The sequence below is a fragment of the Robinsoniella sp. RHS genome (assembly GCF_001029355.1).
Taxonomy (GTDB): Bacteria; Bacillota; Clostridia; order Lachnospirales; family Lachnospiraceae; genus Robinsoniella; species Robinsoniella peoriensis.
On sequence record NZ_JNGB01000011.1, the window covers coordinates 1 to 57671 of the forward strand.

Annotated in this window: 39 protein-coding genes and 3 pseudogenes (1 of these 42 running past the window's edge); 11 read left to right on the forward strand and 31 right to left on the reverse strand. The window is 42.2% G+C overall.

The genetic code is table 11. The annotated features are described in order from the left end of the window. The 4 genes from RHS_RS30240 to RHS_RS05495 form a co-directional block, all read right to left on the reverse strand. On the reverse strand, positions 1 to 1838 hold a 1838-nt coding region (locus tag RHS_RS30240; RefSeq protein WP_395021442.1), incomplete at its 3' end, for an Ig-like domain-containing protein. Positions 1839 to 1848: 10 nt separating this feature from the next. After that, on the reverse strand, positions 1849 to 7608 hold the full coding sequence (locus tag RHS_RS05485; protein ID WP_395021444.1) for an NPCBM/NEW2 domain-containing protein: 5760 nt from the start codon (positions 7606 to 7608) through the stop codon (positions 1849 to 1851). Positions 7609 to 7903: 295 nt separating this feature from the next. Continuing rightward, the gene (locus RHS_RS05490; RefSeq protein WP_047832560.1) at positions 7904 to 9700 is read right to left on the reverse strand and encodes an ABC transporter ATP-binding protein/permease; all 1797 of its coding nucleotides are present in this window, start codon (positions 9698 to 9700) and stop codon (positions 7904 to 7906) included. A 2-nt stretch (positions 9701 to 9702) separates the two neighbouring features. After that, positions 9703 to 11697: an ABC transporter ATP-binding protein gene (locus RHS_RS05495; RefSeq protein ID WP_047832561.1), complete on the reverse strand. Its 1995-nt coding sequence runs from the start codon at positions 11695 to 11697 to the stop codon at positions 9703 to 9705. Positions 11698 to 11880: 183 nt separating this feature from the next. On the opposite strand from RHS_RS05495, the gene RHS_RS05500 reads away from it, so the two are divergent. The 6 genes from RHS_RS05500 (at position 11881) to RHS_RS05520 (ending at position 16000) form a co-directional block, all read left to right on the forward strand. Next, entirely contained in the window at positions 11881 to 12558 is a 678-nt protein-coding gene (locus RHS_RS05500) for a response regulator transcription factor (protein WP_027292546.1), read from the forward strand. Next, entirely contained in the window at positions 12558 to 13739 is a 1182-nt protein-coding gene (locus tag RHS_RS05505; RefSeq protein WP_047832562.1) for a cell wall metabolism sensor histidine kinase WalK, read from the forward strand. Before RHS_RS05500 ends, RHS_RS05505 begins: the two co-directional genes overlap by 1 nt. 136 nt (positions 13740 to 13875) lie before the next feature. Further along, positions 13876 to 14490, forward strand: coding sequence for a hypothetical protein (locus RHS_RS05510; protein ID WP_395021448.1), 615 nt, complete (start codon positions 13876 to 13878; stop codon positions 14488 to 14490). Further along, positions 14480 to 14614 (forward strand): CD1871A family CXXC motif-containing protein, encoded by a 135-nt coding sequence (locus RHS_RS30245; RefSeq protein WP_255348059.1) that lies wholly within the window; start codon positions 14480 to 14482, stop codon positions 14612 to 14614. Before RHS_RS05510 ends, RHS_RS30245 begins: the two co-directional genes overlap by 11 nt. Further along, the gene (locus RHS_RS05515) at positions 14607 to 15458 is read left to right on the forward strand and encodes a 4Fe-4S binding protein (protein WP_047832564.1); all 852 of its coding nucleotides are present in this window, start codon (positions 14607 to 14609) and stop codon (positions 15456 to 15458) included. The genes RHS_RS30245 and RHS_RS05515 overlap by 8 nt, the downstream gene beginning before the upstream one ends. Further along, the gene (locus RHS_RS05520; protein ID WP_027292542.1) at positions 15455 to 16000 is read left to right on the forward strand and encodes a TlpA disulfide reductase family protein; all 546 of its coding nucleotides are present in this window, start codon (positions 15455 to 15457) and stop codon (positions 15998 to 16000) included. Before RHS_RS05515 ends, RHS_RS05520 begins: the two co-directional genes overlap by 4 nt. A gap of 294 nt (positions 16001 to 16294) precedes the next feature. On the opposite strand, the gene RHS_RS05525 is transcribed toward RHS_RS05520, so the two are convergent. The 13 genes from RHS_RS05525 to RHS_RS05585 all read right to left on the reverse strand — a co-directional run bounded on the left by RHS_RS05525 (position 16295) and on the right by RHS_RS05585 (position 42471). After that, on the reverse strand, positions 16295 to 17446 hold the full coding sequence (locus RHS_RS05525; RefSeq protein ID WP_047832565.1) for a hypothetical protein: 1152 nt from the start codon (positions 17444 to 17446) through the stop codon (positions 16295 to 16297). Between the two features lie 76 nt (positions 17447 to 17522). Continuing rightward, positions 17523 to 26912, reverse strand: coding sequence for an Ig-like domain-containing protein (locus RHS_RS05530; RefSeq protein ID WP_047832566.1), 9390 nt, complete (start codon positions 26910 to 26912; stop codon positions 17523 to 17525). Between the two features lie 54 nt (positions 26913 to 26966). After that, positions 26967 to 28733, reverse strand: a complete 1767-nt coding sequence (locus RHS_RS30250; RefSeq protein WP_395021452.1) for a hypothetical protein — start codon at positions 28731 to 28733, stop codon at positions 26967 to 26969. Positions 28734 to 28779: 46 nt separating this feature from the next. Beyond that, positions 28780 to 29937, reverse strand: a complete 1158-nt coding sequence (locus RHS_RS05540) for a uroporphyrinogen decarboxylase family protein (protein WP_047832567.1) — start codon at positions 29935 to 29937, stop codon at positions 28780 to 28782. Positions 29938 to 30063: 126 nt separating this feature from the next. Continuing rightward, the gene (locus RHS_RS05545; RefSeq protein WP_047832568.1) at positions 30064 to 31086 is read right to left on the reverse strand and encodes a uroporphyrinogen decarboxylase family protein; all 1023 of its coding nucleotides are present in this window, start codon (positions 31084 to 31086) and stop codon (positions 30064 to 30066) included. A gap of 75 nt (positions 31087 to 31161) precedes the next feature. Further along, positions 31162 to 32733, reverse strand: a complete 1572-nt coding sequence (locus tag RHS_RS05550) for an extracellular solute-binding protein (RefSeq protein WP_047832569.1) — start codon at positions 32731 to 32733, stop codon at positions 31162 to 31164. 48 nt (positions 32734 to 32781) lie between these two features. Beyond that, positions 32782 to 33675, reverse strand: a complete 894-nt coding sequence (locus RHS_RS05555) for a carbohydrate ABC transporter permease (RefSeq protein ID WP_027292536.1) — start codon at positions 33673 to 33675, stop codon at positions 32782 to 32784. 12 nt (positions 33676 to 33687) lie between these two features. Continuing rightward, positions 33688 to 34590 (reverse strand): ABC transporter permease, encoded by a 903-nt coding sequence (locus tag RHS_RS05560; RefSeq protein WP_395021456.1) that lies wholly within the window; start codon positions 34588 to 34590, stop codon positions 33688 to 33690. Positions 34591 to 34937: 347 nt separating this feature from the next. Continuing rightward, entirely contained in the window at positions 34938 to 37286 is a 2349-nt protein-coding gene (locus RHS_RS05565) for a helix-turn-helix domain-containing protein (protein ID WP_044295558.1), read from the reverse strand. 139 nt (positions 37287 to 37425) lie between these two features. Continuing rightward, positions 37426 to 40008: an ABC transporter permease gene (locus RHS_RS05570; RefSeq protein WP_047832570.1), complete on the reverse strand. Its 2583-nt coding sequence runs from the start codon at positions 40006 to 40008 to the stop codon at positions 37426 to 37428. Beyond that, complete coding sequence (locus RHS_RS05575; protein ID WP_047832571.1) at positions 40005 to 40694, reverse strand: ABC transporter ATP-binding protein; 690 nt, start codon at positions 40692 to 40694, stop codon at positions 40005 to 40007. Before RHS_RS05575 ends, RHS_RS05570 begins: the two co-directional genes overlap by 4 nt. Positions 40695 to 40808: 114 nt before the next feature. Continuing rightward, entirely contained in the window at positions 40809 to 41798 is a 990-nt protein-coding gene (locus tag RHS_RS05580; protein ID WP_047832572.1) for a sensor histidine kinase KdpD, read from the reverse strand. After that, positions 41785 to 42471, reverse strand: a complete 687-nt coding sequence (locus RHS_RS05585; protein ID WP_047832573.1) for a response regulator transcription factor — start codon at positions 42469 to 42471, stop codon at positions 41785 to 41787. Before RHS_RS05585 ends, RHS_RS05580 begins: the two co-directional genes overlap by 14 nt. A 408-nt stretch (positions 42472 to 42879) precedes the next feature. On the opposite strand from RHS_RS05585, the gene RHS_RS05590 reads away from it, so the two are divergent. After that, entirely contained in the window at positions 42880 to 43431 is a 552-nt protein-coding gene (locus tag RHS_RS05590; protein WP_044295567.1) for a GNAT family N-acetyltransferase, read from the forward strand. Between the two features lie 208 nt (positions 43432 to 43639). Here RHS_RS05590 and RHS_RS05595 read toward each other — a convergent pair whose 3' ends face one another. Both RHS_RS05595 and RHS_RS30255 read right to left on the reverse strand, forming a co-directional pair. Then, entirely contained in the window at positions 43640 to 44107 is a 468-nt protein-coding gene (locus tag RHS_RS05595) for a hypothetical protein (protein WP_047832574.1), read from the reverse strand. A gap of 42 nt (positions 44108 to 44149) precedes the next feature. Next, a pseudogene (locus RHS_RS30255) lies at positions 44150 to 44305 on the reverse strand (DUF6783 domain-containing protein); the annotation flags it as partial. Between RHS_RS30255 and RHS_RS30260 the strand changes: the two are divergent. After that, on the forward strand, positions 44249 to 44389 hold the full coding sequence (locus tag RHS_RS30260; protein ID WP_334291790.1) for a DUF6783 domain-containing protein: 141 nt from the start codon (positions 44249 to 44251) through the stop codon (positions 44387 to 44389). The pseudogene RHS_RS30255 and the gene RHS_RS30260 sit on opposite strands and share 57 nt — an antisense overlap. Positions 44390 to 44430: 41 nt before the next feature. Here RHS_RS30260 and RHS_RS05600 read toward each other — a convergent pair whose 3' ends face one another. Next, positions 44431 to 45486, reverse strand: coding sequence for a cell wall metabolism sensor histidine kinase WalK (locus tag RHS_RS05600; protein WP_138002858.1), 1056 nt, complete (start codon positions 45484 to 45486; stop codon positions 44431 to 44433). Beyond that, positions 45471 to 46166, reverse strand: a complete 696-nt coding sequence (locus RHS_RS05605) for a response regulator transcription factor (RefSeq protein ID WP_044295818.1) — start codon at positions 46164 to 46166, stop codon at positions 45471 to 45473. The genes RHS_RS05600 and RHS_RS05605 overlap by 16 nt, the downstream gene beginning before the upstream one ends. 215 nt (positions 46167 to 46381) lie before the next feature. Between RHS_RS05605 and RHS_RS30265 the strand changes: the two are divergent. From RHS_RS30265 to RHS_RS05615, 3 genes and pseudogenes are all read left to right on the forward strand, one after another. Beyond that, a pseudogene (locus RHS_RS30265) lies at positions 46382 to 46450 on the forward strand (DUF6783 domain-containing protein); the annotation flags it as partial. A gap of 166 nt (positions 46451 to 46616) precedes the next feature. Beyond that, positions 46617 to 46892 carry an autorepressor SdpR family transcription factor gene (locus tag RHS_RS05610; RefSeq protein ID WP_027292525.1) on the forward strand — a complete coding sequence of 92 codons (276 nt, stop codon included), beginning with the start codon at positions 46617 to 46619 and terminating at the stop codon, positions 46890 to 46892. After that, the gene (locus tag RHS_RS05615) at positions 46885 to 47553 is read left to right on the forward strand and encodes an SdpI family protein (protein WP_047832575.1); all 669 of its coding nucleotides are present in this window, start codon (positions 46885 to 46887) and stop codon (positions 47551 to 47553) included. Before RHS_RS05610 ends, RHS_RS05615 begins: the two co-directional genes overlap by 8 nt. A 55-nt stretch (positions 47554 to 47608) precedes the next feature. Here the strand turns inward: RHS_RS05615 and RHS_RS05620 are convergent, their stop codons facing one another. From RHS_RS05620 to RHS_RS05660, 10 genes and pseudogenes are all read right to left on the reverse strand, one after another. Further along, positions 47609 to 48781 carry an adenosylcobinamide amidohydrolase gene (locus RHS_RS05620; protein ID WP_395021462.1) on the reverse strand — a complete coding sequence of 391 codons (1173 nt, stop codon included), beginning with the start codon at positions 48779 to 48781 and terminating at the stop codon, positions 47609 to 47611. Then, positions 48778 to 48867 (reverse strand): annotated as a pseudogene (locus RHS_RS30270) (DUF6783 domain-containing protein); the annotation flags it as partial. The pseudogene RHS_RS30270 and the gene RHS_RS05620, both read right to left, overlap by 4 nt. Positions 48868 to 49105: 238 nt before the next feature. Beyond that, on the reverse strand, positions 49106 to 51322 hold the full coding sequence (locus RHS_RS05625; RefSeq protein ID WP_047832576.1) for an ABC transporter permease: 2217 nt from the start codon (positions 51320 to 51322) through the stop codon (positions 49106 to 49108). A 17-nt stretch (positions 51323 to 51339) separates the two neighbouring features. Then, entirely contained in the window at positions 51340 to 52029 is a 690-nt protein-coding gene (locus RHS_RS05630) for an ATP-binding cassette domain-containing protein (protein WP_047832577.1), read from the reverse strand. Between the two features lie 46 nt (positions 52030 to 52075). Continuing rightward, complete coding sequence (locus RHS_RS05635) at positions 52076 to 52759, reverse strand: ABC transporter ATP-binding protein (protein ID WP_027292521.1); 684 nt, start codon at positions 52757 to 52759, stop codon at positions 52076 to 52078. A gap of 131 nt (positions 52760 to 52890) precedes the next feature. Beyond that, a complete protein-coding gene (locus RHS_RS05640; RefSeq protein WP_047832578.1) occupies positions 52891 to 53898 on the reverse strand; it encodes a sensor histidine kinase KdpD in 1008 nt (335 codons plus the stop codon). A gap of 41 nt (positions 53899 to 53939) precedes the next feature. After that, positions 53940 to 54611: a response regulator transcription factor gene (locus tag RHS_RS05645; RefSeq protein WP_047832626.1), complete on the reverse strand. Its 672-nt coding sequence runs from the start codon at positions 54609 to 54611 to the stop codon at positions 53940 to 53942. Positions 54612 to 54807: 196 nt separating this feature from the next. Continuing rightward, positions 54808 to 55485, reverse strand: a complete 678-nt coding sequence (locus RHS_RS05650) for a transaldolase family protein (protein ID WP_027292518.1) — start codon at positions 55483 to 55485, stop codon at positions 54808 to 54810. 97 nt (positions 55486 to 55582) lie between these two features. Then, entirely contained in the window at positions 55583 to 56533 is a 951-nt protein-coding gene (locus RHS_RS05655) for an ABC transporter permease (protein WP_052377654.1), read from the reverse strand. Next, positions 56530 to 57671: the 3' portion of a sugar ABC transporter ATP-binding protein gene (locus RHS_RS05660; protein WP_047832579.1), read on the reverse strand. It continues 376 nt past the right edge of the window; only the last 1142 of its 1518 coding nucleotides appear in the window; its start codon lies off the right edge, out of view; it ends in the stop codon at positions 56530 to 56532. The genes RHS_RS05655 and RHS_RS05660 overlap by 4 nt, the downstream gene beginning before the upstream one ends.

Here is a 57671-nt window from a genome sequence, read left to right on the forward strand (position 1 = left end):
TCTTCGTATCCCTGATGTGTCTTTCCTTCCATTTCTACAGTTATGACAGCCTGACTGGAATCAGCCAGTTCCGCAAGTACAATATTCGTAGCGCCATTGCCTGACTCCCAATCTCCCGCTCCCGATGGACATATATAAAGATCCTCCTGATCCAGTCCCCAGGTTCCTTTTACCGGATTTAGAATCGTAAGTGCATTGGAAAGAACCTTGGTATTCTCCCTGATCACTACCAGCTTTGCTGCTGATATACCGTTGGAAGCAGTTCCCTTCACAAGTACCGCACCTGCTTTTTTGGCGGTAAGAAGACCGTCCTGGCTGATAGCTGCTGCGTCAGAAGCCGCTCCTGTCCTGATATCCTCCACCGTATAAACCACATCTTTCATCTGCGCATTTTCCGGATATAGGGCAGCGGTAATCTGCAGGGTACTTCCTGCCCCATCCAGCACATCACTTTCGGAAATTAGCTTTACAGACTGGGGGTAGATTATTTCTGTCTGGGCTCCCACATTTACCTGCAGCGGGGCGGAAGCATATTTTCGGTCATTTATAACACTATATGCCCGGATCAATGCCTCTCCTTTGGAAATTCCCAATATCTTTCCATCTGCTGAAACTTTTGCAATATCCGGTGAGCTGCTTTCATAATAAACTTCTCCCAGAGCAGCAGCTTTTTCCCCCTCTCCGATGGATATCCCTTCCTTATCTGACAAATTAATATCACTAACGTCCATATTATTTATGGATACATTCATTTTCATTCCTGCATCATATTCATTATTTTGTATCGAGACATTCTTGCATCCGTTAAAGGAATACAGATCATTATCCAGCTGGCTTGCTGAAGATTTCACTTCTGCCTGCAGACCTTCTCCAACACTTATCGTACATTCTTGTGCCGTTTCGCCGTTTAAAGTCAACGCCAGATCCACATTTGGTTCAAATCGGAATATACGGTTGCCTTCTATCGTTATTCCGTCCACACTCTTGGCATCTACTACCTTGCTGCCCGACTGGTAAAATTCATTTCCTGTAATCTGAATGTTTTTATGAACGGTACTGTCTACCGAGACATTGGGATTTGTGGGTTCAATAAAGATCACACCATTTCCCTGGCAGCGGTAAAACTTATTATTCTGTATCGTTACATCTTCCACTCTTCCAGACTCATACCAGCTCTGTGCATCACAGGAAATATAGATTGCCGCCATGGACGTGCCCTCAAACACATTTTCCTCAATCAGCACCGGTTTGCGTGTTGTAACCAGTATTCCTCTGGTTGGGATCTGCTTAAATGTATTTCTGCGAATCTCCACTTCCGGCGTATCGGTAATATTCTCTGCCACAAACTGCCATTCCTGTACCTCATCCGGAATCGGCTCTGTAAACCGTATTACGGTATCCGTAAGACTGATTCCTTCACTGCTGCTGCCGGTAGGGCCGCTGATGATTTCCTCCACTGTACAAATGGAATCCTCCAGGGGAAGCATGTTGCTCTGCCTTGTAAACTCTACCTGATCTCCTTCAAAGAAACTTGGAAATCCTGCTGTTTCATCGTGATTATATCTTACTGTCACTTCTCTTCTGTCACCGCTGATACTCACTACCTGCTGGAAAGTTCCGTGTATATTAATCGGATCATCATGTGGATTTGCAAAATAACAGTCCTCTACCAGAATCTTTCCTCCACAGCCTGACATCTGAAGAAAATCCGCATATCCTGCCGTAGTTCGGCCGGTTTCCTCCGGTGCCCGGAAGTCTACATCCCGCAGTGAAATATTATCCGTAGTCTGCCCCACCATTCCAAATCCGTGGAGATACCGGATATCTAAATTTTCCATCTCAATATCCTTACTGAGCCAGAAAAAAAGCTCCCGGTGTATCTCTGCGGGTAGGACGCATCTGGTAACACATGCCGGTTGTCACACTGTCCGGCTTTCCATTGTAGGTAATTTTTACTCTTCGATTGCCCAAGTCTTCCATTCCTGCCCGGTTATCAAAAAGTTCATTGCTGCGTGTAGTTATCCCTGTCCTTAGGTCTATGCTCTGGGCATAATTATTTTCAAACTTGTCTGTACCTGTCCAGTAGTATTTGCCTGTATAGGGGCTTTTGTCACTGAACCAGTTAATTTGGCCATTCTCTATGGAATACTCGTAGCACTCCGGAATATATACGGTAGCTGTATTTCCATCCACAGATTCCACGGTTATATCTACAACGGTGGGTACCTCGAAATCAACGGTAAAATTCTGAAATCTTACATTTTCACTTCGGATCGCCGCAAAAGCCGTCATTTTCCCATGAAAATTAATGACTGAACCATTGCCTTCCATCACAATGTGATTGAGGTCTTCTATCAGAATACCTATTTTTTTATCTTTATAAGCCGAATCGGCACCTACTGTATTCGAGACATAAAGCTCTCTTTCTTCTGCCTTATCCGGATAAATCTGGTATTTACCCTGAGGAAAATCAATTACAATTTCCTGTTCCGGATTTTTCTTTCTCAGATATGCAGCTCTGTCCAGTGCTTTTATAACGGCCTGGGCACTGTCCTTGCTTCCTTTGGGATCTGCTCCGTAATCAGTGACGTGAATGATATAATCCTCTGGCTTTTCCGGTTCTTTTTCTTTCAGCCTCTTCATTTCCCGGTCGAGCTCATCATGTGCAGCATTGATCTCTTCCTGACTGGCCCTTTCATCCTGGAAGACATTTTCCGCCTGAAGCAGTGATGCCTTGAATTTCCGGAATCCATCACCGTCAGGATCGGTATAATCCTGCAGTACTATATCCTGTGCCTCTTGCAAAAGTTTACCCAGTAGTGTTTTATCTCCTCTCTGATACTCTGTCAGAAATCTGGCATCTGCCCAGTCCGCGTGATCCGACCAGTTATTTTCTCCCTGCTCTGCAACAAGTATGATTTTCTCCGTTAAGCCGCCGATTTCCAGATCAATCGTTTTTTGGGGTGTATTACTGACCATTTCACCGCTGTCATATACCGGATCCTGCTTTTCATCATTAAAATATACTTTAAACCTTACACTTGCGGGATTGCCTGCTGAGTTCTGAGAATAATCTATTCCCACATTACTTCTGAACCGCGTGTAACCTTTATTCTTGATATCATATACGATCCTGGACTCAGCGTGGGTTCCCAGACCCTTTTCATATACTGCCGGATTCTGTTCTTCATCCGTTAGACAGATCTGCTGCCCTGATGAGGAAACATCCCTGTTTACCGAACCATATCCTGCTTCTGCGCTTTTCCATTCAAGATCGGATAAATATACGGCATTTTCCTCCTGTGCATCCTGCTGGTATTCTGCGTAAGATTCAATATAAGTGGCATCTCCTCCATTGTCACCTTCTGCATCAAGTACAATCTGGATCAGATCTCCCTTTAGTACTTGACTGGTGGTAAGAATCTGCAGTGTCTTTCCGGCTTCCAGTACTTCCTTATCTTTATTTACCGGCCATATTCTTTCCCCGTTTTTTAATACCGAAAGGGAAACCTGCCCAGGCTGGTTCAGATATTTCTGTGCAGATGCCCGAAGGGACAGCCGTCCTGCCTGTGGTGCCTCAAAGGTACGGACAGCATTTACATTGGATGCAGGGTGCATATATCTGGGACCTGCATACAGCCAGTTACCGCCTTCCCATGCATATTCACCTGCTATATAACCTCCTTTGCCTTCTAAATCGGAAATGTCACCGCTTTCTTTATCCATTTTCCGGTATGTCCATCCGTTAGCACCATTTACACCCGGCACAAAACTTTCCCAGGCTCCATACCTTTGTTTGCGCTCTTCTTCCCTGATGTGAATCTTGTATTGTTTCACACCCTTTTTGTCTGGTGAGACAACCTCTGCCGTAATATTATTATTTTCATCTGGCGCTATACGGATATACTCCATATCCATCAAAGTATCCCCATGCCCGGTTTCCACTTTTTCTCCATTAATGGTAATCTGTGAAGCAGTGTTTGCCGGAAATGCTTTCACCCAGAATTCCTTTTCATTTCCGGTTAAGCTTATCTCATACGCTGTCTGTTTCTGCCGGAATAAAATGTCATGACCTGCCACTGAAAGTCCCGACAGATTATAATCTTTAACCGTATCCACACCTTTATCTTTAAATAGTTCCAATTCTTTTATGGAAGCACGGGGCAGGCTGCCTCCTGTTTCTCCCTGGGTGGATTCTACTTTCGTAAATTCTATTTTAATATAACGGATCTTAGATGCAGTAAAATAGTCCAGTTCGCCATTTGCATGGGCAGTTTTTGAAGACTCAGACTTTTTATCCCAATTTACATTATCCGAAGACGTGTAGATTGTATAGGTACACTTCAGATAATCATGTTCCACAGCCAGTCTGGCATTCCGGATATCGTATTCCTGTCCCAAATCCAGATACAGGGATTCACTGTTCTGTTCTGTTACTTTATTTCCGCTTCTCCACAGGGTGAGAATGTCGCCATCCACCGCATTGTCCGGTACGGTACCCACATCACTGCTTGTTGCCGTAACTGCAGCTTTTACAGCCACATTCTCTTGCAATTCACTTTCATCGGGATTTCCCTTTCCTTCTGTTATATAAAGAGACAGCCAGCATGGAATAACTTCATTTAGTCCTTTTTCATCTTCCGCACAGAGCATCAGGGTTTTTACTCCTGTAATATCCACATCGATCTCTGCTGCTTTTGACGTTACCGGGTCACTTACATACAAAAGCGCACCGTCTCCATATATCTTAAATTTCACTCCGCTTTTTGTCTTTTCCGGATTTTTAACAGCGGCTTTCCCAGTCAGCTTCTCATAGCCTCCGTCCAGTTCGAACATAACAGGAGCCATGTTTTTCACTTCCATGCTTTTGGTATAATCCTCTCCATCTATAGAGACCGTGTCTTTTACAATCCCAGGAGGATCCTCTCCGGGAACACTTTCCTGTTTGTCCGTCAGATACATTGACACCTGGTCCATAGGCGTGCCCTGTGCAATCTCTTCATAAGGAACCCTTTTATCTGTCATCTCCCTGGTTTGAAGCTCAACGGATTCCGGCTCCATACCGGGCGAACTGACCGTTACCTGGATTTTCCCCGGGTTCTTACCAGCCTGAATAAAGATTCCTGCAACTCCTGCTTCCGCATTAACAGGATTAGCACCTACTCTTTTATCACCATTTCCGATAATACTTCCCTGTCCTTCTACCGAAAACTTTAATTTATTGTCGGCTTCTGCGCATACGTTTCCTTCTTCATCCAGCACATATGCATATACCATAACCTGGTCAGAACCATCCGCTGTGAGTCCATTACCCGAATCATCCACTTCCAGCCTGAGTCTGGCCGGTTCCTTTGCCGTATGTACTTCCTGACCGGCAATTACATTTCCATCTGCATCATAACCTTCCGCCTTTAAATAAGAACCTTCCGTATATGGTACATTTTCAAAATAATAGGGCGGGTGTTCCAGATTAGAAGATGTTCCCTCATCCAGCGGGACATTTTCCTGTTCCCATAATATTTCATCATTCTTGCCCATAACACAAAGTTTAACTTTGTCGGCATTACTGTACACATAGATCATTCTTTTGCTATCTGTTCCCACCGTTTCCTGATTAGACTTATCCACCACAGGCGCCTTCGTCCCCCAACTGCTGGCTATAAAAATCATTGGGCCTGTCGCAACATCCTGAGATTCCAGGTATTCATCCTCTGCGGTTGATCTCTGGCTTGCAAAAGCATAGTAGGAATATTTCGGTATTCTCTTTAAATCCCATATTCCGCAAGGAGACATCGTTTCATGATATCCTCTGTTGTGGTCAATTCCAATCCACATGGTCATGCCTGCAAAACGATGTGCGCTATCCTTGTAATTCTGTATTCCTTCTGACAGGGAGACCGCTCCGGTTCCTTCAAATGAGTATCCCTTCCATAGTCTGTTATTAGCCTGTTTCACCATTCTTGCCTCACCACCGGGATAAAATGACTCTTTTCCCCTTGTAACGCGGCAGTCATTAATAAAATTACCAAACTGCTCTTCCCAGTGATCTCCATATTCCCGAATAAGGGACAGTGCAGTATCTGACCAGGATTCTACTTCTTCCGGTGTCCCGTATAAGATATCTCCTTTTGCTCCCCCATGTGGATTTTCTGCAGAAGTTTTCAGTGAGGGATGCTCTTCTTTTGCCACTTGCTCCAGTTCATTTGTAAATCCTTCCGGTACACCGGGAGATTCATTTAGTGATATCTCAAAAGTAAGAATACTGGGATGATTTCTGTCTCTTCGAACCATCTGCCTGATATCATTTTTCACACGCTGTGCAAAAATTTTATCATCCGACCAATGCTGCCATCCAGGTATCGCCTCGATGACTAAAATTCCCAGTTCATCACAGGCCTTTAAAAATTCTTCCGACTGGGGATGATGTGCTGTTCTCACAATATGAAACCCGGCCGATTTAAACTTTATGGCATCTCTCCTCTGGAGGGAATCAGATGCCGCATATCCGATATAGGGATATTCCTGATGCCTGTTGACACCTGATAAAAACCCGGCATGCTTATTGTTTATCAAAATACCTTTTTGTGCGTCCATCTCGATTTTCCGAATACCTGCCGGAGTCTCTGTCCGGTCTGTCTCTGCACCGTCAGCATATACTTCAGACACAATGGTATGCATATACGGATGATCCAGATCCCATAATTCAGGATTTTCAACAGTAACCGATTGTTTTACCTCTCCGGCGCCAGCACCCGGCAAGGACAATGTTTTCCTGTCTTCACCTACCACGGTACCATCTTGATTTATAATTTTTGTAACCAGAGAAATCTGCTTTTCTTCTTTATCTTCATTTCTGATATGCGTCTTAATATCCACAATAGCTTGTTCCGGGGACACCTCCGGAAAATCTACCAAGATCCCGCCTCCTGCTGTCTCATCCTCAAAAAGCTCATCTGTAATATGAACGTTATTCACGGAATGAAGCCAGACATTTCTATAGATTCCTCCAAAATAAGTGAAATCCAGCTGACCCTGGGGTTTACCCGGGGGAACATTTACATTATCGCTGTTATCGGTTAAAACGGTGATTACATTTGCCTCGCCGTCACAATGAACAGCATCTGTAATATCCAGAATAAACGGCAGATATCCGCCGTATTGGGTATTTTCTCCTGTTTTTTCCGCCATATGTCCCTGGAGATGCTTGCCATTTACCCATACGTCCGTCACACCCATGACACCTTCAAATTCTATATACAGCTTTTTATCTTTGTACGAATCTGACAGATAAAAATGTTTTCTGTACATGGCAGGCCCCTGATAGTTTTTTCCTCCGCTGGTATTTTCTTCCTCAAGTCTTACGGAATGGGGCAGATCTACGTTCTCCCACCGTTCCAGCTCCGCCATATCATAATCTGGCTTTACTGCTTCCGGAATATTCCGCCTTACAAACTTCCATCCCTGGTTAAAATGCAGCTTCTCCCGTCCCTGTTCCGCTTCTATCTGCACAATGTCATCTTTTGCAGACAGTATCATACGCGGGGATAACACCAGTCCGACTGCCATCATCAGAACAAAAACCCATGTAATTCCTCTTCTCTTCATCATGTACCCTCCATAATTACCGTCCCCTAGAGCGTGTTGAGCTAATATACCGCGAAGTGGTGCAGATGGCGGGAATGAATTTTCAAACTCGCTCTATCGAATGGGACTTTCCTGGAATTATTATAGCATGGTGATTTTAAGATCTTTTAGGACTATTTACCTGGTATTTTTCACTATTTTGGGATTTCTGTCAGGCTTTAGAACTTTCTTTAGAATTTAGAATTTTATTATGATATTTCCAATGTTCAGGATCCGGGTCCTGAACATTGGTCGCTGCCCGTTTGCCACGGATGCATTATTATTTCCGCAATGCAGCCGCCGGCTCCGTATGCACTAACGGCAGACTTGCACCACCGCTTATAACCATAACAACAGCAAAAGCAGCGATGATTGTCAAAACGGCCTGTGTACCGGACACAACAAGGGGTAACCCAAACAGACTGCTGATTAACATACTTCCCCCAAGTAATCCCAGTTCCACCACGGCTGTGAGTATGGAGAGAAACAGATTCTCCCGGAGAATCATACCTGTGATCTGATGCCTGTAATAACCCAGCGCAGACAATAACCCTGCCTCCCGGTATCGCGTATTTTGCAGCTTAATCAGAAGTACGGCACAGATAAACAGTCCGATCCCCAGAATCAGAACAGACAGTACCAGGAACAGCTTACCCAGACTTTGAAAGGTATTCTGTAATGCGTATACTTCGTCTGAAGCATTGGTGGAATCCAGTCCCTGCAGTTTGAGCCGGTTGCTGACCGCCACGATATCAGAGAATTTTTTCACATCATAACTGATGGAATAATTGTCCTGGTCCGTTAGATTCTGATAGAACTTCTGTTCTATATCCGAGCTGATGGTAAAATCGTCATAACCCGCATTATAGATACCGCTAATTGTAACAGTATAACTTTGACCATCCAATTCCAAAACAAGCTCCCTGCCAGGCAATGTTTTAATATCTGCTGCCATCTTTCTGGCAAGGCTTGGGGTAATTGCAATCTCATTCATTCCTTTCCTTGGCATAATCCCATACGACAGCCCCTGTGCTGCCTTTGGGACAGGAAATTTTTCAGCCAGAACCTCGCTTTTTCCATTGATATGCAAAGATATATTTTCTAATTTATATTGGTAATAAACATTTTCTATACGTTCGTCCGATTTTAAATAGGATAAAATAGTCCCGTCATCAGCACCCCTGATGTATCCGTTATTAAATGCCGTGTTCTTTGCCTCAAACTCCTGGATAGACTGATCCATCACATTGCCAAAGGAAAGGGAAAATAAAAATGCCAGCATACCGATGGATATTGCCAGTGAAACGGCGATATAACGCTTTATGTGAACCTTAAAATTTTTAACTGCTTTGGATACCATGGATCTTTTATCCGGATTACTTTTCTTAAATGTTTTTTTATTTTCATTTAATTCTTTTCGATTTGCCGATGGTTCTTCTAATATTTTTTTCTCCTTAATCTGAATAACTTCATCTGCAAATGCGCTTATTTTTTGGTCATGCGTAATTACAACCACCAGTCTGTCCCGGGAAATTTCCCTGAGCAAATTCATGATTTCTGTAGACGCTGCACGATCCAGTGCACCGGTAGGTTCATCTGCAAAAATAATCTGCGGGTCATTTACCAGGGCTCTGGCTATGGCAACCCGCTGTTTCTGACCGCCCGAAAGAGTCTCTGACATCTGATTTTCTTTTTCTTCCAGACCCAGCCTTTTCAGTAGGGCCTTTCCCTTTTTCTGAAATTCCTTCCCTTCCTTTTCCGATTCACAGGCTAGTAATACATTTTCCAAAACGGTATATCCGGGAAGCAGATGATAGTTTTGAAATACAAAGCCTATGTTATCCCTGCGGTATTCACAAAGAGAATCAGCCTTCATCTTACTGATGGAAACCCCTCCTGCTAAAATCTCACCACTGTAATCGGTATCAAATCCCGCAAGCAGATTCAGTAAGGTGGTTTTACCGCCTCCGGAAGGTCCCATGAGACATACAATCCCGGTATCGGGGAAATCAAAACTGCTGTGCTCCAGTATAACGTTATTCCCATATTTTTTTGTAACATCTTTTATTCTGATCATCTTTACCGGTCTCCTGTCTTAAGGGAATTCGTAATTTTCGCTGACAAACTCACCAGAGTTGTTACACTTCCGGAAAGCATACCCATTGCAAGGACAAGTAATACCCCCGCTCCAAGCATCTTACCATTTAAAATATTCACATTCCAGAATGCAGTAGCTGCAAAATCAGCTATCGGTGACATACACAAGAATAAAACGGCTGACACCACTATGGAAAAAAACGCCTCAGTAAATGACATCAGTGCCAGATGTCTTCCGGCATAACCGCTGACTTTATAAATCGCATATTCCCGTTTCCGAATCAAGGCAGTGATGATTGACACTGCCAGAATAATGACTACCGACATGATCCCAATAACAACAACTGCCGCCCCGGACTGCTGGCTCGTCTGCTGGTTTAAACGTACCATATCCTCCACAAGCTCGAATCTTCCTAAAGGCACAATACCGTCTGCATTCAATTCGTCTTTTATTGCTATCATATCTGCCGGAGTTTTCGCCCGAATGGAAAAATTAACTTCTTCGTTCTTAATCCCCGCCTGGTTTCTCATTTCATCAATGGCTGATTTGCTGAAGAAAAAGGCATCATCCACAGAATATTCCATTAACTCCTCACCAGCATCATATTTTACCGTTGTATCCATCACTCCCACAATTTTACAATCCGATGTAACCGGCATCAAAACAGGTTCTCCGCTATCCCAATTATAGACTGCACCGGTAAAAGTAACCGTCTTACCCAATGCCTCTTTGTCAGCCCACCCTAATTTCTTCACGAAGCTCTGCGGAACAACAATTTCATTTTCGTTTCCCATTGGCATTACCCCTGCAGTCAGCTTGTTTATAACGGGTACGGAATTACTTGTATCAATTTTTATGTCATTACCGTCAACGGTTACCTGGATATCGCTATACGCCTGGGTAAAAACGATATGTGAAACCCGGTCATCAGATAAATACTTCTCGTACAGCCCGTCAATATCCTGTGATACATTTGCATCCGGCTCATCATTTTCTTTTCCGTCCGTACCTCCTGCACTCATAAAACTGTTAACAACGCTGATATCCAAAATGCTGTCACCATATGTACGAAACAGTTCATCAAAGGCTGATTGGCCCGTATCGGTAATCCCGCCGCTCACTGTGACAAGTAATAAAACCGCCCCCACCATGAGCGACAGCACATGAATGGCAAATCTTCCCCACTTGCTTTTCAGGTTGCTCCAGGCCAGCCTTATTGCATGATATATGCCCAGGCTATGTGCTTTGTTTTGGCCGGCTTTGTTTTGGTCGGCTTTTTTTTGGCCGGCTTTGTTTTCATATCGATTGGTTTTAATCTCCTTTCTGTCTGTTTCATCAGTTGTGCTGACCAGTTCCCCTTTGTCCAATTCATGTACTTTATCCTTCTGATCAATCAATGCAGTATTATGGGTTACTATGATCACGGTTCTTTTCTTTGAAATTTCCCGCAAAATTTTCATAATAATTTTTGAAGACTGTTCATCTAATGCACTTGTTGGTTCATCTGCTATGATTACCTGTGGGTCTTTCAGCAGTTCACGGGCAATCGCCACGCGCTGTTTCTGTCCGCCTGACAGCCTGCCTGTCTTTTGCATTGCCAGCCCGTCAATTTTCAGATCCGCCAGGACTTTCATGACTTCTTTTTTATTCTGTTTCATTTTCAGATACCCGGGAAGCATGATATTTTCTAAAACGGTAAGGTCATCCAGCAGGTTAAAATCCTGCCATACAAATCCAAAGATATTATTATAGTAATAACTCTTATCCCGTTCTGTTAGCTTTTTGATATCTTGTCCCCGGTAAAAAACCTCCCCGTCAAAAGACTGTTCCATTCCACTGATAATTTTTAATAATGTAGTCTTTCCGCTTCCGGAGGATCCTACAATAAAATGAAGTCCTTTGCCTATGGTCATTGAAATTCCCCGCAGGGCAAATTCATCTCCAAATTGTTTTGATACATTTTTAATTTCAAACATATAGTAATCTCCTCTAATTGCCAGGTAATTTCATTTCTGCTTTACGATTTTACCCGGTTTCGGTTTTAATACGAATATATTATCACGTCCGACATAAAATCTTTGTTAAGGCAGTAAATGATTTTCTTAACAAAGATTTTATGTGTACGTGGTATAATAATGTAAGATCCAGGAGGTGGGCAAATGAGAATTTTAATTGTAGAAGATGAAACAGATTTATGTGACTCCATTGCTGAGGGGCTGCAGATAGATGGCTATGCGGTAGACACGTGCTATGATGGTGAGGAAGCCTATGAACTTATCACAACGGAAACCTATGATCTTGTTGTACTTGATTTAAATCTGCCGGGAATGGACGGCATTGATATACTTTCAAAAGTACGCAGTCAGGATAAAAATATAAAAATCCTGATCTTATCCGCAAGAAGCACCGTCTCTGATAAAGTAACCGGACTGGATTCCGGAGCAAATGATTACCTGGCTAAGCCCTTTGATTTTGAAGAATTAGAAGCAAGAATCCGCTGTTTACTGCGGCGCACCTTTATACAGGAAGACACTATACTCGTCTGGGACAGTATATCTTTGGATACTGTGAGACGTTCTGCATCCGTAAATGGCGAAGAATTGGCCTTGACAAAAAAGGAACTGGCACTGCTTGAATATTTTCTCCTTCATCCAGACAAAGTAATCAGCCAGGAAGAAATGATGGAACATGTCTGGAATATGGAAGCAGACAGCCTGAGTAATGCTGTTCGCGTACATATTGCATCATTAAGAAAAAAATTAAAAGCCGCTCTGTCTTACGACACCATTGCAACTAAAATTGGTGCCGGGTATTATTTAATCGGAGGTAGTAAATAATGTTAAATAAAATATCTATCCGTCTTCGCCTTACGATCCTGAATGTTATTCTGCTTACCATCTGCTGCGTCGTCCTGACCATCATTTTAAACTTTTCGGCAAACCGGATGGCAAATGTAATCGAAGCTACTGTTGTGACTCCCGCAATTCAGGTTGAGCAGGATACGGATTCTGCAAATACGGAACTTAATACGCAGCTCAATCCTGATACTGCTGCTAATAGTACCATGCCTTCTGCTTCAACCCGGAACTCACAGGCAGCACGTCAGATTTTTTTATACCAGAGTATCTTTTATATGATATTGCTGCTGGTTATTGGCGGATTTTTAACCTACTATATTTCCGGCAAAGCCTTAAAGCCACTGCATATACTAAGCAGACAGATGCGAAATTGTACCGTTCATAACCTTTCCGAAGATTTAATGGTACCGGAAACCCATGATGAGATCGCTGATTTAACCCGCTCTTTTAATGAAATGTCGAATAAATTAAATGATGCCTTTGCAATGCAAAAACGCTTTTCCCAAAGTGCGGCGCACGAGCTTCGCACGCCTCTCACCGTACTCAAAACAAAAGTGGACGTATTTAAAAAGAAAAATGACCACACTCCGGAGGAATACAGTAAATTATTATCCATCATATCTGCCCATACAAATCGAATGTCTGATCTGGTAAAAGAGCTCTTAGATCTTACAAATATGGACGCTCTGGTGTGTGATCAAAGAATTGAGGCAAACGAACTGCTGATTGATGCTGCAGAAGAATTGTCTCCGCTGGCAAAGGAAAAAAATATCTATATTACGGTCAGCGGTGAGGCCCCCATCCTAACCGGTAACAAAAACCTGCTGCACAGAGCATTTTATAATGTCATTGAGAATGCTGTAAAATACAACGTTGAAAATGGTATGGTTGAAATTACTATTTCCACCCGGGAGGGAAATACGGCAATCACCATAAAAGATCATGGTATCGGCATCCCAATTGAAATGCAGCCTCTTATTTTTGAACCATTTTTCCGGGTGGATAAATCCCGTTCCAGGAAGATGGGCGGGGCGGGACTTGGTCTCTCCATTGTGAAATCCATTATTGAAAAGCACAACGGCACAATTTCTGTATCAGATCATCAGGGCGGCGGAACTATTTTTGAAATCTTGCTGCCGTACGGCAATGACCAATTATAGCCTCATGCTTTGCTGCTGTGAACGAAGAAACAAAATAAGACGGAGAGATGTTTTGATGAAATACATTTTCTCTTAACACAAATTTTATGTTAGATTTGCTACAATGGCCTCATCAACGAAAAAGTGAGGTATCGAAATGAAAAAAAAATTTGTCATTATAATTTCATCTCTATTGATTCTTTCTCTTGGCGGCTGCAGTTCCAAGCCTTCGGAAGAAAAAATAAAATCTGCTCTGGATGAAGGTACTATTACCGTAGAGGATGCAAAAGAGAAGGGATGGATTGATGATGACTGGATAAAAGCGAATTACGAAACAGTGGAAGCAAAATCAAAAATTTACCTGCTTGATCCCTTTGAAACTACATATCTGGATGGAACACCCGCTTCTTCCAATATCATTGAAGGAGAAACATGCCTGGTCTTTTTTAATACCCAGGGTGAGGAAACGCTGGAAAAACTGCAGGTTTTCAACGATATCTCTGATGAAATGACGACTGACGGCGTTCCTGTTATTGGTATTATCACGGACAAAGACTTCGGCGCGGCAAAAGAGAAACTGGCAGATATAAAGTTCCCCATAATTGTATACAATGATTCCATGCAGCAATCTTTAAAGAGCTATGAAGAACTTATTAACTCTGATCTGGTATCCATATTTACAAAACAAGGTGGCTTTTATACTGCCTGGAACAGTAATCCCGAAGGGGACGAATTACTGTCATTTGCAAGGAAGTTGAAAGATGAAGAGTAAATATACGGTAGGTACCTTATTGCTGGCTATTGTCCTTATCTGTATTGGTGCCTGCCGTGGCGAAGCTTACGAAGTACTCTCAAAGGGAATAAACTTATGTCTGGAGTGTGTGGGTATTGGCTAAGAATAAAAATCGCTGGAAGATACAGGCAGGCGCCACACTGCTGACGAATGCCCACATTACAGGCTTCTTTACCGGTAAAATCTACAAAGGAAATTTAAAGGGGATCTGCGTTCCCGGCCTTAACTGCTATTCCTGTCCCGGAGCAGTAGGTTCCTGCCCAATTGGTTCCCTGCAGGCGGTGATTGGTTCCTCAAAATTCAGATTTTCCTACTACATTGTAGGCCTGCTGATTTTGTTCGGTGTGCTGTTTGGACGATTGGTATGTGGCTTTCTATGTCCTTTTGGCTGGTTTCAGGAGCTGCTTCATAAGATTCCCTCTAAAAAATTCAGCACAAAAAAACTTGCAGCACTAACCTGGCTTAAATATGTTATATTACTGCTGTTTGTCATCATACTGCCCATGACTATCCTAAATGAAGTCGGTATGGGAGATCCCTGGTTCTGCAAGTGGATCTGTCCGGCAGGAATCTTAGAAGGTGCGATTCCTCTCTCTCTCGCAGACAGCGGCATCCGGGCAGCACTTGGTGCCTTATTCACATGGAAAAGCTGTTTGCTGGTTGGAATTATAACTTTATCCATCTTTTTTTACAGACCATTCTGCAAATGGATCTGTCCGCTTGGCGCATTCTATGCCCTGTTTAATAAAATATCCTTCTATAAGTTTCATATTGATCAGGATAAATGTAACAGCTGCGGCGCCTGTACAAAGGTTTGTAAAATGGATGTGGAAGTCTGTAAGACCCCAAACCACCCGGAATGTATCCGCTGCGGTGACTGCATCCGCACATGCCCCCGGAGTGCAATATGTAAAAGTATCAATTTAAGAAAAGAGGACAAGGTTTGAAAATAAATAGAAAAAAATTATTGTGTATTACATTAAGTGCTGTATGCATGCTTTCTTTAGCTGGCTGCGGCAACTCGGATATAGAAGCTTCGAAAGAACCATTTCCTGAATTTGAAGGTGTGGATTTTGAAGGAAATAAAATTACCAATGATATCTTTAAAGACTACGATGCCACCGTCATCAATTTCTGGACAAATGGCTGCGGCAGCTGTATTGCGGAGATGCCGGAATTAGAAGCCTATTTTCAGGATTTCAAAGATATCAACGTTAACCTGATCGGGGTGGCTGCAAGTGCCGGAGAGTCGGACGAATCGAAAGGGACGGCAGAAACAATTCTGAAGGAAAAAGGAGTGACCTATCCAAACCTTATTCCCGATAACGCAAGCAGCTTTTATCAGGATTTTATTGGTGAAATATCCGGATATCCGATGACTTATATCGTGGACAGCGAAGGTAATATGGTCGGTGCTCCGCTGGTTGGGGTTGTGAAAAAGCAGGAAGAGAATTTGATGAAACGGTTAGATAAGATTATTCAGAAATAATGAATTATAAGCTTCGAGATATCTTGATCAATAAAATAGGAACCATTATTTCTGTCCTACAAAACAAATATCATATAATAAATGATCGCATAAAAACATATTCGGGTAAGTACTTGCGAGGCAGTTCTTTCTCATGGTAATTGCTTACAAAGCGAATCTTTCTCATGTCTGAGTGTTGATTAATATAACCTGAAAAAATATCCGGGAAATCTTTAAATAATAAAGAATTTCCGGATATTTTTATATGTGGGTGTGACACACGTTTACCCGAAGCATAAGAATCGATTTCCGGGTTCAAGCCTCAATCCTTAAAACTTCGTCTAATAATCTTACCACTTCTTCCTTTCTATCTCGGGATACCACACAGTAATCATTCAGACAATCCTTTTCATCCATCGTTTTCATTGCATTTCCTTCCTCATCATCTACCAGCACATGATAGTACAGACGCTCCGGATACTTCCCGTACAATGCAAGAAAATCATCTAAATCCCCGATTACCTCAATTCCCTTCCCGGCATTATATATTTTTTCATAGATCTCCATCCAATGCCGTGCGCCTGGCTGTCCTGCGCCGTAGACCCACTGGACCGCATTGATATCTTCTTTTAACAAATAGTCCAGGTGGTTTAGATTTCCAATTCCATCTAAGTGGTATATGGTATTGGTAAAATATTTGCTAAATTTCCGAATATCCGGCAGCCCGAACTCCGCAAACATCTGAGGGCTGATCATATATGCAAAATCGTCCTGCAGGATATAGGACGGATCTTTGCTGTAAAGTCCTCCCCAGTCGCTGTATCCCGGATTTAACGGCTTTAATACGGAATTAAGATCCTCATAGGCTTCCTGAAATGCCTGGTAGACCTCCGTCTGCAGGCGGTGCACTTCCTCCGGCTCATCCATCAGCTGACACATAAGTTCCGTACTGTCCGCGAAGATTGCGGCTACATCCTGGGGCCCGCCCAGATCCGGCATGGACATCAGTACCATCCCGCCCCACTTTTTCTGTCCTGCGCGGTAAATATCCTTGATACGCCTGACCCATTTATTTTCCCTGTCGTATTGTATATGGATATCCTGAATTTCTTTTCTTTCCTCCGGAAAATACCAGACGCTTCCTGTACTGTTATCCATCCTGGCCCCGCAGAATCCCGCCAGTGATCCCGGTCCGAATGCCGCCATGTTCACAAAGGGGAATGCATCCCCTAAAAACTCACTCTGGGATAATTCATAATCCAGGGCATCTATTAATTCTTCTGCACTATATTGAAAATCATGGCATGTTTTCTGGGAAAGCAATGGAACCGGGGGCTTCTCCCGTTCTGGCTCAAAGGCATGTTTTACTGTAACCTTAAACAGCGGCCTGCCTAATTCCCCTTTCCACCATGCACTGTAATTTTTCTCTGTCTCTGACCAGCGTTCTTTGCTGAAATGTATGCTCATTTATAATTCCTTCTTTCCCGGCATTTTCCTTGTTTCTGTGTCTGCAGGCCACATGGGCCTGCAGCTGAACTAAATACTAAAAGTTTATTTTCTTACTGTCAGAATACGAACTATAGATTCTCTTGCTTCCCGCCTTATTGTATCCTCTTACTTTAAACCGGTAGGTTCTGCCCTTTTTCAATCCGGATTTGGTATAGGAAGAAACTTTGGATGTTTTTGTAGCTATCTTCTTATAATCACCTTTATTTGTCTTCATATAGATCACATATCCGTCCGTTCCTGACCTTCTGCTCCAGTTAATGGTGACTTTTCCTTTTCCGTCTTTCTTTACTTTAAGCAGATGAGGTTTTTTCGGTGCCGTTGCCGTGGTCATTACGGATGAGCAGGAGCCATACTTCTTTTCTTTTCCAAGCTGGCTGTATGCCTTTACCTTGTATTTGTAGTCTGATGCTGATTTCAGTCCCGTATCCACATAACTCGTGGATGCTGTAGTCTTTATTTTTGTCCATTTCTTTGCAGTGCTGTTATATCGGTATACAACATAGCCCTTGGCATTCGATGCTTTCTTCCAGCTGATCTGAAGGCTGCCTGACTTATGTCTGGATGCTTTTAATCCGGTTGGCTTTCCTGGTTTCTTCAGGATCAACTTGCTCCACTGTGCATAGACAGTCGTATTTGCGTTTAACCTGCATACTTCGCCTTCCCTGATCTGGGTTCCGCCCGATGCTGCGGTAAACCAGCCCTTGAAGGAATAGCCTTCTCTTGACGGAACCGGAAGCCTGCCATATGCTGCTTCCTTTGTTACCGTAATCGAAGCAGGGCTTACTTTTCCGCCTCTTGGGTCAAATGCTAACTTGTAAGTTGTGATTACTGTCTTTTGCTCAAACTCTGCGGTGACGTTTACGTTCTGTTCCGGCATAACGAAGCTGCTGCCGGTCAGTTTCACATTTCCATTATTGACCTTCAGACTTCCTGCTTTCAAGAAATATCCGTCATTAGGTACAACCGTCAGCGTAATTAATTCTCCAGCTGCCGCTTCCGGTTTGTCTGCTGCAACGTTTCCGTGTTCCATAGCCGGATCTATAATTACTTTAAACGTTTCTGCTGCCAGCTGTTCAAACTCTGCGGTAATAATTACATCCTGTTCCGGCATAAGGAAGCTGTTATCTGTCACTTCCACAGCGCCGTCATTAACCTTCAGGCTTCCTTCTTTCAGCTGATATCCTTCTTCCGGTACAATCGTCAGCGCAACCATTTCTCCCGCTGCTGCTTCTGATTTATCCGCTTCGACTTTTCCGTGTTCCATTGCCGGATCAATTGAAATTGTATGCATCTCTTCTGTCGTCTGTTCAAACTCTGCCGTAATCGTTACATCCTGCCCTGGCATAACAAAGCTGTTATTTGCCACTTCTACGGCACCGTCATTTACTTCCAGGCTTCCCGCTGTCAGCATATATCCTTCTTGCGGAATAATCGACAGTGTAACTGTCTCTCCTTCTGCTGCCTCTGTCTTATCTGCCTCAATTCTTCCGTGTTCCATAGACGGGTCAATCGTAACTGTATGCGTTTCTGCAGACAGCTGTTCAAACTCTGCCGTAATCATTACATCCTGTTCCGGCATAAGGAAGCTGTTATCTGTTACTTCTACTTCACCGCCATTCACTTGCAGACTTCCCTCGGTCAGCAGATATCCCTCTTCCGGTGTAACCGTCAGCGTAACTGTATCTCCTGCTGCTGCCTCTGTCTTATCTGCCTCAATTCTACCGTGTTCCATTGCCGGATCTATGGTGACTGTATGCATTTGTGCAGGCTGCTGTTCAAATTCCGCCGTAACCATTACATCCTGTTCCGGCATGATAAACCTGTTGTCAGTCACTTCCACATCACCATTGTTAACCTTCAGGCTTCCCTCTTTCAGAATATAGCCTTCATCAGGTTCAACGGTCAGGTTTACCTCTTCTCCTGCTTCCGCTTCCGTCTTATCACTCTCAATTTTTCCATTTGTGATATTGGTATCAATTGTAATTTCATAAGATTGTACTGGTACTCTGTTATTCGGCATGAACATACGTATCCAGTGAAAATTGAGCCAGTCGCTCTGTGTAATTGCCAGATCTTGTATTCCCACAGGGCATCCTTCTGATATACTCTGGTCTGTGACTACATAATTCGCCCAGCTTCCGCTGCTGAGTGATACAGAAGAGAACACTTCACCTGCAGCAGATCCGGTATGCAGTTTCAGGATATTTCTGGCATTCGGATAGCTGTATTTTACCTGATATTTTTCTATACCATTTTTAAAGTCCACGTTCTTATAGAGGATATAGGCATCTTTTCCCTGAAATGCCACCCCGCTGACTCCATCAGCAGCTGTAGAACTCTTCTCATCAGCCTCGGCACCTTTCAATTCAACGATAGTTCCGTCATAAACCATTACCGGTTTCTCAGCTTTTATAGAATGATCAGAATTTAATACTGCCTTAATGACAAGATTCGTTTCCTTTTCTTCCGGTATACCAACTGTTAATACTCCGGTTGCCTCATCTATGGAAATGTTGGCAGCATTTCCATCCAGTTCCCAGGTAACTGCCTTTTCTTCTGTCCTGTAACCCAGATCATCCAATGTTAATGCGGTCAATGTATATTCTGTTTCCCCGTCCTGAGGTGCACATACAATATCCTCACCGGTCAGCTCCAGGCTCTGAACACTTGATCCTGCATCCTTTTGTGAAAATTGTAAATTAACCAGATTTAAAGCTCCTGGATTTGCAACAATGTATAAGTCATGGATTCCTTTCACCTGTTCCGGATTTACATCAATCCAGGATTGTCCGGAAATCCCCCATGCTCCTGTAGTTTCGCAATCTACTCTGCCAATCAATGGACCTGTGCTGGAATCCAATCGCAGGTCAATGCTTCCAACCCTTGATAAATTTCCTGTCTCATACACTGCAGTGAACCTTTTTGCCCCTTCTTTGAAATCCACATTCTTAAATGCAACGTAGCTTCCGTTTTTATCCATCCCGGCCTTGGTTCCCTGGTTAACAGCACCATTTCCATAAGTATCTGCCGTTACTGCATCTGCCTTTTCATACAGATCTCTCGTTTGAATAACCGTCTTTTGAACACTTACCTTCACATCCTTAGTCAGATTTTCTCCATTAACTGATGCCTGTATCCGAATCTCAGCTTCACCTTCTGCCTGTGCCTTAAGAAATCCTCTGTCATCAACAGTAACTACTTCTTCGTTGCCGGATTCATAGCTGATATTTATCGGTAATACATAATGTCCTGCCGAGGTCTTAGCCTTCACATCAATCCATGCGGTGTCATTCTTTTCCAGTACCAGGTTCACGTCATCTGCAGTCAATTCCGCTCCCTGTTCTCCTACATAGATTGTATACTGGTCTCTCAGACTTTTTCCTTCTGCCGTTATGACTGCGGTTCCCGGAGCAATTGCTGTGACCAGCCCATTTTCTCCTACCGAGGCAATTGATTCGTCACTGCTGGCAAAGGTTGTCCCTTCCGGATTTTCCACGGAATAGCCTTTTTCGGTTCTCATTGATACCGACATCTGAATCGTTTGACCCGGATTGACTGCCGCAGATGCCTGACCGTTATCTTCAGCCGATATAAATAATGTTTTCGGTGTATCGTTCTTATCACCATAACGGAATTCCGGCAATAATCCAATTCCGCTTGTATCTATTGGAGAAATTCCAATTGCCATTGCCGGTGAGTCTGCTTTTAAGCGGTAATCACGATTTTGGGCATCCACAAACTGCGGATCTTCCATGATACTGTTTTGGTCATATTTATGCTTATTTTTACTGCTTTGCTTCCAGTCTGACAGGCTGAGTTTGCTGCCCAGCACCTCAAATTCCGCCTTGCCCTTTGCATTGAAGTAGAGGTTATTGTCCATAACGCTTAGAGAATCCAGCGCTGCTGTACCCGACACATTATAGGAGCCATCATCAAATTTCAGAAGAACACGATCTCCCTCTCCGTCTTCACTCCACGTACCGTTATTATGCAAAGTTCCGCCTGTATTCGAATAAACAATATTATTTTTGAATGCCATGCCTCCGCTCGGCTCAATATACGGCCCTATATTTGCTGCACCATTATAGGCATATCCAATATCAAACACATTATTTGCCACATAGTTGGAGATACTCTTCATCATCGTTCCCGCGTTAACTGAAACTGCATTTTCATCGTATATAACATTGTTGGTTACCATGGTGTGATGGGTGGCATCGTCCGTAAAAATACTATGTCCCCTCCAGCCGGTAGTCGCTACCCCACGGTATGCATTATAGATAATATTGTGGTCGATCCAGTTGTCCCGTCCGGTTCCCCAGCCTTCAATTCCCCCGCCGTCACCGGAACGGATACCGGTATTGAATATGGTATTGTACCCGATATAATTATTCATTGTCTGGTTATATTTCCAATGATCTTCAAACGGTACATCTACACCGATTGCAGAAAAGACACCATACCTTACACCCTTCATGGAAATTCCATAACGTGGAACTTCTGAAATATTATTATGCGTAATCGTATTATCTCCGCTGTTCATGAGATAAATCCCAGATCCATGGCTGACGAATTTCCCTGCATCTTTAATTCTATTGTTGGTAACCGTATTGTTCTTGTTGATATAATTTAAGCTTCCGGGATTTTCTCCTATCATGAAAATTCCCGCATATCCGGTATTCTGGATATCATTTCCGGAGATTGTATTTTCCTGACTGTAATGGTTCATCACTACCGCCATATATCCGGCATTCTTCAGAATACAATTGCTTACGGTAACGTTGGATGTATTGTCCAAATCAACAATACCTTTCAGGTTGCTCTCATATTCCTCCGTCTTGTCACCTTTGCGACCCGCATGTGCCAGCAGATTTTCCCCGAATCCATTCATTTCCAGCTGCAATCCGTCAATTGTAATATTCCGGACCAGATTTTCATTTGTTCCCTGCAGATAAAAAATTCTGTCTGTGGACGGTGCAATGATTTCACTGTTTTCCGGCAACGTTCCATCTAACGGTTTGTAGTAAAGCGTGCTGCCTGCAATCGCCCATTCACCCGGCTCATTGATATATTCCTTTGCACCCTGCAGATACTGCACTCCTCCGGAGAATTGCCCCCCTGGAAAATCGGTTGCCAGATTGCTGCCATTTACTGAAGTTACTTTCAGCACTTCGCCAAACCAGCTGGTAGCACCTCCTAATACAGCCTGCATATGTGACTGATCCTCAACCTTAACATTCTGCCACTTCACTTCTTTGGCATTTGGCAGGCGTTCTCCATTTGCAAACAGAGAATAAAATCCTTCCCGACCTGTAATATCAGCTTCATAAATGCCGTCCCCGTCTTTATCTGTCCATCCGGTAACGGGAGAACCTCCTACAACGCGTACTTCTTCCTCTTCATAATTTTTATAGGTAATTCGATAAGTATCATCACAATCCTCCGGACCGATATGAACAGCATCCTTTAGATAATAGTTTCCGCCTCTCAGGATTACCTGCACATCACTGTCCAATCCTTTTGCCACCAGATTGTGCACGGCCTCCTGTGCCATAGCCAATGACTGATAAGGCGCTTCAAAAGAGCCATTGCCCGAGTCATCGGAACCATCCGGTGATACATAGATCCGGTTTCCATCTGCTGCTGCTAATCGGAATGAAGCAGTGACCGTTACATCTTCACCCGGCATAGTGAACAAGGTATCTGTAAGCTGTTTACCGTTTACTTTCAGTGATCCCTCTTCATATGTATAGCCTTTATCCGGCTTCACGGTAAGGAATATCGGTTTTCCCTGGGCAGCCTGGCTTTGATCTGCGGTAACAGTTCCGCCTTTCATAGATTCATCCACATGGATCTTATATTGCTTTGGCTGAGAAACTCTCACATTATCAACGGATATATAATCCTTGCCATACCCGAATCCGATACCTCCATAGGTAAGAGATTCATCCTCAATTTCTGCAAACAAGCTTCCGTTCAGATAAATACGAAGTGATTTTCCCACACTTTCCGCCCGCATACGGTAAAGCGTTCCTGGTACCGGATTTTCCTTCATTTTTACAGCTGCAAGCTGCGTCCAGTAATTACCATCCGCCTTCTGAAGTTCCATCTGCTTTTGTCCATTTGAACGAATCAAAAATTGATAGAATTTTCTTCCCTTTTCCGTGGATGCACGTGTGATTAACCCGAATGCTGAATAGTTCTCTGCACCCGGCTGCAGATCTTTGAATGTAATGTCCGCTTCTACTGCATAATCGTCCCAATCCTTATTATTAAGTCCTACATAATATTCACGCCAGCTGCCGGAAGGTTCCCATTTTCCATCCTTTACAACAGCATCCGCAGGATTTAAATTTGTCTGCTTTCCGGACTGATCCGTCCACCGGTCACTAATGGTTTCATTTTCAAAATCATCACTGAACAGCATATTCAGTTCCCGCGTGTTAATTTTCAATTCTTCACTGCGCGGACCTTCTCCGGAAGCATTTACTCCCGCTATCTGGTATGTATAAGTTGTTTTCTCTTTTATCTGGCTGTCAAGGAAGCCCTTGCCTTCCACATTTTCTCCTATCAGTGTATAGTCTGCTTCACCCTCCGCTTTCCGATATACATTTACCCTGTTCTTTGCCACAGGAGTCCACTGTACAAGAACGGCATCAATATCATTTGTCAGCTTTGCATTACGAAGCACTTCATCCGGGGCTGATTGTTTTGCCGTCTTAAATGAAACAACATCACTCACCTGGGGAGTGCCTAAATATTCTCTGGTCGTCACACGGACATAATATGAAGAATCATACTCCAGCTTATCCGTAGTGGCAACGCTTAGGCGGGTTTCGATTGTCTCTGCAATATTTTTAAATGCTTCATCTGTGGCGATTTCTATCTTATAGAGAGAAGCATTTTCACAGTGATTCAAAACGATTGTGGTTGGAATTTTAGCATTTTCACTGCCATTTTCCGGGCTGAGAATTGCAGGCTTTTTCGTTTCTGCCAGCTTATATCCCCCCATAGCATCCTGCACGTTATCCAATACTTTTTCCTTTTGCACATCATATCCTGCGGGAACCTGAGGGAATTTAGCGTAGACATTATCAACGCGCCTGTTTGAATACGGTGCAAAGGATTTATCAATCGTTGCATTAAAGTTGCCTGTACAGAGATTATTCTGTAACGTAAACCCGATTGCCCGGTCATCCATGTACTGCCAGAATACCCATGTTCTGGAGCCCTCCAATTGTTCCTTCAGTACATTATAGGCATACACATTCCCCAGTCCGCAATACCAGGAATATAATGCACCTCCGTCATCCATGGACTGTGAATAATCTTCTAAGATATTATATTCAGCCACATTTCTTTCCGAATGCTGATATTTTTGTGCCAGATTTCCAATGGAAAAATATTCTCCGTTACTACCGTCCAGCTCGCTTTGGGGCAGCTGGTTCAGATCTTCAAACCGAATGCCGTACTGGCTGCTCTGTCTGCCGAACATATCATAAGCTGCACGTGTATCCGGTTTTGTCCTGCTGATTGAGTTTTCATCAGTTCCCACAATGGAAATACCCGCATAGGGAGCCCCTGCAATATAATTGAATGCCATCGTGTTCGTGCCGCTTCCAAAAACACCTAATCCGGGTGCATGCTGATACGGCGCCACACCCATGTTATAAATAGAGTTGTACATCACGATATTATTATAGTTTACATCAACAGTTCCTACCCCGTATCCATAGAGCTGCACACCGCCGCTTCCCAGATCGTGCATCTGATTATGAAGGATTTCGTTATTCTGACCGTAGTGGTTCACGGTAATGCCATAGCTTCCTGAATGCCGTATTTCATTATTGATTAAACGGCAGTTTCTGGTTCCGTCAAAGTAAATGGCAGCATCCGGGTTCTCTGCATTTCGGATGATCCAGTCTTCTGGAAATTCATTCTCCGGCAGACGGTCTGTATACTGGAACGTAATTCCGTCAAAGGTCAGATACTCTACCATATTTTTGAAATCTTCATCAATGCCGTCACCCTGAAGACGCAGAAGCTCATAGGGTTTTGGAGCTGCAATTTCATCCGTATTAATTGTTTCCTCATTCTTAGGCCAATAATAGACCTTTCCCGCCTGGCTGTCGATACACCACTCACCGGGCTGATCCAGATATTTCAGAGTATTGATGATATTGTAATAGCCCTCACCAGTACCAAAATGGTCCGGCCAGAAATTGGAGGGGATCTGGGATTGGAGATATGCCGTATTATTACTGGAATCTATGTGCTTTACAAGGGGAATCGTATTCCAGTACATAACAGGAAGCAGAACCACTTCTACATCCTCATTTCCGTCAAGGCCATCCAGCTCACCGTCCCCAAATACAACCCGTGCGCCTTTATCAGGATCATAACTAAGTGGTGCCCGTCCGTAAAACACAGGCCAGTCCCGCCACTTATCCGTATTGAAGCTGCGCGATACCTGCTGACGCTCTCCATTTACATACAAATCATGGAAACGCCAGCCCTGATCTACATCAGCCACATACAGCTTTCCTTCTGCCGCCAGATTCATGCCCTCCACGTCTTCAGCTTTTCCCCAGCCTGTAATTGGTACCTCGCCGGTAATGACCGCTTTCCCTTCGTTTCTGGCTTTATATACAATCGGATTCTCCTGTGTACCGCTGTCCTGTGGTGTGAATACAATTGTCTCCTGTTCATAATACTTCCCGTCTTCTAACAGGACTGTGATTCCGCCATCCGGAAGTTGATCCAGTCCACGAATCGTGTCTCTGGCTGCCTGGATTGTCTGAAAAGGCTGTGCTTCCGTACCCGGATTGTTGTCAGAGCCTTGTGGTGACACATAATAAAATGTCTCACATTCTTTGCTTTGATAAACTGTTACCTTGCATTGCGCCGTTTTTCCGGCATAATCTTTATGTACTGCCTTTATAATTGCCTCACCAGGTTTGACCGGGGTTACGCGGCCTTCTCCATCAACAGCTGCAATGGACTCATCAGAGCTGCTCCACGTAATCTTTCCGGTACCGCTGGGTTCCGTGTAATATCCCGTTGTCAGATATAAAGGCAATGGATAACCGCTTTCCATATTTATACTGATTTCCTGATAATTTAGCAGGAATCGGTCTGCTACAGCCACAGATTCTGCTGCTGTATTCGTAACCGCCGTCGTTTCCGGGACTTCTGTCGTTTCCGTAACTGCCGTCGTTTCCGGGATTTCTGTAGTATCCGGGACTTCCGTCGTTTCCGGGACTTCTGTAGTTTCCGAGACTTCCGTCGTTTCCGGGACTTCTGTAGTTTCCGAGACTTCCGTCGTTTCCGAAGCTTCCGTCGTTTCCGGAGCTGCTGCATAAGACGTTAACGGATTTAAAACCATAAATACTGATAATACAAGTGCTATCACTCTCTTTTTCATCCTGGGTTTCCTCCATATTATATAGTGTTTTACTGCTTTCGTAACCTTAGTAACTTACCGTGCTAAGCGTTCCGTTAAAACCAATAAATTACTCACCTCACTCCAACAGCTCCCATTAAAGACACCCCCCACACATCTGTCCGTTTCCCAATCGGACATATTCACACGCTCGCAGATAAATCCTGCCGGAAGTTTCTCCCGGGGTACCGTTACATGATTCAGCCCTTTGGAAGTTGCATCTTTCGGAACGTCCCAGGAATAAATAGGTCTTTTATCCGTAGACATATACTGGCTGATTGTAATGGTAATTTCCTCATATAGCCGGCGATAGCCTTCTTCTTTTGTCCAATCATAGAGCTTTTTAAGGCTGCCCCCCGATAAGGTACAGATTCCCGGTGCAGAATGCTTATTCTGTACATTGGCAAAGACTGTGCCGATTGTCTTCATCTCCAGTCTGTTAAATTCACTGGCCGGCGGAAATTCATAATTATAAGCAGCTACCCAGCTGCTGCACAGATGCGCCGCTGTCTTTGCATAAGAGAGCCATTCGGGCTTTAATGTAACCCGGTACAATTCTGTATAACTTTCCAGAAGCGCAAAGGCACTCTCACTGTCGGGACATTGTAAAATCTCATTTGGTCCTCCGGTTGTGTATCCTCTTTCTACAAAGTTATGATAGAAAAAAGCTGCGATTTCTTCCGCCGCATCGAGATATTTCCGGTCACCAAAATATTCATATGCAGACACCAGACCAGCCGGAACAATGCCTCCTGCTGCGGATCCCCCCACCAGGATTTCACCTGTCACCGCATTTACAAATTGTCCCAACTGCCCATAGGTATTCCATAATTTTACAAATGCATCAGCACATCCCTTTGTGCCTTTTCTCATACTTTCCGGCACCTCTTTCATAAGCGCAAAGTGCTGAAAGAGAAAATAAAGTGCATCACCGCTGTCCCGGACAGAACTGAACTCCCTCAGTCCGTCTGTTTCTTCGTATTTTTTTTCCTTTATTACTTCGCCCTTTGCATTACTCCCGGAATAGAATATGCCGCTTTCTCCCTGCAGACGGAATAAATGCGCGAGCGTTTTGATACTCCTTTCGTATTCCGTTTTTCCCCCAAGCTTCATGAGAGCGTAACTGGAGATACCGCCGCCTACCCAGCCTGTCTCCCAGGCATTTCCTTCACTTCCTGTAGTAGTGCTCCCGTAAAACTGACCTTCTTCAAACCAGTTCATGCTGTTATGCTTTTCTAATTGAATCTGTCTCAGTTCTTCCCAGGAAGGTTCGTCCGGCAGTTCATCATTCAGTTTCATTAGCTTTCTGTTCCGGAAGAAAATCTCGTAGAACTCTGCTATTGATTTGCAGGGCACTTCTAATTTCTGAAATGGGATTTCAGCCTCTTCATCCACATATTTTTCATCATTTTTAACCATATGCGGCCATCGGTATATCATCTCGCGATATGCCGGCCAGGTTAAAGTGACACACCCTTTTTCATAGGCAAGACCTATATTTCTGCCTTTGATCTGCTGAATGGTAAATACAAAAACAGCCTTTTTTTCCGCCTGCACAAAGATTCCAACGCAGGGCACAGATACATCTCCCGTGGTTACTTCTATCCTGCCGCTTCCATCCTTATTCAAACGCGGCACATCCGTGATTATGGTATTTAGATTCACCCCCATTTCTTCCGGCTCTAATAGCGGAGGATATTCTTTTGGCAGAACGTCAAATTGATTCCCTTTGTACGCACAGGCGGGGAAAAGTATATATTCCTTACCGGTACAGTTTTCTATGTTAATTTGTATTCTGGACATTTTCTTTTTTCCTTTCTGAATTCTTCGCCAAGCAGTCTGAAAATCATCATAATTTTGCAATGACACGGTTTTGTGCTTCTTCATACATTGCAATAATATTCTCAATTTTTGTATCAAATTGAATATTATGTGTAGGTGCCAGGATGTATCCGCCATTTTCCCCAAGCACCTTTATGCTGTTTCTCACATTTTTCCGAAGCTCAGGTATCGTATAGTAAGGAAGTACCTGCTGTACATCAATTCCGCCATGAAAGGTTAATTGATTTCCAAATCTTCTTTTTATCACTTCAATATCCATATTTTTTGCACTCACCTGAATGGGATCTAAGATGGTTACGCCAACATCCACCAGTTCCGGAATTAATTCCTGGATACTCCCGCAGCTATGGAAAAAAATCTCTACATCGAAGTTTTTCCTGATCTCTCTATAAAATTTTACATAGAGATCTTTAAAAAACTTACGGAACATCTCTTTGGAGATCAGCAGCCCCGCCTGAGAACCATAGTCCCCGCCCCCATCCAGCTCATGAATTTTTCCTTTTCCCGCTTCCAGTGTCTTCAGGGCATGTTCCAGACGGATTTCATTGTGCTTTTCGATCATTGCCACGGCAAGTTCTTCATCTGCAATCAAGTCACAGAGAAACTTCTCATCCCCTGCCCACATAGTGAGATGCTGCAGGCCTGACGGATCTCCGTGAGTCTTAATCCATCGCCGGCCGTTTTCATTGATGCGGTCAATGTCCTCTTCGATATTGGAAAAATCCCACCATTCCATTTTCCCATCCCATCCGGTTCTTCCTTCCAGGTCTCCGATCTCTTCGATATCACCCCAGGGATGATATGCAATCGCTGTCGTATAGTCTCCTGCATCATTATAGATCTTCCGGTTTCTGGGTCCTCCGCTTACAATAATTTCTTCATATCCATGCTCATCAGTTAAAAGCTCAGGTCCAATGTATCTGGGACCGACCGAACGTAAATCAATATCTAAAATATCCAGCACTGCATCTCTGGTATTCACTTTGAAATATTCCTTCATCCGGTCCCATACTATATCCTCCGCAATGAAATCACAGGGCACGCGGTCTGCCGGCTGATGCAGAATGATATTTTTCACCCGCTCATAGCTATTCATATTTATACCCAACGCATATTGCAGGCTTGCCTGCAATACTGCCACAATAAAACAGGTTGAAAGAATCACACCGTGGCATCCTTTCTATATCATAATTTTCTTTCAACCTTATACCCATCGCATATTGCAGGCTTGCCTGCAATACTGCCACAATAAAACAGGTTGAAAGAATCACACCATGGCATCCTTTCTATATTATAATTTTCTTTCAACCTTGATTCCTTCCTCTCCTGCTCCATGTCGTTTGAACAGTTCACACATATACTTTACACTTTCCTCTGGAAGACAGATGGATTCCGGCTGTGGATAAGTTTTTGCCATAAATCCACCTTTTTCGCTGCCCAGCAGATGGATTAATTTCTGCACACTCTCTTCGATTTGCTCCTTTGAACCATCTGGCAATATTGTCTGGATATCACATGGGCAGAAAAAGCAGATTCTTCCTCTGTATTTTTCACTCAAGTTTTCGATTCCCATATTGTCCTGCTGGTCTATTTGAACCACATCTACTCCGATTTCAATAAAATCTTCAATGAGATCCATAATATATCCACAGGAATGGATAAAGAAATGCATACCATACTGATGTAGCTTTTCTATAATCTTTTTATATGCCGGCTTAAAGATCTGCCTCCATAAAACCGGGCTGATGATCAGTCGATCCTGTACACCCAGATCCTCAATCGCAATCATTCCGTCCACACCGCGATCATGCATACAATCCACAACACGAAGGCAGCTTCCGGTCAGCTCTGCGATTAAGTATTCAATCTCATCCGGGCTGTCTATAAACTCATACATCAGATTTTCAAATCCAACCAGATCCAGCATTTGCAGAAACAGAAAATGTGGAAACATACCCAGAATATATTTTTCTTCATTCTGGTTTACAGCCTTCTCAAGCTCCGCGTACCGTTCTTCTTTTGTAAAATCGGGAATCTGATATTCGTATACCTTTGAGATGTCCGATAATGGAAAATCAACCGCTTCTCCCAACTCTGTATGTATCGTCTCGTACACTATACCCCATTCCGTTTCCCAGCTTTTTCTCCCTGAGGCAGATTCAGCAGCATGTTGATATTGATTAACAAATACCCATTCAAAGTCATCACCGTACTTTTCCGGTATTGCTGGGGTCCGGTTAGAATCAAAATTATAAGGAATTCGATCGGGACATGAAAATTCTATTGCTTTTATCACTCTCTCCTTTGAAGTCATGATGTCACCTCTTTGTTTTTTATGAATAATGCCCACCAAAGAGATGGGCATTATTATGATAACTTCATATCCTTTTTATTTCGCTGCTTTCCATGCATCAATCTGTGTCTGCATTTCATCAATAATTTTCTGGGATCCTGCTTTTTCTAACTTGTCCAGGAATTCAGGCATCTTTTCCTCCGGATCAACTGCACCGGTATCCAGCATCAGCAGATACTCCGTAACAATTGCACTGGTGCTTGCAATTTCTGTCTGAACCTTTTCCGGATCAAATACAAATCCTAATGCTTCAGATGGAATTGCTGCTTCATTCAATGCTTTCGTTTCTTCCCAGACGCCATCTTCCTGACCTTCTCTAAGATATCCGTTAAACTGATTTCCAAAGGTCCAGTCTACGTTAGGATTATAGCCTGAATTTTCGATTGGCTTTACATGTCCATCTTCTGTTTTTGTATAATGTGTTCCCTCAATACCAAAGCAGAGTAAGTTATAGAGAACCGGATCTGTATTTACTAATTCCAGTAATTTAACCGCTTCTACCGGGTGCTTGGATGTTCTGCTCACAGCGATCATAGTTGCATTAATGCCGCTGGTCTTTAAAATGGAATCCGATATACGGAATTGTTCCACGTCCTTATTACCAAAATCTGCTTTTTGTACAGGCGTTTCTCCGGGCTTAAGGGTTCCAGCCATAATAGCTGCATACTTACCTGCTTTTTGTTCTGCTTTATAATCGGTAATCGTAGCTGCATCCGGTCTGAAATATCCTTTCTGATTCCATTCTCTCATCAATTTGAAATGTTCCATAACCTCCGGCAGCGCAAACTGATTCACCACTTTTAATTCTTTGTCATCATATTTAACTGCTCCCGGAACATTCATGCCGGATAACTCGTCAAGTCCTAATGCTGCCGCTGTGAACCCATATATACTTTGTTTTGAATTAATCATCGGGAATACATCCGGATTATCCTTTTTAATGCTTTCAAAAATAGGATCCAAATCTTTCAGTGATTTTACGCTGCTGATATCAACGCCGCTTTTATCCACATAATCCTTTACGATGTAACCGCCATTAGTCATTGCCCAGATCTGGTAATTGGGAATTGCATACAATTTCCCGCCAACCGTTGCCGCAGCAAATCCTGACTCCGGCATAATTTCTTTTAATTTTGGTGCTTCTTTCTCTACGATTTCACCGATATCTAAAAATGCATTTTTATTTACATTATTATAGAAGTTATTGCACCAGTTTGATGTAAAGCAAAGATCAAATTCTTCCTGGGATGAGATCACCATCTGCATTTTCTGATCAAAGCTTCCGAAATCTGTGGATATAAATTTAACCTGTACATTTAATTTATCCTTTAAATATTCATTAACCGCATTCTGGACAGATTCCTGATCTGCCTGAATCTCCGACATAGGGGCATACCATTTTATCTCTGCCACATCTCCTGACGCCGACTGGGATTCTTCGCCGTCAGCCGCTGCTGATTCTTCACCTGCTTTTGTCTCTCCTGTCTCCGCTTTCGTTTCTGTCCCTGCCTTCGTCTCCTCATTTGACGTATTTGCAGAACATCCTGCCAACGCCGTAACACTCATTGCCGCCGCCAATAAAAGTGCCATTGCTCTTCTTCTTTTCATTTCTAAATCCTCCTTATTTTGCTTTCTATATTGTATATCATTATACAATCATCCCTTGACCGCACCAACTGTTAATCCTTTTACAAAATGTTTTTGGAAAAAAGGAAATACAAATAACATGGGCGCTACTGCTAAAACGCATAATGCCATTCTGGCTGTCTCATTTGGTAACTTAGATACGTCAATTCCAAGATTTCCTGCCTGCAGGGAGGATGCCAGGAATTGTATATTATTCATGATTCTATATAAGTAATACTGCAGCGGAATCAGCTTCTGATTATCTATGTATAACATTGCAAGCCACCAATCATTCCAGTACATAAAAGCTCCAAATAAACCAACGGTTGCCAGTGCCGGTTTTGATATGGGCATAATGATTTTAAAGAAAATGCCAACCTCACTGGAACCATCCAATTTTGCTGCTTCAATCAGAGACACCGGTGTGTCATTTAAGAATCCCCTCATCAGCATCACATGCCATGGAACAATAATATAGGGCAGTATTAAGGCGAATATCGTATCTTTCAGATGGTAATACCGGGTAATCGTAATATATGCCGGAACCATACCCGCATTAAACAGCAATGTGAATACTACCAGAAAGGAAATAATCTTAGATCCCGAAAAATCCCTTCTTGACATTACATAACCTAACATTGCGGTAAAAAGCAAACTTGTTCCCCCTCCTGCTATCGTAACCAGAATCGAAATTCCATATGAATTTAAAATCTGTCCGGGGCTTTTCAGAACAAACTCATAAGCATCCAGCGACCAGTCGCTGGGAATAAGCGAATATCCGTGCTGTGCCAATGATGCCTCACTTGTAAATGACGCCGACACAATATACAATATCGGAACAACACAGCAGATAGAAAGTATACTGAAAATAATTATGCTGACCACGTCTGAAGCCGAATACTTCTTTCTTTTTTCTGTAACCATAGTAACCTCCCCTTAGAATATTCCATAATCTTTATCAAATCGTTTTACGGTATAATTGCTGATCAATACCAGAATAAATCCTACCAATGATTGATATAAGCCCACGGCTGATGCCATTCCAATATCACCGCTGACCCGCAGCGCCCTGTATACATAAGTATCTATTACATCTGCCACCGGATATAATGCACCGGAATCCTTTGTTAAGAAATAGAACATTCCAAAATCTGAATAGAATATCTTACCAATTTGCAATAAGGTAATCATTACAATCGTGGGTGCAATAAATGGAATCGTAATTCTGAGCGTTCGCTGTATCCGGTTGGCACCATCTATAGAAGCTGCTTCTAAATAAGAAATATCGATACTCATCAGTGCCGTGTAAAACATCAGAGTCATATATCCCACATTTTTCCAGAAATAAGCAATTAATAAGATTGCCGGCCAATATTTTGGTTCAAAGTAAAAGCTTGGTGAAACCCCTCCGGCATCCTTGATCATATTCGGCACAACACCCAGCTGCGGGCTAATCAAAGCGTATAGAATATATCCTCCTACTACCCACGATATAAAGTAAGGAACAAACATCGCTGTCTGAAACACCTTTACCTGCCTTTTCGACCGTTCAAACATCAGTACCGCCAAGAGAACAGATAGGAAAATGGTAACACTGATAAATAGAAGATTCAGGCAAATGGTATTTCTGGTTATCCGAAATGCATCCTGTGATTGAAAGAAGAATTCGAAATTTTTCAATCCTACCCAGTCACTCCCCAGTATCCCTTTTGCATAGTCCATCTTTTTAAATGGAATAATTAAACCAAATAGGGGCACATAATTAAATGCTATTAAAAAAGCTAACCCCGGAACTGCCAGGATAAAAAGTTTCCAATTAAACTTTTTTACTTTCTTCATTTTTAAACCACCCATTGTGTACCGCAGACCCGCCTGCAATACAGCCACAAATAAACAAGCTGAAAGAATCGTCGCGTGGCTTCCTTTCTTATTTAATTTTCTCTCAGCCATGAAAGTGTTATTCTTTTACACGAACCCTCACTTTCACACTTAATAATTCCCTCCTCATTTTAATTTTTGTTTTGCTTTTGCTCTACTGGGATTATCTTATCTTCTTTCCCTTTATATTGCTACTGTACATATCAGATTTTACTGTACAAGGCTATGTACAAATCGGAATTTCCTGTACAAAAGAGAAAAAAACAGGATAACCGGGCTTAAAAAGTCCTGTTATCCTGCCTTTCATGTCATTCCTTTGCTATTTTTTCCATCTTACACTGGATCGCATATTCTCTTGGTGTACAGCCATAATATTTTTTAAACATACGGTAAAAGTAACTTTCATTTTCCATCCCGACTTTGTTTGCAATTGAGGTGATTGTCTGATTGGAGTCCGCCATCATTTCCGCCGCTTTAACCATTCTGGCGCTTAACATATATTCTCCAACAGACATCCCGGTATGCTTTTTAAAAACAGATGCCAGGTATTTCGATGAAATTCCAAGCTCATCCGCAATCATATTCAGGCAAAAACTGCTGTCCATATAGTTTCTGTTCATATACTCAGTCACAGTCTTCACCAGATTTACTTCTTTAGTATCTGCCTCTTTTTTCTGAGATGAAAAGGCTTCTTCAAACCGCTTCCGTATCAGATCCATAATATCATCCAGATATTCCATATTGGTTACACTTTTAAATAAGAATCTGAAATCAAATGTTTCCACATCGACAGCACATGTTCTCATATGATCCATCTGATATTTTAAAGCCGTCAAAAAGTCCAGTAATACAATTACCATATTATCATAATTTAACTTTTGAATCTCATGGCTTAGCTGCAAAATAACGCTTTCCCTTACCTGTGCGTCACCTGCCTTTGCCGCCATTTCAGATGCCAGCTCTTTTGGATCGAAAAGCTCTGCATTCTGAATGTTCGGGGTGCATTCCTTCCAGTCTATGATCACTGCTCTTCCTAAGGCAAACCGGTAATCCATGGCCTGTTCTGCCTGCCGGTACATAGCCGATATCTTATATTTATCTGAATCTGCCTCGCTAAAAGCCAATGAAAATGTGATATTAAAATATTCTTTCACATATTTTTGGCATTCGAGAACAGACTCCTTTAAATCTCCGGCATAAATACGACCTGCATCCCTTCCTCCAAGAAGTACGACAAAAGAATTTTCCTCAACGCGTGCCACTTCACATTCTACCTTCGTTTTCAGTAATTCTAACAGAATATTCTGTACTCCAAAAACCAATAATTGCTTTTCTTTGACTGTATTATGTTCCAAAATATACTTTTCATCATCAAGCCGAATTACCAGCACACAAAAACGCATACCAGCTTCAAAAATCCAATGACCTGCAAACTTCTTCCGCAATTTATCAATATGCTGTTCCTGACTGCTTAGAAGAAGATTTTCAAGGTAATATTGAGCCACAATATCCTGGTTTGCCAGGGTTTGATTTTCAATGCTCACATATTTCTCACTGATTTTTACATAAGCATTTTTTAGATAATCAAATTCATTCTCTTTCACCGCTTCTTTGGTATCTGGCGGAAGTAAACTGGATACATCTTTTACTAAATTATTTATGGGCCTGTAAATTCTTTTCGCCAGAATCCACAATAACATCATGGAGAAACCAAATAACACCAAGGTACATAGAATAAAATTTCTTCTTAATTGATTCAGCGCATGAAATACCTGATCATATTCCTGTATGGAAAGTATATGATTATTATAGGAACCTATATTTACGTAAGATATCAGATATTTAGATTCCTTTATTTTTGCCGTATAAAAACCTAAACCATCCTCATTTTGTTCTTTTAATTGATTTTCCTTTGCAAGAAATTCCCGGATAATCGCCTGATATTCCTCATTATTTTCAATTTTCACATTGTTATTGCATATATTTCCCTCTCCGTCAATCAGTAAAAATTCACTGCTGCCGCCGCTGGGCTTATTCATTGTAACCAAATTGTCCAGAATCCAGTTCGTTCTTTGATTCACTGCCAGAAAACTTTGCGGCTGTGAATCACTGCCCTCAAAATCATAGATAAAATAAGTAAAAACATAGATGTAAGTATCCGGATCATCGGGGGATCGCTGTACCTTTCTCAAATAGGGCTGCATCCTGGTAAGCGGCTTATTCTTTTCCATAAACTCAATAAGCTGCCTGTCTTTAAAATCGCCGGAAGCTTCCACAGATACCATACTGTCACTGTTTTGATTATATATGTAGATGGAATGTAAGGACGGATTCGCACTAAGCACATTTTTTTTCAGCCCGTCTAGTGTAGAGTAGATCTGATACCCTTCTATATCTTCATTATATAAAAGAGAGGTAACGGATGACTGATGGTAAATGGACTGCATCACACTCCCGACAGTATCTCTGTTATAATCAAAGTTAAAACGCATCTGCTGAAGTAGTTTTCTATTTGTGTTATTCGTCGTCTCAAGATAAGTTTTTTCAGCCAGATGATATACGGCATAGGAAAACGGGATACTAATCAGGGTAAAAAAGATAAACATAGAAACTACAATCTGGTTTAAATAATTTTTGGATTTGTATTTTTTTAACAACGGTTTTCACCCTCCTTTCCCTGTCTATTGGATATATTATCATAAAGCTTTGAATATTACCATAAATTTTTATCTGTTTTCACCTATTTATCGAACAAACGGCAATGAGGATCAGAATCCTCACTGCCGTCAATCTTTATTATGCCATATCATCCCGAAGAGCATCAATGATATTTTCTTTTCTGATTTTACTCACAGCGTACAGCATTGTAATAAATATTACAAAGAACACCCCAAGCATACTAATCACGATACTGGTCCACGGGAACTTAAAATCTATGGCTGCGCCGCCTGCCACCATTCCCTTATAGATCAGCCATGATAAAATTCCTGAAATGGGAAGACCGAACAGCAACGTCCTTCCCCCGTATAGAACACACTCAAAACGCATCATCTTATTGAAATCGCGGTCGGACATCCCTACCGAGCGGAGCATGGCAAGCTCACGCCTGCGCAGCTTGATATTGGTAGCGATAGTGTTGAATACATTTGCAACTGCAATCAGTGAAATCATCAGGATAAAAACAACCGTAAACAGATTAACAATGAATAAAATATTACGGTTTAACTCCATCATCGCATGAACATTGTATAAACTGTAGCTTGCGGTAATCCCCGATCCTTCAATCAAAGTCTGCATCCTGGCTGTTGACAGCGAGGGATTTTCTGACTGAAACGTAAATCCTTTGACCTTCACATCCACAGCGGTATCCGGGGGCGCAAGCTTCTCCTTTAGCGACCAGGGCGCCATGATCTGAAAGAAATATGGCTGCTGCCGGCTGGTTCCTGAATATGGGGGTGTATCCGGCGGTACCGTTTCCACACAGGTAATATTTATGTTTTGCCCCTGTTCCATGACAGGCTTGCCATTTTCCTGTGGTATAACAGTGACACTGGCCGAAGAACTCCTGAATACATCCCGAAGCTGGCTGACATCCTCCGCCTGACCGCTTTGATCCTCCATTTTGGCAACCGCTGTGAGCTTTGCATTTTCCCCGGTATATTCTTCAGCAGGCAGGCCCAGACCATTGATGATTTCGTAATAGGTGTTGTCATCCAGAAATTGAATCTCTATCGGTAATTTCACTGTTTCTTCCGGCAAAGTTTCTCCTGCAGCATTCAGGTAATCCTCCGACAGATCACTTGCCTGAACAGCGCAGGTATACTTCATAACAATCTGACTGGAGCTTTTGGTAACACCTTCTGTGGTCTTCAGTTTATCATAAAGTGCAGGCATTTCGCCTTCATCCATATCCTGTGTGCCAAAACCAATGTCATAGTCCGTAACTGCTTTTGCCTGCTCTGCTGCCTGATTCAAACCTGTTCGAAAGGCACTGGCTGAGACAAACAGCACAACACTTAAAGTAAGCGACAGAATAATGCTGCGGTAACGCCGCTTGTTCCTCTTAAAGTTTTTTAAAGCAAGCGTTTCTTCCAAACCATAAATACGCCGTATAATTTTCGATGTTTTTATGGCTTTTGCTTCAACCTTTATTTCATTGGTCTGGCGAATGCACTCCATCACAGGTATACCGGCTGCTTTCTTTGCCGGAATATATGCCGAAATCAAAATGGTGATCATACTGATCACGACTGCCGCCACAAGTGAAGGAGCAGACACCTTTAAAGTCAACGGCACATTGGCATACAGTACATTGGCGAAATTCTTTGCCACAAGAGCAAGTACGAGCCTGATGCTTGGGATACTAATCAATATGCCAATCGGAATACCGATTGCACCGATACAAAGTCCCTCCACCAATACAGAATTACGCAGCTGCTTTTCCGTGGCACCTACCGACATCAGAATGCCAAACTGATGCGTACGTTCGCCCAGGGAGATATGAAAAGAGTTATAAATCAGAAATACCGACCCCAGCATAATCAGCGCCACCAAAACTCCCCCTATAGAATAGAGAAGGGTATTGAATATTGTATCATCCGAAATTCCCATGAAGCGCAGCACATCATCGTTCAGGAGATAAGCAGGGTTTCCGGCAGCTTCTCCTGCATATGTGCGGACCATGGAGGGCTTTTTCAGTGTGACGAATACGCTCAGGCTCTTTGCAGCATCCATGGAACCGGCTGTTGTAATCATGGTATAGCCGGGCGCAGAGCGTTCCTCAAATGAGGGTCTTTGGCAAATGCCAACAACCGTGTAAGTTTTCTCTGTCAAGGGTGTCAGTGTCTCTTCTCCGGATTGATACACATTATGCTGGCTGAGTGTTTCTTCTCCAGCCTGACGGGTTCCAACTGCAAGGGTGAGGGTATCCCCAACCGCAATCTTTACACCGCCGTTTGATGAAATGTGCGCCGGAGCAACTATCTCATTGCTGTTTTCCGGCAATCTGCCTGATAGAAGTTCAAGGGGCAGAGTATCAAACGTTTCCTTATTAAACCCGGCGATGAATAAATATGGTTTGTCGGGATTTTGTCCTCCTTCTAGCTTTGCGTAGCCAACATTTTCAAAAGTTGCAGTATTGGAAACTCTGCTGTCTTTCGCCTGTTCCTGTGCAAAAGCAGAATCTTCATACGGAAACTCAACGTGCCAGCCGCCGTATTTCATGATGGCTCCATTTACCATATAGGTTTGCAGTGAAACAGCAAAGGCTGCGACTGCGGTAATCAGGGCAGCAGACAGGGCAACTCCGATGATTGTTACTAACGTTCTTGTCCGGTTCTTTATAAGCCCTTGCAGGGCAACTTTATGGAAAATGTTCATGACCACGCCACCTGCCTCTCGTCCCGCACCACTTTTCCGTCTGCAATGGTAATAATGCGGTCTGCCTGCAAAGCGATATTTTCATCATGAGTGACGATAATCAGTGTCTGATGGTATTTACGGTGACTTTCTTTCAGCAGATGGATGATTTCCTGTCCATTATGGCTGTCCAGGCTTCCGGTGGGTTCATCTGCAAGCATGACTGCCGGGGCATTCATTAAGGCGCGGCCGATGGCGACACGCTGTTGCTGACCGCCTGACAGCTGGTTTGGCAAATGTGTTTTTCGTTCCTGCAGTCCAAGAAGATCCAGCAGATCGTTCAGCCGTTCTCTATTGACCTTCCGTTTATCCATCAGGATTGGCAGTGTCATGTTTTCCACTACATTCAGAGTGGGAATGAGATTGTGGAACTGATAGATCAGTCCAACTTGCCGTCTGCGGAATATAGCAAGTTTTTCATTGCTTTGGCCGTATATATCCTGACCATCCAAATATACTTTTCCGCTTGAGGGCACATCAACACCGGCAATCGCGTGAAGCAAAGTGGATTTACCAGATCCTGAGGAACCTATGATTGCAGTAAAATCTCCTTTTCGAATGGAAAGCGAAACATGGTCAAGCGCAGTGACCTGGTTATCTTCCTTCCCGTAAACTTTACATAAATCTTCAACTTTCAAAAACTCCATTATGTGAGCCTCCTTTTCAAACATGTCTTGTGCTATACCCAAATAATAGAACTTTTCACTTACATTTTAGTGACTTTTTTGTGAGAGATCCGTCACTTTTTAATATGAATTTTGTCACTTTGAAAAGCGAATCGAAAAAACCGCACCACCCTGGGGGTGATTTTTAACAGTAATTCTCCCACCCTGCCGGGTTATAATCATTTTGCAAAGCGCCAGTCCAATCCCATATCCCGCGGCTCCCGTATTTTTTCCACGATAAAACCGGTCAAACAGATGGGGCAGATCTTCTTTTTCAAAACCCGCGCCACTGTCGTGAATCATAATCTTCGTATACAGCAGCGTGTCCTCGCAAACAATTTCAATCTTCCCGTTGTCGCCTGCGCTCTCCATACAGTTTTTCAGTATATTCCGGATTGCCTCGGATAGCCAGCCTGAATCGCCTGTAATCTCAATTCCTTTGGGTACGTCTATTTGTACCTGTACATTGTGCAGTTCCATTGAAATCAGAAACGGGTGAATTGCAGTGTTTATCAGACAGTTTAGATTTACCGGCTCCTTTTTTAAAACCACAATGCCAGCATCCAAACGGGACAATTTCAGCAAAGAAGTAATCAGCCAGTCCATCTGTATATACAGTTCCTCAGTTTCCCGAAGCAGGTCTTTCCTTTCTTTTTCTTCGGGGTTATTTTGCAGCAAAGTCAGAATTAGATTGGCAGAGGTAAGCGGAGTACGAAGCTGGTGTGCAATATCGGCAAGAGAATCTGCAAGATGATTTTTCTCTTTTTTCAATGCGACGTTTTGCTCTCGAATACGCAGCATCATCTTGGTAATCTCGCTTTGTAAAATAGAAAGTTCGCCCTCATCCAATTCGGTAATATACAGGTGGTCATCGTTATGCAGTACAAGATCAATTTGGCTGGCGAGCTGTGCCAGACTTTGGTAGCGGGCTTTGGTAAAAGCTAAAAATGCCGCTCCAGCGGCGGCGGCAAAGATAAGGGTCAGGATTCCAGCCGCCGGATGGATGACAAATCCCACCGCAGCAGCTACGGCGGTTATTGCGGCAAACAAGGCTGCAAACTGTTGAATCTCTCTATTCCGAAACATAGCTGCCTCCCAATCGATACCCTGTTCCATGAACAGTCAGAATGATTTTCGGATTAGCCGGATCATCCTCAATTTTCTCCCGCAGACGTTTGATGTAGACGGTCAAGGTATTGTTATTGACGAACTCCCCTGCCGCATCCCACAGTTCGTCCAACAGTCTGTTCCGGGTGATAATGCTTTTGGGGTTGTTAATAAATATCAACAGCAGGCGATATTCTAATGCCGACAGGAAAACTTCTTTGCCATCTTTTTTCACAACGCCATTGGCCGTATCGGCCTGGAGTCCGAATAATTCAAATGCAGATGGAGAACGTCCGTATTTTCGAAGAGCTGTTCCTATCCGCGCAATCAATTCCCGCGGGCGGAAAGGTTTCGTGACATAATCATCTGCCCCCATGTTCAGCCCTGTTACGACACTTGCTTCATCACCGGAAGCCGTCAGAAAGATCACGGGAATATCCTGCTTCTGCCTGATCTCTGTGCAGACGGTAAATCCATTCCCATCCGGCAGAGAGATATCCACCAGCGCCAAATCAAATTTATTTTCAGCCAGCATAGCAATGGCATCTTTCTGGGTGGGGGTATGGGTAACTATAAATCCTTCCGAACGAAGCAAACGCCCAAGGTTTTTTGCAATTTCCTTATCATCTTCTACTAAAAATATCTGTTTCATTTATATTCACCAACCTTTACTTTACTGGTTTTATTTCTTTTTGCTTTATTATATTTCTTTTTGCAGAAATATACAAGCCGGGGACTTTGAATTCTACATTGTGTAACATTCGCCCTATGATTGTTGCTTGTTAAACGCTGTATACGGGTGTTAACTTAAAATACTCGATAAATTTAAGTCTTATAAATGCATTTATTACCAAGTAATCAATATATCAAACCAGTTAGTCAATACTAATTGACTAACTAACTTGGAAGATATATTATATATTCATTAAATACTTGCGTATATTCTTAAAGATACTGGCAAATGTGTTCACTATTAGCAAAAATAATAATTAAGCCTAATGACATTTATTCTAAAAAATTATATACTATTAAATAATTAAATTTAAGTGAGGTGACATATATGGATTGCGATATACGGGAATGGAGAATTGAAGATAAATACAATTTGGCAGAAATATTGAATAATAAAAACATCTTGAACAATTTACGTGATGGACTACCATATCCTTATAAAGTCAAAGATGCTGAAGAATTTATCACATCAATGCTATCGGCAGACAAAACGAAAACCTTCCCTTTTGCTATCACTTTAAATGATATGGTTATTGGTAGCATCGGAGTATTCCGTTGTGACAATATTCACTTTCAGACTGCAGAAATGGGCTACTATATAGGCGAACAATATTGGGGAAAAGGTTTTGCAACAAATGCCATTAAGCAAATAAGTAAGTATATCTTTGACCATACTGATATTATAAGAATTTTTGCTGAACCATTTGCTTATAATACTGCTTCTTGTCACGTTCTCGAAAATGCAGGCTTTCAATTTGAAGGCACTTTACATAGCAATGCCGTCAAAAACGGAAAAGTGACAGATATGAAAATGTATGCTTTAATAAGGGATTACCCTTTTAATAATCTGGGGACTGATCTTTGCATGCAAGAAATTTAATCGGGATTTTATAAAAGAATGGAAAACATATTTTAGAAATAATCGAATTCTTTTCAATATAGCAATTTTTGTTTATTTCATTCTCAATATAGTCACATGTTTTATTAGAATGGCTCGGTTAGAAGTATAATTTCCTTCGAATTAATTATAATTTAAAATTTCTTTTAAATATTTTAGGAGAGCAGATTAATGTCTGCCCTCCTATTTTTTATAACTCATTTTCCGGATCTTTAAAGCTATTCTCATAAATATAAAAGAACTCTTGAATCTTTGTTAATTGTGGCTGAATCTCTTCATCCGCATCTTCATATATATAACCAGAATAAGTAGCATACCAATCCCAATAAAATATGGAAAGGTTTCTTCCCAGCTTACGTTCTTTTTTAATATACTTTATACCTTCCGGACAATCTTTTTTAAGCTGAGCCAACGCTTTAAATTTATCCTTAAAAACAGGATGATCTTCCGCATTTAATCCCATTTCATAAGCCTCATTATCGCCAAATAATTCTACCTGCTTATCCTTATCATATTCTTTTACAACTTTGCTCAATTCTGAGCCAAAAAGATGATGTTTGGAATACGAAGGAAAGCTTAGTGCAAAAATCACAAGAAAAAAAGCCAAAACAACACCGATAAAGCCAAATACTACTTTTTTTGATATTGGATTATTCATAAACTCACCATCCCCTTCATAACTTATTTTAGTATCTATCTGCCTAGAGCGTGTTTTAAAATTGCTTTCTGGCAGCTGTGCGTCACAGTTTGTGGGTGATTTGTCCCGGATGAAGGGCGCGTAGCGGGCTACGTAACCTGAATTCGGGGCAAATATGCCGCAAAGTGGGGCGTACAGATGGCAGGAATGAATTTTCAAACACGCTCTAACATCCCACGAAATTTATTATACCATGCATGGTGTCTAATGACATTAAGTTCAGAAATTGTTAATAATTTTTAATGAATGGTTTTGATTATTTATCTATAATAAGAAAACATATTTTATGTAAGATTTAAAAAACTAAGCGTAAATTTGCAGCCTTTACCCAACTCACTCTCAACCAGTATATCTCCTTCATGGGCATCCACAATGGATTTTGCAAGGGGGAGTCCAAGTCCGACTCCCTGCGAATCCTTTGAAAAACGGCTGCGGTAAAACCTTTTAAAGACATGATGAATATCATCGGAATGGATGCCGCTCCCGTTGTCTTCTATGATAATCTGTTTCACTGCCGGAAGCTGTTTCCAGCATATATGAATCTCATCTCCCGCTTTTGTATGATCCAGCGCATTTTTAACAATATTGCTCACTGCCTCCAAAATCCAGTCCTGGTCACACAGCAAGTTCTGGGATGTATCTCCTGACAGGGTCATCAGCTTTTCTTCCCTGATTGTGCGGGTTTCAAAACGCTGTTTTATTTCATTCATTAATTCGGATACATTTTCTATCTTTTTATTCATTATTACTGCACCAGCATCCAGTCTAGTAATTTTTAACAGATTTTGAATCAGCATCTCCATGCGGTCCAGCTCCCTTTGAGTCTTAACCATAAAGTTTTTGACCGTGCTGCTGTCCTCGGGATTATCCTGTATGATTTCGGTGTACATATTAAGCGCTGCTAGAGGCGTTTTCAGCTGATGTGAAATATCGGAAATGGTATCTTTTAAGAAATCTTTTGTGTTCTTCTGCCTGGCTGCCTGGGCTTCCAGCACGGTAGCCATTCGGTTAACTGTATGATATAATTTTGAAAAACTGCCTTCACTGTCATCTTCCAGTCTGGCTTCACTGTTGCCATCGATAAAAGAATTGATGGTCTTAATGGACTGCTCAACCTCCAGCAGTTGTTTGCGAAAATGAACATGCACAATTATCAGAATTGTGATCCCCGGCAGCAGCGTTAAAACTAAAATGATAAACCGGGTATACTGACCGGAAAACCAGCCGGCAGTGATTTGCCCCATTACAACAGCTGCAAATACAATGCCCGCTATTGCCGTAAGCATCTTATTCATTTCTTTCTGACGCAGTACAATCATGTCACTCACCTGACCTTCCACTGATATCCAACCCCCCGTACAGTCAAAATCTTCGCCGGGCGGTCAGGGTTTTCTTCTATTTTATTTCTCAGCCTTCGTACATAAACGGATAAGGTATTATCATCCACAAAGTTTCCTTTGTCATCCCAGAGCCTGTCCAGTATCATTTGCCGGGTAAGTACAATATTGGGATTCTGCATAAAAAGGCAAAGAAGCTTGTATTCATTTCCGATCAAATCCAGTGTTTCACCATCACAGATAACCTGGTTTTCCAGAAATTTAATGGTAATCCCATTGGATTTCAGCACCACCCCGCTATTTTGCCCGGACATCCCGGCACGCCTCATGAGGGCTTTTATTCTGGAAATTAACTCGTTCAGTTTAAAGGGTTTGGTAATGTAATCATCCCCGCCTATATCCAGCCCTTTCACAATGTTCACCTCTTCATCAGAAGCAGTGACAAAAATAACCGGAACTGCAGAACGCTCCCGCACATAGGTGCAGACTTCAAACCCTAAGCCGTCGGGGAGGGTCAGATCCAGCAGTATTAAATCATAAGATCCAGCTGCATACAGCGTTATTGCATCTCTGACCGTTCTGGCAACCGTTACAGAAAAGTGATGCTTCTCCAGCGAATAGACCAGTCCGTCCAGAAGACTTAAATCATCTTCCACAAGCAGTATGTTATATGTTTTCTCCATTTTTATACCCATGCATATTGCAGACTTGTCTGCAATACTGCCACAATAAAACAGGTTGAAAGAATCACACCGTGGCTTCCCTTCTATATCATAATTTTCTTTCAGCCTTATCTCTCCTGACTCCTGATTGTCCCAGAGCGTGTTTAAAATTGCTTATATCAATATATGCGAACCGGTAGGGATGCGCCAAATATGGAGGCGCAGCGGGTAAATTCCACGCAAACAGGGGCATGCAGATAATGGAAATGATTTTTCAAACAAATTCTGGTATCTGCAAAATATGATAACAGTATTCTAACATTATATATGCAGTCCCGGATAACATCAATGAGTTTTCCTCTGTCTGGTAAATATTTCTATTTAGAATTTTTTCTAAATAGAGTTGACTTTTCATTTCGTTTGTACTAGAATCTATTTAGAAATATTTCTAAATAGTCAGGAGGTGATCCATTGGGATTTGCAGAAACATTCAAAGCACTTTCTGATCCGGTCAGACGTGATATTCTCATTATGCTTAAGGAAGGGAAAATGTCTGCTGGAGAAATTGCTAAAAACTTTGAGATGACCGGTGCTACTGTTTCTTATCATTTGTCACAGTTAAAAAAGGCTGGACTAATATATGAAAGCAAGTATAAAAACTACATTTATTACGAGCTGAATGTATCCGTCTTTGAAGAATTAATGCTATGGATTTCACAATTCAATGGAGGTAATAAAAATGAATAAAAGAATAGAAAAAAAAGATACGATCATTATGTGGATAACATCCTTTATCTGTTTACTGCCGATTATTTTATCTGTTGTAATCTATCAGGATCTGCCGGTTCAAATTGCAGTCCACTGGAATAATACCGGAACTGCGGACGGATATCTGCCGAAGTCCATTGCCGCCATAGGGCTTCCAATATTATTTTTGGCAGTAAATCTATATTCCAAAATACGTTTATTTAGCGATCCCAAAAGAGCAGCACACTCCGAAGCGTTAAGATTATTAAGCATATGGCTGATCCCTTTGCTGTCCCTGATCATCGTACCGGTAACCCTATTTATCAGCATGGGAGTGAACATACCAATTGCCCTGATTTCATTGGTAACAGCCGGTGGACTTATGATTATCTGCGGTAACTATCTTCCAAAATGCAGACGCAATTATACGATAGGCCTGAAATTACCCTGGACACTGCACAGCGATGACAATTGGAATAAAACACACCGTTTGGCAGGCATCTTGTGGATATTCGGAGGCATCATTATCATTGTTTCCGCATTTTTACTTACGAATAATCTGGTTTATGGAGTACCTCTTACCATCACAGTGGTACTAATTCTTGCAATTGTACCCGTAATGTATTCTTTCTTTTTGTATAAGGGACAGGAAAAACAATAATTGCACCTTTATAAGACTGTAAAACAGGGTCATTTTTATTTTTCATGCCTCTGTTTTACAGTCCATATATTTTTGAAATCTCTCCACTTTCTTCTTGGACCATACTCCCTTCTTTTGCATCACTATTTTTACTGCTGCATGCTGCAAATGATGAAATATCCTTTTGTGCCAGCTCTGCCAGCCCATCCCGGAAATGACCAATCATTTTTTGTAAATCTGCCTCATCCCCTTCCGGCTCCATCCCCATCAGATATAGCAGCTCCCTGCCCGCCATCCATGCCTCTTTTTCACTAATCATCCCCCATAGAAGTTGGTCCAGCAGATGAGCGTAAAGGGAGGTATATGTAACCATTTTATCATCCCGGCATAATACATGCAGACGATGGGTATACTCAGCCCGGCTAAGTTTATCGGGGATATTCATTTTATCATAAATCGCCCATATCAGATCTTCCGTAATTCCAAACCGGTCCATGCGGCAAATGATATTGTGCTGAGATTCCTGGTTCATCCCGCTTTGTAAAAACAATGCTTCTCTTACCGCATCCATTACCACTTTTCCAATATACTCTCCCAGCTTGCAATGCTTACCGGCATTCGTCAGGTGGGTATCCGATTCTGCATTGCACACAATAATGCTTCCATCTGTACCTGAACCAGTGGCAATTCCCATAGAATATCGGCTGGGTGCCAGAAGTTCCTGCAAAACTGCTGTCTTAGCTTCCGTACAGGTAACCAGCGCCCTTGCAAGGGCATCCGGCGAAAGATCCGCATCAATAAACAAGATAATATTAATGGTACCGGGTTTTACTTCATAAGAGACACCGGACTTTTCATGCCATGTTGCCGGATCTCCCACCCTCCCTCCATTTACACGAATACCCGCTGTTACTAAAGCCGTAACCGTAAAATCTTGGAACGTCAATGATTTTATCGAAAGGTTCTCCATATATGCCGCCGTATTCAGTCCGGTAGCCCTTTTGGGATCAATTCCCAGATCTTCTTTTGCTATGATATGCATATGTTCTTCATAGGTAGCCGCCCGCAATGCAGATGCCATCCCGGCTCCCGGGTTCCCGTCATTGTTAAATACAGCAGTCAGGTCCGTGCGGTATCCGCCGTTATTTGGCCCGGTACTCAATACTTTGCGTTTTCCTTTAAAGCATATTACAACTGATTTTTTATAACGGTAAACATCATCTTGTGAGGAGAGCTTATAAATTTTCATTTCATACCCCATTTCCTTATACATGCAGCTGCTCGGGAACGTGTTTTAAAATTGCTTTCTGACAGCTGTTCATCACACTTTTTGGGGAATTTGTTCCGTTAGCTTCCCACAATGATTATCCCGTAATCAGCTAATGTTCCGGTACGCTGTCTATCTCCACATTTTATTAAGTGCGTCCTAAAAATATGATAAATTCTCATTGAATGTTTGCCTGATTCCCGGGCTGGCTGTACATTCCAGTGCAGATCATAGCCAGTGCCACAGCATCCACATAGCAAGGGTCACTGATCCACTGACTCCAGCCGCATACCAGCACTCCAAAATTTAAAGCATAGTTTCATCTTTCAATGCTTCCACTATATCCGCCCTGCAAATTTTCCTGCCAGAAATGTAATAAGCAAAACCTACTGTCACTATAATAAACAATGCCATTATGAAAAGGGGCTTAATCGGCATAATTTTCACAAAATCCCCATATTTTAAATATACAGAGAATACCACGAACATAATATTCAGGGGCAGACAGATTAAAATCGGTTTCATGCTGATAATCAGCGCTTCCATAAATAGAATCTTCTTAACCCCGCCCGGAGTAAGTCCAATCGATATGTACCGGGCAAATTCCCGTTTGCGTTGATAAATACTCCCAAGTGTATTAGCAAAAACATTGGCTATTCCAATAAAGGATAACATTCCGCACAAGATACCCATTATAATATTCATTCCTTTTCTGGACAACGTATTATACGCTTCTTCTGATTTACGGTTTTCCAGAGTGTAGTTACAACCACTTTTATCCAGAACTTCCGTGAGCTTTACTGCCACTTGTCCTATTTCCTTATCTGAATCAGTCAGTATTCGAACGTACCGCTCATTTCCCACAATGCGATCTGGAAATCTCTGCTCGAAACTAGCTGACATAATCTGCAGCAGCGAAAAATAATTATATTCTTCCCGAAGATTTGGTGTCTGATCTGTATAAGCACCTATTTTTACGGGTATCGGTTTCTTTTCCTTTTTTGATTCCTTCATTCCTTCTTTCTTCGGCTCCAGTTCCAGAATCTGCCCCTCCCCTTCTTTTATGAAAGGAAGAAACTCTCTATTTCGGAAATCACTGTGAATGTTATCCCAGATTCTGTTTACAGTAACCACGCTGCTTCCTATAGACAGCATATCCTCTATCCCAATCTCTTTGCAGTAAGCCTGGAAACTTTTATCATCCAGTATTACAATGGGAACAGGTACCCGGTATTTTTCTCCCTCTTTCAGAATACCCACATCACCAAGGCTGTCTATGCTCCCCAGGTCTTTCAGTTCCTCAGACAGCATGTTTTCATCTATCCATGTATAGGTTTCTGCCTTTTGGTAAGCTGTACAATCAGAGACTCCCGGTATATTACGGAACTCATTTAACAGTCGATTCTCCTGTTCTTCTGTTCCATTTATCGTAACCACAAAATCCCAGGCGTCTTTATACCTTTCAAAGTAGGTCTGCTGGGTGCTCATATCGGACAGGGTCATAAAGTTTAAGAAAAAGCTGAACATCAGGATGGACAGTGTAAGTGAAATACTGGCCGTGCGAAAGGCTTTCCTTCTTGTATACAGTGATTTTCTGGCAAGCTCTCCTTCTATCCCAAATATGGCAGAAAGCAGACGGTATTTTTTAACGTTCTTAACCGGCGGTTCAGCCCCTCCGCTAATAGCGTCCAAAGGCATTACTTTACTTAATTTTCTGGCAGCTCTTGCAGATGCCGCATAAACAGTCAGCACGCAAACTGCAGAGGCAACAAGAAATACCAGTGGGTGATAGCAAAACCGCGCATCTGCTCTATTATCAATGTCTCCGATCACATTGGCAAACTTCAGGAAGAGAATATCAATCCCAATTCCAAAAACCATCCCTGCCAGGATTGGCAGCAGACTTAATGCAAAAGATTCCTGCATCAACGCTGCACGTATCTGTTTTGGTGTCGCACCGACACTTTGCAGGATACCGAGCTGATGCAGTCTGGACTTCATGGTAATTCCAAATGCATTATAGATAATCATAGCCAGAGAAAAACAGGTAACTATCATAACAAATATATAAAAAGTCATGAGCAGCGGAGGATTTTTCTTTTCCTCCGGAGAATAAATATAATACTGGGAGAGTAGCATATTGTGGTATTGTAATTCTGCATCCCCCTGTATATCTATCCCTGCCAGCTTTATAATCTCCGGTAATTCCTTATAAATACTTCTGGGATTTTTTAAATAAATTTCAATACTGGTTTCCCCATTTGTATCCTGGCTGAGCATTACTTTCTCAACTTTGGGACTGTTTTCTATTGCCTTTATTTCTTCCATTGTGGCATTTCCAACGATCTTTCCATGCCATGCCCCATCCTTAGCCACAATGCGGTCTATGTTATCTGTCCACATATTATAAAAAATTGCACTGATTGCAGATATAAATACGGAGGATATCAGGACCGCCACTATAATTGAAATACTTGCAGCTCTATTATTTTTAATATAACTCTTTGAGTACACTTTCCACATTTCATCTTCCCCCCGATTTATCGCAAGCTTTCCACTGGTTCATCTGACAGGATTCTCCCATCTCCGATTGTTATGATCCGATCTGTCTCCAGCGCTACTTTCTGATCATGAGTAATAATCAGTATTGTCTGTTCATAATTACGGTTGGAAAATTTTAATAAGTCCATAATTTCATTAGAATTTTTTTGGTCCAGATTACCGGTGGGCTCATCTGCCAGCAGAATAGCCGGACGGTATAGTAAAGATCGGGCAATTGCTACTCTCTGCTGCTGGCCGCCGGATAACTGGCTTGGCAAAAATTTCTTTTTATCTGCAAGCCCTAATGCATTCACAATTTCATAAAAATACTCCATATCCGGTTTTTTCTTGTCTAATAGTAACGGAAGCATGATATTCTTTTCCACCGTCAGAGTAGGTATCAGATTATAAAACTGGTAAATTAGCCCTACCCGCCTCCGTCTCAGGATTGCTGCATTAACCGCATCGAGAGCAGTTATATCAACACCCTCTATATGAATCTTTCCTTTCGTAGGACGGTCAACCGCACCAATCAGATGCAGCAATGTGGATTTGCCGGATCCGGATGATCCGATCACTGCTACAAATTCCCCTTTTTCTACGGTTAGGTCTACATTTTTAAGAGCTGTTACCTGGTTACTGTCTGAACCATAAATTTTAGTCAGACCAACACATTTCACTATGTCCATTTATCAAACCTCCTGTTTCTATACGTACTTCAAGTGGCCTATTCGCCTATTCATTTATGACTTTGTCTGTCTTTACCTTACCATCACAGATTTCAATTAAATGGCCTGCCTGCAAAGCGATGCTTTCATCATGTGTAATAACAATCAGCGTTTGTTTATAATACTTATTTGAATATTTCAGCAGTTCCACTATTTCCTGTCTGGTTACGCTGTCCAGATTACCAGTTGGTTCATCTGCCAGAAGAAATGCCGGCGCATGGATCAGGGCGCGTCCAATAGCAACTTTCTGCTGCTGGCCGCCGGACAATTGCCGGGGCAATTGTTTTACTGCCTTACTCAGATCCAGAATATCTAAAAGCCTGGATAAATGTTCCTGATTAACCTTGCGTCCATCCAGTTTTAGAGGAAGTGTGATGTTATCTTCCACATTAAGGGTAGGAATCAGATTGTAAAACTGATAGACCAGACCAATCTGGCGGCGCCTGTAGATTGCCATTTCGTCAATTGTTTTTTGCAGAATATTTCTTCCATCCACAGAAATACTGCCTGAGGATGGAGTATCCACACCTCCAAGCAGATGAAGCAGTGTAGATTTTCCGGAACCAGACGGTCCGGTTATAACAACAAACTCTCCCTTCTCTATCGAAAAAGAAACATCCTGTAAAGCATGAACCTGATTACTTCCACTTCCATATTTCTTATTTAAATTTTCCACCCTTAAAATTTCCATGCTGCACCTCTCCCTGAAATTATTATAGCAAAATAAAGTGACTCTGCCGTGACTCTAAAATTACAATATTGTCATTAACAACTGAAGTTTATTATACAATGCCTCTGTTTTGAAAGCAAAAAAAGAAGGCCTTACACAGCCCCCTTATAAAAGCAAATCTGAAATTCTGCACCGCTATTTATTCCATTTTGAACTTTCACTGTACCATTCTGCCGGCTAATAATCATTTGAGACAACGCCAGTCCGATTCCAAAACTCCCTTGGCCGGATCCTTTTCCTTTATAGAACCTTTCAAAAATATGCGGAAGATCCTCAGGCGCAATCCCCTCACCGTTGTCTGAAATTACTATTTTAGTGTATACAGGGTTTTCCTCTGCTGTTATACATAGACTTCCGCCTGCCGGAGTATGTTCCATACAGTTTTTTATGATATTACCAATCGCTTCCACACTCCATAAAACATCCCCTCTGAAGCTGATCTCATCTCCGACTTCCATAAGGAACCTCTGTTCCTTTAACTCCAGGGGAATTTCCAGTGGTTCCATTGCTTTTTTCACCAGTGTGCTCACAGGAACAGATTCGAAATGGAATTTCACCGTACCGGATTCCAGCTGTGAAATCTTCAGCAGAGAGGCGATCAGCCAATCTACACGGGATAACAGGCTGTTCACTTCCTGTACTTTTCTTACCCGTTCTTCTTCAGAAATTTGTTCCCGCTGCAGCCGCTGCGTAATCATACGTATGGACGTAAGAGGAGTCCGAATCTGATGCGAGATATCTGCAATCGAATTGCTAAGATAGACTTTGTCTCTTTGCAGCATTTCTGCCTGTTCCCTTAATCTGACAGTCATCTTATAGATCTCACAGCTTAAAATCGCCAGCTCCCCTTCCTGATCCTGCATAAAATCCATGCTATAATCACCATGCAGTATCTGATCCAGCCCCTCATTCATGACAGATATTTTTTTATAACGCCTGCGGGTAAATAAATAATAGATCACACCCCCAATGACGCAGATCATCCCTACATAAATACCGCTAGGTACTGATATCCAAACACCGCCGAAAACAGCCAGAACTGAGAAAGCGGCATAAAGTATACATTGTCTTTTTACTTCTGAGTTTCTTAGTAAATTCATATCGACACTCCTTATTGCCTTTGGCTGATTTGCAGTCTCTCTTAATCTCCTATTTTATAGCCTTGTCCCCGGATCGTCCTGATGATCACAGGATTCGCAGGATCATCCTCCACCTTTTCCCTGAGCCGTTTAATATAGACCGTAAGCGTATTGTCATTCACAAAATCCCCGGCAATGTCCCAGATTTCTTCCAGCAGGCGGTTTCTGGACAGCACCTCTCCCTGATGATTCAAAAATACCAATAAAAGCCTGTACTCTAAAGAAGAGAGGTTGATTTCCCTCCCATCTTTAGAAACATATGCTTTTACCGTATCTACGTATAAATTGGAAATCCGAAATACAGACTGCGATTTTCCGCACCGCCGCAATACATTTTTAACCCTTGATATTAATTCCAACGGCCGGAATGGTTTTGCAATATAATCGTCTGCACCCTGGTCAAATCCTGTGACTACACTTGCTTCATCTCCCAATGCTGTAAGCATGATAACCGGCAGCTCCCACTCCTGTTTAATATACCTGCAGATAGAATAACCACTTCCATCCGGCAGCATTAAATCTAATAATACCAGGTCAAACTGCTCCTGCTCCAGTATTTCCATTGCCTCACTTCTGGTCCTGCCGGATACAGCCGCAAAACCTTCCTCCTTTAACAACTCTGTTAGGTTTTTTATAATATCCTCATTATCTTCTATAAGTAATATCCTGATCATGTATACCTCATTTCCATAGAACAGCTGCCATAAACTACTACTGATCTGCAGCCCGATCTTAACTTTATGAACTACCGATATTATTTCAGTATATTTCATTCTCAAGATAATTGCTATATGAAAATTCATTCTTTCTGCAAAAAATCTGCCAGCCCATCTTTTTCCGGCACATCACGGCTGCCCCTGTATCAGCGTTTTAGGCAAGCAGATCTTTTACCGTTTTTTTACCATAGACTTTTCTCCAATCATTTGCAAATCCCTCCACCGCTGCAGAAACACATGCATTTTTGCAAAACTCTTCCAGAATAGGATACGGTAATGTGACTGCCCTTGCTCCAGCCAGAAAAGTATCGATTACCTGTCTTGTATTGCGATAGCTTGCTCCAAGGACTTTACTGCTTATATGATTCATTTCAAACAGCTGAGTAATCTCCCGAACAGTTTTTGCAGGGTCCATATTACTGTTATACATTTTATTATAATATACTGCTATGTAATCTGCACCTGCCAAACCGTCTATATATGCCTGTTCTGGTGAATATACTACCGTAGCTGTAACATGAATATCCTTTTCCTTCAGCTCTTTCATTGCTCTGTAGCCTTCAAAATTTGATGGTATTTTTACAAAGATATCTCTATCCACTTTCTCCACTAGAGCAAGTCCATCTGCAACCATTTCCTGCCAGGATGTTCCCGCCACCTGAACATGAAGCTGCTTATTTCCAATAATATTCTTAATATCATAAAGCCTTTGGAGAAAATCAGTGTTTTCTCTTGCTATAATGGTTGGATTTGTAGTGACCCCGGATATGCGAAACCATTCATTTGCCAATTTAATCTGATCCAGATTTGCCGTATCTAAAATTAACTGCATGCTTACCTCCACTTATTCTCACGAATTACGTGATATTTTATGATGTTAAACGTGTTCTGAAAATTAATTCTACAATTTCTTAAAGTCCCAAAAATATTTAACGTTTCTTTGTTTTTGTATCAATTAATACAGCTACCACGATAATTCCGCCTTTTATAACCTGCTGCCAATAAGAGTTAATGTCGATCAGCGTCATCCCGTTACTTAGTACACTCAGCAGTAAAACACCCACAATTGTTCCGAATAACTTGCCTTTTCCGCCTGACATACTGGTACCGCCTACAACCGCAGCAGTAATACAATCCATTTCAAAACTCTGCCCGGCGGAAGGCTGGCCTGAACCAAGTCTGGCTGAAACTATAAGACCTGCAACCGCTGTCAGTACGCCCATAATCAGGTATACAATAATTTTAACTTTATCTACATTCAGCCCTGACCACTTACTGGCCTCTGCATTGCCACCCACTGCATAGACATATCGCCCAAAACGTAACTTATTCATGATAAATGAACCGGCTATCACGCAGACTGCCATAATTATTACCGGAATCGGTAAAAACCCCACATATCCCGTACCAATATTTAGGTACCTGTCATCTGTAATTGAAATAGGATCACCGCCCGTTACAATATACGCCATTCCTCTTAAGATCGTCATACTTGCCAAAGTTGCTATGAACCCCGGCAGATCTCCTTTTGCCGTAAGAAATCCATTAAATAATCCAACGGCAACTCCCATGAATATCGCTGCTAAAACAGCGAGAATTACAGAATTGGTCATTTTAAATGTCCAGGTTGCAACCAAACCGCTTACTGCAACAAGAGAACCGGCAGACAAATCAATCTCCCCAACGATAATAACCATCGTCATACCAATAGATGCTATTGCTGTATAAGATGCCTGGCGGATTACATTAATGATATTGTTAAATGTCAGAAATGTGGGTGTTAACACCGTCCATAACAGACAGATAAATATAAGGATGAAAACGAGCACCAGTTGTCTCATTGTATCAAAACTCAATTTTTTCTTGTTTGCAGTAGTCATAATCCCTTTCCTCCTCCGATAGCTGCGCTCATAAGTGCCTCCTGTGTAACTTCCTGGGAATTCATTTCCCCTGTTTTACTTCCCTCATGCATAACTACCACACGGTCACTTATTTTCATGATTTCAGCCATCTCAGACGAAATCATAATAATGCTCATTCCCTGTTCGGTGAGCCTGCGCATAAGGTTATAGATCTCTGTCTTTGCACCGATATCAATTCCTCTGGTAGGTTCATCCATAATCAGTACGTCCGGTGCCATGGAAAGCCACTTCGCAATTACCACTTTCTGTTGATTTCCTCCGCTCAATTCTTTCACTGCCTGGTTCTCATTGGCAAGAGCTATTGCCAGGTCTTTAATATATGTCCCCGTGATATCCTGCAATTCTTCTTTTCTTAGAATCTCATGCTTAAACTGAGCCAGTTTCGACAGCAGCATATTATCTTTTATACTCATTCCAAGCACCAGCCCCAAATCCTTTCTGTCCTCCGGAACAAGCCCGATTCCGGCATTAATTGCATCTCTTGGGCATCCAATACTTACTTTTTTCCCTTTTATATAAATTTCACCGTCTGCAATGGAGTCAATTCCGAATATGATCCTGGAAAGCTCTGTTCTGCCCGCTCCCACAAGTCCAAAGAATCCAAGAATTTCTTTCTTATAAAGTTTAAAATTAACAGGGATGGAGCCAGGATATATTTTTACATTTCTGACTTCCAGCACAACGTTATTCTCATCCACCGTCACATTCCCTTTTGGAATCTTTTCTTCCAGCTCCCGTCCGATCATCATTTTAATGATTGCCTTTTCATCAAAATCATCCCGTTCTACCGTGCTGATATAAGCCCCGTCACGAAAAACTGTAATTCTGTCTGCCAGATCAAAAACTTCTTCCATACGGTGTGAAATGTAGACGATACTGATTCCCCGAGACTTCAGTTCCCGTATAATCTCGAATAGAATGTGTGATTCATTATCGGTCAGACTGGCTGTGGGCTCATCTAAAATGATTACCTTTGCATGGAAAGATAAGCATTTTGCAATTTCAATTAACTGTTTATGTCCGCAGCTCAGAGAACTGATCGTTGTCTTTGTATCCAGCTTTAAATTGACTTTTCCCAATTCCATTGCCGCATCCG

What these genes read in the sequence shown, in the direction of transcription:
- RHS_RS05630 (WP_047832577.1), bottom strand. Translation starts at nt 52,029, where the DNA reads ATGGACATAGTGAAATGTGTTGGTCTGACTAAAATTTATGGTTCAGAC.
- RHS_RS05485 (WP_395021444.1), bottom strand. Translation starts at nt 7,608, where the DNA reads ATGATGAAGAGAAGAGGAATTACATGGGTTTTTGTTCTGATGATGGCA.
- RHS_RS05495 (WP_047832561.1), bottom strand. Translation starts at nt 11,697, where the DNA reads ATGTTTGAAATTAAAAATGTATCAAAACAATTTGGAGATGAATTTGCC.
- RHS_RS05625 (WP_047832576.1), bottom strand. Translation starts at nt 51,322, where the DNA reads ATGTGGAAAGTGTACTCAAAGAGTTATATTAAAAATAATAGAGCTGCA.
- RHS_RS05655 (WP_052377654.1), bottom strand. Translation starts at nt 56,533, where the DNA reads ATGACTACTGCAAACAAGAAAAAATTGAGTTTTGATACAATGAGACAA.
- RHS_RS30250 (WP_395021452.1), bottom strand. Translation starts at nt 28,733, where the DNA reads ATGTCCAGAATACAAATTAACATAGAAAACTGTACCGGTAAGGAATAT.
- RHS_RS30245 (WP_255348059.1), top strand. Translation starts at nt 14,480, where the DNA reads ATGAAGAGTAAATATACGGTAGGTACCTTATTGCTGGCTATTGTCCTT.
- RHS_RS05590 (WP_044295567.1), top strand. Translation starts at nt 42,880, where the DNA reads ATGGATTGCGATATACGGGAATGGAGAATTGAAGATAAATACAATTTG.
- RHS_RS05550 (WP_047832569.1), bottom strand. Translation starts at nt 32,733, where the DNA reads ATGAAAAGAAGAAGAGCAATGGCACTTTTATTGGCGGCGGCAATGAGT.
- RHS_RS05545 (WP_047832568.1), bottom strand. Translation starts at nt 31,086, where the DNA reads ATGACTTCAAAGGAGAGAGTGATAAAAGCAATAGAATTTTCATGTCCC.
- RHS_RS05490 (WP_047832560.1), bottom strand. Translation starts at nt 9,700, where the DNA reads ATGATCAGAATAAAAGATGTTACAAAAAAATATGGGAATAACGTTATA.
- RHS_RS05615 (WP_047832575.1), top strand. Translation starts at nt 46,885, where the DNA reads ATGAATAAAAGAATAGAAAAAAAAGATACGATCATTATGTGGATAACA.
- RHS_RS05575 (WP_047832571.1), bottom strand. Translation starts at nt 40,694, where the DNA reads ATGGAGTTTTTGAAAGTTGAAGATTTATGTAAAGTTTACGGGAAGGAA.
- RHS_RS05530 (WP_047832566.1), bottom strand. Translation starts at nt 26,912, where the DNA reads ATGAAAAAGAGAGTGATAGCACTTGTATTATCAGTATTTATGGTTTTA.
- RHS_RS05595 (WP_047832574.1), bottom strand. Translation starts at nt 44,107, where the DNA reads ATGAATAATCCAATATCAAAAAAAGTAGTATTTGGCTTTATCGGTGTT.
- RHS_RS05620 (WP_395021462.1), bottom strand. Translation starts at nt 48,781, where the DNA reads ATGAAAATTTATAAGCTCTCCTCACAAGATGATGTTTACCGTTATAAA.
- RHS_RS05585 (WP_047832573.1), bottom strand. Translation starts at nt 42,471, where the DNA reads ATGAAACAGATATTTTTAGTAGAAGATGATAAGGAAATTGCAAAAAAC.
- RHS_RS05570 (WP_047832570.1), bottom strand. Translation starts at nt 40,008, where the DNA reads ATGAACATTTTCCATAAAGTTGCCCTGCAAGGGCTTATAAAGAACCGG.
- RHS_RS05635 (WP_027292521.1), bottom strand. Translation starts at nt 52,759, where the DNA reads ATGGAAATTTTAAGGGTGGAAAATTTAAATAAGAAATATGGAAGTGGA.
- RHS_RS05525 (WP_047832565.1), bottom strand. Translation starts at nt 17,446, where the DNA reads ATGAGCATACATTTCAGCAAAGAACGCTGGTCAGAGACAGAGAAAAAT.
- RHS_RS05645 (WP_047832626.1), bottom strand. Translation starts at nt 54,611, where the DNA reads ATGATCAGGATATTACTTATAGAAGATAATGAGGATATTATAAAAAAC.
- RHS_RS05640 (WP_047832578.1), bottom strand. Translation starts at nt 53,898, where the DNA reads ATGAATTTACTAAGAAACTCAGAAGTAAAAAGACAATGTATACTTTAT.
- RHS_RS05505 (WP_047832562.1), top strand. Translation starts at nt 12,558, where the DNA reads ATGTTAAATAAAATATCTATCCGTCTTCGCCTTACGATCCTGAATGTT.
- RHS_RS05555 (WP_027292536.1), bottom strand. Translation starts at nt 33,675, where the DNA reads ATGGTTACAGAAAAAAGAAAGAAGTATTCGGCTTCAGACGTGGTCAGC.
- RHS_RS05510 (WP_395021448.1), top strand. Translation starts at nt 13,876, where the DNA reads ATGAAAAAAAAATTTGTCATTATAATTTCATCTCTATTGATTCTTTCT.
- RHS_RS05560 (WP_395021456.1), bottom strand. Translation starts at nt 34,590, where the DNA reads ATGAAGAAAGTAAAAAAGTTTAATTGGAAACTTTTTATCCTGGCAGTT.
- RHS_RS05580 (WP_047832572.1), bottom strand. Translation starts at nt 41,798, where the DNA reads ATGTTTCGGAATAGAGAGATTCAACAGTTTGCAGCCTTGTTTGCCGCA.
- RHS_RS05650 (WP_027292518.1), bottom strand. Translation starts at nt 55,485, where the DNA reads ATGCAGTTAATTTTAGATACGGCAAATCTGGATCAGATTAAATTGGCA.
- RHS_RS05605 (WP_044295818.1), bottom strand. Translation starts at nt 46,166, where the DNA reads ATGGAGAAAACATATAACATACTGCTTGTGGAAGATGATTTAAGTCTT.
- RHS_RS05500 (WP_027292546.1), top strand. Translation starts at nt 11,881, where the DNA reads ATGAGAATTTTAATTGTAGAAGATGAAACAGATTTATGTGACTCCATT.